General features: G+C 45.5%; 51 protein-coding genes (2 of these 51 cut by a window edge). 36 read left to right on the forward strand and 15 right to left on the reverse strand.

Annotation, left to right across the window (positions count from 1 at the left end):
* Positions 1 to 234: the final stretch of an ATP-binding cassette domain-containing protein gene (locus tag RJ41_RS13540; RefSeq protein WP_039221721.1), read on the forward strand. It extends 1356 nt beyond the left edge of the window; 234 of the gene's 1590 nt are visible here — the last part of the coding sequence; the start codon falls outside the window, past its left edge; its stop codon occupies positions 232 to 234.
* A gap of 19 nt (positions 235 to 253) precedes the next feature.
* Here RJ41_RS13540 and RJ41_RS13545 read toward each other — a convergent pair whose 3' ends face one another.
* The 3 genes from RJ41_RS13545 to RJ41_RS13555 are packed head-to-tail and all read right to left on the reverse strand — an operon-like array spanning position 254 to position 4202.
* The gene (locus tag RJ41_RS13545) at positions 254 to 1822 is read right to left on the reverse strand and encodes a sugar porter family MFS transporter (protein ID WP_039221724.1); all 1569 of its coding nucleotides are present in this window, start codon (positions 1820 to 1822) and stop codon (positions 254 to 256) included.
* Between the two features lies 1 nt (position 1823).
* Positions 1824 to 2825 carry a LacI family DNA-binding transcriptional regulator gene (locus tag RJ41_RS13550; protein ID WP_039221726.1) on the reverse strand — a complete coding sequence of 334 codons (1002 nt, stop codon included), beginning with the start codon at positions 2823 to 2825 and terminating at the stop codon, positions 1824 to 1826.
* An 18-nt stretch (positions 2826 to 2843) separates the two neighbouring features.
* A complete protein-coding gene (locus tag RJ41_RS13555) occupies positions 2844 to 4202 on the reverse strand; it encodes a GH1 family beta-glucosidase (RefSeq protein ID WP_039221729.1) in 1359 nt (452 codons plus the stop codon).
* A gap of 205 nt (positions 4203 to 4407) precedes the next feature.
* Here RJ41_RS13555 and RJ41_RS13560 point away from each other — a divergent pair, with 205 nt between their 5' ends.
* From RJ41_RS13560 to nhaC, 3 genes are all read left to right on the forward strand, one after another.
* The gene (locus RJ41_RS13560; protein WP_039221730.1) at positions 4408 to 5670 is read left to right on the forward strand and encodes a sugar MFS transporter; all 1263 of its coding nucleotides are present in this window, start codon (positions 4408 to 4410) and stop codon (positions 5668 to 5670) included.
* Positions 5671 to 5682: 12 nt separating this feature from the next.
* Positions 5683 to 8235 carry a glycoside hydrolase family 3 protein gene (locus RJ41_RS13565; RefSeq protein ID WP_039221732.1) on the forward strand — a complete coding sequence of 851 codons (2553 nt, stop codon included), beginning with the start codon at positions 5683 to 5685 and terminating at the stop codon, positions 8233 to 8235.
* Positions 8236 to 8468: 233 nt separating this feature from the next.
* On the forward strand, positions 8469 to 9956 hold the full coding sequence (gene nhaC / locus RJ41_RS13570; protein ID WP_039221734.1) for a Na+/H+ antiporter NhaC: 1488 nt from the start codon (positions 8469 to 8471) through the stop codon (positions 9954 to 9956).
* Between the two features lie 102 nt (positions 9957 to 10058).
* On the opposite strand, the gene RJ41_RS13575 is transcribed toward nhaC, so the two are convergent.
* Positions 10059 to 13010, reverse strand: a complete 2952-nt coding sequence (locus RJ41_RS13575) for a TonB-dependent receptor (RefSeq protein ID WP_039221737.1) — start codon at positions 13008 to 13010, stop codon at positions 10059 to 10061.
* A 67-nt stretch (positions 13011 to 13077) separates the two neighbouring features.
* Positions 13078 to 15762, reverse strand: a complete 2685-nt coding sequence (locus RJ41_RS13580; RefSeq protein WP_039221740.1) for a glycoside hydrolase family 16 protein — start codon at positions 15760 to 15762, stop codon at positions 13078 to 13080.
* A 393-nt stretch (positions 15763 to 16155) separates the two neighbouring features.
* Here RJ41_RS13580 and RJ41_RS13585 point away from each other — a divergent pair, with 393 nt between their 5' ends.
* The 5 genes from RJ41_RS13585 (at position 16156) to RJ41_RS13605 (ending at position 22831) form a co-directional block, all read left to right on the forward strand.
* Entirely contained in the window at positions 16156 to 17148 is a 993-nt protein-coding gene (locus RJ41_RS13585; RefSeq protein WP_039221744.1) for a cation diffusion facilitator family transporter, read from the forward strand.
* A gap of 111 nt (positions 17149 to 17259) precedes the next feature.
* Positions 17260 to 18255 carry a YeiH family protein gene (locus RJ41_RS13590; protein WP_039221746.1) on the forward strand — a complete coding sequence of 332 codons (996 nt, stop codon included), beginning with the start codon at positions 17260 to 17262 and terminating at the stop codon, positions 18253 to 18255.
* Between the two features lie 159 nt (positions 18256 to 18414).
* Positions 18415 to 19497: a methyl-accepting chemotaxis protein gene (locus RJ41_RS13595; RefSeq protein ID WP_039221749.1), complete on the forward strand. Its 1083-nt coding sequence runs from the start codon at positions 18415 to 18417 to the stop codon at positions 19495 to 19497.
* A gap of 88 nt (positions 19498 to 19585) precedes the next feature.
* Positions 19586 to 21091, forward strand: coding sequence for a sensor histidine kinase (locus RJ41_RS13600; protein WP_039221931.1), 1506 nt, complete (start codon positions 19586 to 19588; stop codon positions 21089 to 21091).
* Positions 21092 to 21247: 156 nt separating this feature from the next.
* Positions 21248 to 22831 (forward strand): methyl-accepting chemotaxis protein, encoded by a 1584-nt coding sequence (locus tag RJ41_RS13605; protein ID WP_039221752.1) that lies wholly within the window; start codon positions 21248 to 21250, stop codon positions 22829 to 22831.
* A 120-nt stretch (positions 22832 to 22951) separates the two neighbouring features.
* Here RJ41_RS13605 and RJ41_RS13610 read toward each other — a convergent pair whose 3' ends face one another.
* From RJ41_RS13610 to RJ41_RS13620, 3 genes are all read right to left on the reverse strand, one after another.
* Positions 22952 to 24268, reverse strand: coding sequence for an ABC transporter permease (locus RJ41_RS13610; RefSeq protein WP_039221755.1), 1317 nt, complete (start codon positions 24266 to 24268; stop codon positions 22952 to 22954).
* Positions 24268 to 25071, reverse strand: coding sequence for an ABC transporter ATP-binding protein (locus tag RJ41_RS13615; RefSeq protein ID WP_039221758.1), 804 nt, complete (start codon positions 25069 to 25071; stop codon positions 24268 to 24270). Before RJ41_RS13615 ends, RJ41_RS13610 begins: the two co-directional genes overlap by 1 nt.
* A 222-nt stretch (positions 25072 to 25293) precedes the next feature.
* Complete coding sequence (locus RJ41_RS13620) at positions 25294 to 25581, reverse strand: YebG family protein (protein ID WP_014951121.1); 288 nt, start codon at positions 25579 to 25581, stop codon at positions 25294 to 25296.
* A gap of 246 nt (positions 25582 to 25827) precedes the next feature.
* Here RJ41_RS13620 and rpsF point away from each other — a divergent pair, with 246 nt between their 5' ends.
* The 4 genes from rpsF (at position 25828) to RJ41_RS13640 (ending at position 28274) form a co-directional block, all read left to right on the forward strand.
* Positions 25828 to 26229: a 30S ribosomal protein S6 gene (rpsF, locus tag RJ41_RS13625; RefSeq protein ID WP_014951120.1), complete on the forward strand. Its 402-nt coding sequence runs from the start codon at positions 25828 to 25830 to the stop codon at positions 26227 to 26229.
* A gap of 11 nt (positions 26230 to 26240) precedes the next feature.
* A complete protein-coding gene (rpsR, locus tag RJ41_RS13630) occupies positions 26241 to 26468 on the forward strand; it encodes a 30S ribosomal protein S18 (protein WP_012519954.1) in 228 nt (75 codons plus the stop codon).
* A 26-nt stretch (positions 26469 to 26494) separates the two neighbouring features.
* Positions 26495 to 26947 (forward strand): 50S ribosomal protein L9, encoded by a 453-nt coding sequence (rplI, locus tag RJ41_RS13635; RefSeq protein WP_012519953.1) that lies wholly within the window; start codon positions 26495 to 26497, stop codon positions 26945 to 26947.
* A 214-nt stretch (positions 26948 to 27161) separates the two neighbouring features.
* Positions 27162 to 28274 (forward strand): MBL fold metallo-hydrolase, encoded by a 1113-nt coding sequence (locus RJ41_RS13640; RefSeq protein ID WP_039221934.1) that lies wholly within the window; start codon positions 27162 to 27164, stop codon positions 28272 to 28274.
* Positions 28275 to 28295: 21 nt separating this feature from the next.
* Here RJ41_RS13640 and RJ41_RS13645 read toward each other — a convergent pair whose 3' ends face one another.
* Positions 28296 to 28934: an MOSC domain-containing protein gene (locus RJ41_RS13645; protein WP_039221762.1), complete on the reverse strand. Its 639-nt coding sequence runs from the start codon at positions 28932 to 28934 to the stop codon at positions 28296 to 28298.
* Positions 28935 to 29044: 110 nt separating this feature from the next.
* Here RJ41_RS13645 and RJ41_RS13650 point away from each other — a divergent pair, with 110 nt between their 5' ends.
* The 5 genes from RJ41_RS13650 to dnaB all read left to right on the forward strand — a co-directional run bounded on the left by RJ41_RS13650 (position 29045) and on the right by dnaB (position 33366).
* Complete coding sequence (locus RJ41_RS13650; protein WP_039221764.1) at positions 29045 to 29620, forward strand: RNA polymerase sigma factor; 576 nt, start codon at positions 29045 to 29047, stop codon at positions 29618 to 29620.
* Positions 29613 to 30125, forward strand: coding sequence for a hypothetical protein (locus RJ41_RS13655; protein WP_039221767.1), 513 nt, complete (start codon positions 29613 to 29615; stop codon positions 30123 to 30125). Before RJ41_RS13650 ends, RJ41_RS13655 begins: the two co-directional genes overlap by 8 nt.
* Positions 30126 to 30138: 13 nt before the next feature.
* A complete protein-coding gene (locus tag RJ41_RS13660) occupies positions 30139 to 31140 on the forward strand; it encodes a DUF4097 family beta strand repeat-containing protein (RefSeq protein WP_052235471.1) in 1002 nt (333 codons plus the stop codon).
* Between the two features lie 254 nt (positions 31141 to 31394).
* Positions 31395 to 31865: a hypothetical protein gene (locus tag RJ41_RS13665; RefSeq protein WP_014951108.1), complete on the forward strand. Its 471-nt coding sequence runs from the start codon at positions 31395 to 31397 to the stop codon at positions 31863 to 31865.
* A 115-nt stretch (positions 31866 to 31980) separates the two neighbouring features.
* On the forward strand, positions 31981 to 33366 hold the full coding sequence (gene dnaB, locus RJ41_RS13670; protein WP_039221772.1) for a replicative DNA helicase: 1386 nt from the start codon (positions 31981 to 31983) through the stop codon (positions 33364 to 33366).
* Between the two features lie 125 nt (positions 33367 to 33491).
* Here dnaB and RJ41_RS13675 read toward each other — a convergent pair whose 3' ends face one another.
* The 5 genes from RJ41_RS13675 to RJ41_RS13695 all read right to left on the reverse strand — a co-directional run bounded on the left by RJ41_RS13675 (position 33492) and on the right by RJ41_RS13695 (position 36650).
* Positions 33492 to 34694: an OmpA family protein gene (locus RJ41_RS13675; protein WP_039221775.1), complete on the reverse strand. Its 1203-nt coding sequence runs from the start codon at positions 34692 to 34694 to the stop codon at positions 33492 to 33494.
* Positions 34695 to 34783: 89 nt separating this feature from the next.
* Positions 34784 to 35233, reverse strand: a complete 450-nt coding sequence (locus tag RJ41_RS13680; RefSeq protein WP_052235472.1) for a secondary thiamine-phosphate synthase enzyme YjbQ — start codon at positions 35231 to 35233, stop codon at positions 34784 to 34786.
* On the reverse strand, positions 35223 to 35687 hold the full coding sequence (locus RJ41_RS13685; protein ID WP_014951104.1) for a chemotaxis protein CheX: 465 nt from the start codon (positions 35685 to 35687) through the stop codon (positions 35223 to 35225). The genes RJ41_RS13680 and RJ41_RS13685 overlap by 11 nt, the downstream gene beginning before the upstream one ends.
* Positions 35677 to 36150: a transcriptional repressor gene (locus RJ41_RS13690; RefSeq protein WP_014951103.1), complete on the reverse strand. Its 474-nt coding sequence runs from the start codon at positions 36148 to 36150 to the stop codon at positions 35677 to 35679. Before RJ41_RS13690 ends, RJ41_RS13685 begins: the two co-directional genes overlap by 11 nt.
* A gap of 35 nt (positions 36151 to 36185) precedes the next feature.
* Positions 36186 to 36650 (reverse strand): Rsd/AlgQ family anti-sigma factor, encoded by a 465-nt coding sequence (locus tag RJ41_RS13695; protein WP_014977657.1) that lies wholly within the window; start codon positions 36648 to 36650, stop codon positions 36186 to 36188.
* Positions 36651 to 36811: 161 nt separating this feature from the next.
* Between RJ41_RS13695 and nudC the strand changes: the two genes are divergently transcribed.
* The 3 genes from nudC to RJ41_RS13710 all read left to right on the forward strand — a co-directional run bounded on the left by nudC (position 36812) and on the right by RJ41_RS13710 (position 39652).
* The gene (nudC, locus tag RJ41_RS13700) at positions 36812 to 37645 is read left to right on the forward strand and encodes an NAD(+) diphosphatase (protein ID WP_084081879.1); all 834 of its coding nucleotides are present in this window, start codon (positions 36812 to 36814) and stop codon (positions 37643 to 37645) included.
* 268 nt (positions 37646 to 37913) lie between these two features.
* Positions 37914 to 39005 carry a uroporphyrinogen decarboxylase gene (hemE, locus tag RJ41_RS13705; RefSeq protein WP_039221780.1) on the forward strand — a complete coding sequence of 364 codons (1092 nt, stop codon included), beginning with the start codon at positions 37914 to 37916 and terminating at the stop codon, positions 39003 to 39005.
* 23 nt (positions 39006 to 39028) lie between these two features.
* Entirely contained in the window at positions 39029 to 39652 is a 624-nt protein-coding gene (locus tag RJ41_RS13710; protein WP_039221782.1) for a hypothetical protein, read from the forward strand.
* A 65-nt stretch (positions 39653 to 39717) separates the two neighbouring features.
* On the opposite strand, the gene queG is transcribed toward RJ41_RS13710, so the two are convergent.
* Positions 39718 to 40860 (reverse strand): tRNA epoxyqueuosine(34) reductase QueG, encoded by a 1143-nt coding sequence (gene queG / locus RJ41_RS13715; protein WP_039221785.1) that lies wholly within the window; start codon positions 40858 to 40860, stop codon positions 39718 to 39720.
* Positions 40861 to 40866: 6 nt separating this feature from the next.
* Here queG and RJ41_RS13720 point away from each other — a divergent pair, with 6 nt between their 5' ends.
* The 15 genes from RJ41_RS13720 to RJ41_RS13790 all read left to right on the forward strand — a co-directional run.
* A complete protein-coding gene (locus RJ41_RS13720; RefSeq protein ID WP_039221788.1) occupies positions 40867 to 42366 on the forward strand; it encodes a bifunctional ADP-dependent NAD(P)H-hydrate dehydratase/NAD(P)H-hydrate epimerase in 1500 nt (499 codons plus the stop codon).
* 145 nt (positions 42367 to 42511) lie between these two features.
* A complete protein-coding gene (gene tsaE, locus RJ41_RS13725) occupies positions 42512 to 42994 on the forward strand; it encodes a tRNA (adenosine(37)-N6)-threonylcarbamoyltransferase complex ATPase subunit type 1 TsaE (protein WP_039221791.1) in 483 nt (160 codons plus the stop codon).
* An 85-nt stretch (positions 42995 to 43079) separates the two neighbouring features.
* On the forward strand, positions 43080 to 44429 hold the full coding sequence (locus RJ41_RS13730) for an N-acetylmuramoyl-L-alanine amidase (RefSeq protein ID WP_039221795.1): 1350 nt from the start codon (positions 43080 to 43082) through the stop codon (positions 44427 to 44429).
* A gap of 94 nt (positions 44430 to 44523) precedes the next feature.
* On the forward strand, positions 44524 to 46389 hold the full coding sequence (gene mutL / locus RJ41_RS13735) for a DNA mismatch repair endonuclease MutL (protein WP_039221798.1): 1866 nt from the start codon (positions 44524 to 44526) through the stop codon (positions 46387 to 46389).
* Positions 46373 to 47326 carry a tRNA (adenosine(37)-N6)-dimethylallyltransferase MiaA gene (miaA, locus tag RJ41_RS13740; RefSeq protein WP_167334071.1) on the forward strand — a complete coding sequence of 318 codons (954 nt, stop codon included), beginning with the start codon at positions 46373 to 46375 and terminating at the stop codon, positions 47324 to 47326. The genes mutL and miaA overlap by 17 nt, the downstream gene beginning before the upstream one ends.
* A 78-nt stretch (positions 47327 to 47404) precedes the next feature.
* Positions 47405 to 47653 carry an RNA chaperone Hfq gene (gene hfq / locus RJ41_RS13745; RefSeq protein WP_014951092.1) on the forward strand — a complete coding sequence of 83 codons (249 nt, stop codon included), beginning with the start codon at positions 47405 to 47407 and terminating at the stop codon, positions 47651 to 47653.
* A 17-nt stretch (positions 47654 to 47670) separates the two neighbouring features.
* Positions 47671 to 48960: a ribosome rescue GTPase HflX gene (gene hflX, locus RJ41_RS13750; RefSeq protein WP_039221803.1), complete on the forward strand. Its 1290-nt coding sequence runs from the start codon at positions 47671 to 47673 to the stop codon at positions 48958 to 48960.
* Positions 48961 to 49027: 67 nt separating this feature from the next.
* The gene (hflK, locus tag RJ41_RS13755; protein WP_039221806.1) at positions 49028 to 50179 is read left to right on the forward strand and encodes an FtsH protease activity modulator HflK; all 1152 of its coding nucleotides are present in this window, start codon (positions 49028 to 49030) and stop codon (positions 50177 to 50179) included.
* A 5-nt stretch (positions 50180 to 50184) separates the two neighbouring features.
* On the forward strand, positions 50185 to 51066 hold the full coding sequence (hflC, locus tag RJ41_RS13760) for a protease modulator HflC (RefSeq protein ID WP_039221808.1): 882 nt from the start codon (positions 50185 to 50187) through the stop codon (positions 51064 to 51066).
* Between the two features lie 296 nt (positions 51067 to 51362).
* Positions 51363 to 52964 carry an AbgT family transporter gene (locus RJ41_RS13765; protein WP_420805511.1) on the forward strand — a complete coding sequence of 534 codons (1602 nt, stop codon included), beginning with the start codon at positions 51363 to 51365 and terminating at the stop codon, positions 52962 to 52964.
* Between the two features lie 212 nt (positions 52965 to 53176).
* Positions 53177 to 54256, forward strand: coding sequence for a ferrochelatase (hemH, locus tag RJ41_RS13770; RefSeq protein ID WP_039221813.1), 1080 nt, complete (start codon positions 53177 to 53179; stop codon positions 54254 to 54256).
* A gap of 93 nt (positions 54257 to 54349) precedes the next feature.
* Positions 54350 to 54751: a DUF4112 domain-containing protein gene (locus RJ41_RS13775; protein ID WP_039221816.1), complete on the forward strand. Its 402-nt coding sequence runs from the start codon at positions 54350 to 54352 to the stop codon at positions 54749 to 54751.
* A gap of 143 nt (positions 54752 to 54894) precedes the next feature.
* On the forward strand, positions 54895 to 55779 hold the full coding sequence (locus RJ41_RS13780; RefSeq protein WP_039221819.1) for a dioxygenase family protein: 885 nt from the start codon (positions 54895 to 54897) through the stop codon (positions 55777 to 55779).
* A 151-nt stretch (positions 55780 to 55930) separates the two neighbouring features.
* Entirely contained in the window at positions 55931 to 57571 is a 1641-nt protein-coding gene (locus RJ41_RS13785) for an acetolactate synthase large subunit (protein WP_039221823.1), read from the forward strand.
* Positions 57572 to 57603: 32 nt separating this feature from the next.
* On the forward strand, positions 57604 to 57671 hold the 5' portion of the coding sequence (locus tag RJ41_RS13790; RefSeq protein WP_039221826.1) for an aldehyde dehydrogenase family protein. The gene runs 1363 nt beyond the window's last position; the window shows 68 of its 1431 coding nt (coding positions 1-68); the start codon lies at positions 57604 to 57606; the stop codon falls past the right edge of the window.

Here is a 57671-nt window from a genome sequence, read left to right on the forward strand (position 1 = left end):
CGCGCTATTTTATCTCACGCAAAAGTGTTGCTTGTTGATGAACCCTTCGAGGGCTTGGATGTGACTACTCAGCATAAAGTGTGTGAGGTATTAAATCGCTACGCTGCCAACCATCTCATCCTAGTTGCTTCTCACGTTACGCCAAGCGCGTTAAATGTATCATCAACACTACTATTAGAAGAGGCGAGAATGGATAACCTTTGTGCAGGTCAGCATGCTATCAGGTTGCCTTAATATACAGGATTGACCTCAGCTAAGCGGATCGCTCAAATTCTTCCGTGATTTCTTCCAACGTTCTTCCTTTTGTTTCTGGGAAGAACTTAGCAACTAATATCAGGCTGACTAAGGCAAACACGCCGTAAATTGCAAACGTGGCCGCGGCTCCCAAGTTGGCCAACTCCCAAGGGAAAACAACTTGAACTAGAAAACTGGTGAGTGAATTCACCATGCCCACTAATGAAATAGCCAAAGCGCGGGTTTGATTCGGAAAAATTTCAGCAAGCATTGCCCACATCACAGGGCCAAGGGACATCGCGAACGAAGCAACAAACGCAATGATGCCAAACAACACTAAAGGTGCATTCATATTAATACTGCTAGTTAGCAATGGTTGCTGATATGCATCGTATTCGTCGCTGGTAAGTGTGGTCTTTAGCGTGCGCTTAAACTCGACGTCTGAATAATAAGTATCGTTGGTTAATGATGTTAGCTTTATTGCCACACTCGGCGCGTCTAGCTGTATTTCGCTTATGGCCGTTTGCTGTACTTGATATGTCGCCTGTTTAAAGCCATAGGTACAAATAGACATGCTGATCACTACGCCAGTTAAGCCAATCAGCAGCAGCGGTTTTCTTCCCCATCTATCAATGGTCAGCATAGCGACTACGGTAAATGCTACGTTAACCAAGCCAATCCATACAGCCTGCATAAATGCCGCATTGGTACCTACACCGCTTTGTTCAAAAATCGTGGGCGCGTAAAAAAAGATAACGTTAATGCCGGTAATTTGCTGAGCAATGGCAATAATAATGCCGACCATTAACGGAAATCGCATGGCCTTTGCTTTTAGAAAGCCCAGGCGTTCACGAAAAGGCCACGACTTTTCTTTAAGTGAAGACGCTATATCTTCAACAAGAGCGCTGGCTTGGGCTTTGTCAAATAAGCGGTTTATAACCTGTTCGGCTTCCTCGTGTTGGCATTTTAGTACCAGCCACCTGGGGCTACGCGGAATAGTAAACAGTAAACCAAACCATAGTGCAGCGGGAATAACCTCCAAGCCCAGCATGTAGCGCCACAAATGCGTATCTATACCCCATTCAGTAACCCAACCTGCACCGCTATTGCTGAGCTGCAACAGGTAATAGTTGGTGAAATAGGATAGGGCGAAGCCAAATACAATATTTAGCTGGTTCACCGACACCATTTTGCCTCGGTTTTCTGGAGCGCTTATTTCCGAAATATACAGTGGGGCAATGATCAGCGAACAAAACGCAATGCCGCCGATAAAGCGAGAAAGCACTAATAGTTCGAAATTAGGGGCTAAGGCTGAGCCGACAGAAGAAAGCAGGTAAAGGAAAGCGACAAGAATGAGGGCTTTGCGCCTGCCAATAGCGTCGCTAACGCCGCCGGCAAATAGCATGGCTATTAGCGCGCCTAGTGTCGGTGAGCTTACGACGAAGCCTTGCTGCCAATCGCTTAGGTTAAATTCGGCATCGATAAAGCCATTGGCTCCTGCTATTACACTGGCATCGAAGCCAAAAATAAACCCTCCAAGAGAGACAATGAGTGTGTAATACAGCGACGGAGACAGGGCTTTATTCATTTTATAATTTGCCTAATGTGTCCCTATTTACTACTTCGGGTTCAAATAAGTGCTCAATAGGAATAGGGCTTTTTATGTCATAAACATGTTGTAGCACCCAATAAGCAGCCATTTCTCCCATAGCGTGAATAGGGTTATTAATGGTAGTGAGTTTTGGATAAAGGTAGCGCGAAAACAGTACGTTATCGAAGCCAATGATAGAAAGCTGTGACGGTATATCAAAACCCGCTTCTCTTGCGGCGGTCATTGCGCCAGAGGCCATTTCGTCGTTAGCACATACCAATGCGGTAAAGTCAGAGAATGTTTTCTGAAGATGCTGCATACCTTCTTGGCCTGATGACTCGTGGAAATCGCCTTCAAAGACGCTCGTTTCATCAAAAGTTAGCCCTGCTTCTTGTAGCGCTCTTTTGTGACCTGCCAGACGATCGCTCGCATCCTTTTTAAATAGCGGGCCGCTAATGTACGCAATCTTTTTATGGCCAGCATCAATAGCGGCTTTCGTTGCCATGTAACCGCCTCTTTCGTTGTCCACAACAAAGCAGTTCTCGTCGAGAGCGTCCACTTTTCGGTTTATCACAACAACGGGGATCTTACTGTCTACTAGTGTTTTTAAGTAGTCATCGGAGACGGCTTCAGCGTGAAGAATCAAGGCATCGCAACGGCGGCTTTTTAAAAACTCAATAGCTTCGTGCTCGCGCTTTTCATCCACATGACCGGCGGTAATAATAACGTGCTTACCATTTTGTTTTAGCACATGTTCTACCGTACTCATCAGGTCGCCAAAGTAAGAGCCGTGCAGTTCTGATACGAGCAAACCGACGCTGTTAGTGCGGTTTGATGCAAGAGATTGCGCAATAGCATTGGGCTGGTATCCCAACGATGCCATAGCATCCTCTACTTTTTTGCGGGTGCGCTCGCTTACCTTCGCGTTGCCATTCATAACGCGAGAAACGGTAGCTAACGAAACACCTGCGGCCTCTGATACTTGGTAAATTGTTGCCATACGGTTTGGTACTTGTCCTTATTTGATACCGCTAATGTACCCATTTATCCGGCTCTTAACCAGTTTTGAATAAGCCAAAGCGCTTTGTTTTGGCGTACGTTTTTGGGTTGCGTAGTCGACATAAACTATGCCGAAACGCTTTGAATAGCCCAGTGCCCACTCAAAGTTGTCCATTAGGCTCCATGCAAAATATCCGCGTATGTCTACGCCTTTTTCTATTGCTTCATTTACCGCATTTAAATGGGTGTGGAAGTAGGCGGTACGCCCATTGTCCAACACTTCCCCATCTATGAGCTCATCATCCATTGCTGCTCCGTTTTCAGTGATATAGATAGGCGGTAAATCGTAGCGTTGGTGCAAATCAACAAGCAGCTCGGTAAAGGCATCAGGAGTGATTTCCCAGCCCATTGCGGTTAATTCGGTTGTGGCTGGAGGCACAATTTCAAACCAACCATTGCCATCACTTTGATACACAGTGCGGGTGTAATAATTAATGCCTAAGTAATCGATTGGTTGGCAAATTATAGCCATATCACCTTCCGCAATGTCGGGCCTAACGTCGGGAGCGAGCTTATCGATAATGTCTGGATATTTGCCTTCAATAATAGGTTTTAAATACCATTGGTTTTGGTAATCATCGGCGAGTTTGGCGGCGTGTATGTCTTCCGGTGAATCACTTTTTGTATGGCAATTGCTAAAGTTAAGTACGATACCGTTTTGGCTTTTTGGGCAAACTCGGTTAAGCACTTTCAACGCTAAACCGTGAGCAAGCAATAAGTGATGCGCGGCCTTTCGGCCATTTGCCATGCCTGTCTTTCCAGGTGCATGAATGCCTGTCTCATAACCCAAATAGGCTGAACAAAATGGCTCGTTTAATGTCGCGTAGGAGTGGACTTTTTCGCCCAACGCGTTTGCTACGGCTTCAGCATATTTTTCGAATGCATAGGCTGTATTGCGATTAAGCCAGCCACCGTTGTCTTCAAGGTGTTGCGGTAAATCCCAGTGATAAAGCGTCACGAACACTTTCATGCCGCGCTTGATAACTTCATTGACTAAGTTTATGTAAAAGCGCATGCCCACTTCGTTTACGCTACCGTCCTGTTTCATCACTCGCGGCCACGAGATAGACAGTCTATAAGCATCAACACCGAGAGAATCAATTAGCTCTACATCTTGTTTCCACAAATCTACGTGGTTACAGGCAATGTCACCATTAGTGGCATCAGTAATGGCATTTTTCTTTTCGCAGAACGTGTCCCAAATACAATCTAATCTTCCTTTTCTGTCTCCCTCTATTTGGAAGCTTGATGTAGCCACACCAAACAAAAAGTCTTTCGACAACATCATTGAGTTGGATGGAAGGTTAATTTCTTGCATCGTGGAAATGTCCTGACTATAACAATTTCTTCATATTAACCCTGCGTTAGACAGAGCAAATAACATCATATTTACATTGAATTCGATTACGCTTCGTGTAATTATCTCTCAAATGTAAGCGCTTACAAAATTATTTGCAGTTATATGTAAGCGCTTTCAAATGTAAATTTATCATTAAATAGAAAAATAGCAACAGAGGTTATTCGTGGACACACCAGTGCAGCCTAATATTTCAAGCGCCCAAGAGGCAGAGGCAAACGGTGGATACCGTTTTGCGCTTATCTCACTCACTACGCTGTTCTTCATGTGGGGGTTTATTACCTGTTTGAATGACATCCTTATTCCTTACTTAAAAGGTGCATTCAACCTTAGCTTCACACAAGCAATGCTGATTCAGTTTTGCTTTTTTAGTGCCTATTTCATTGTGTCACTGCCTGCAGGCATGGTGGTGTCGCGCATTGGTTACCAGAAAGGTATTGTACTTGGGCTCGCTATAGCCTGCGTGGGGTGCTTGCTTTTCTTCCCCGCTGCATCAAGTCAAATATACGGTATTTTTCTGTTAGCTCTTTTTGTATTAGCGTCTGGTATAACCGTACTTCAGGTGTCTGCCAACCCTTATGTAACGGCACTCGGCGACCCTAAAACTGCCTCGTCACGACTCACCATGACCCAAGCATTTAACGCTTTTGGTACAACCGTGGCTCCCTTCTTCGGTTCTTATCTTATATATGGCGCTACAGGAGAGCACGGAGGCGGTACGCCAAGCGCTTCAGACGTGCAAGTGCCTTACCTAATTCTTGCTGCATCACTGCTTCTTCTGGCTCTTATTTTCATGTACTTAAAGCTGCCGAAGCTAAATCACACCAGCGCAAGCACTGGAGTATTTAAAGGAGGTGCATGGCATCACAAGCACCTTGTTTTAGGCGCTGTCGGCATTTTTATGTATGTCGGCGCGGAAGTGGCTATTGGCAGCATGCTGGTGAATTATCTAGCGAGTCCGGCGGTTGGCGGATTAAGCGAGGCAGGGGCTGCCAAGCTACTTGCTTACTACTGGGGAGGCGCGATGGTAGGGCGCTTTATCGGTGCTGTGGTCATGCAAAAAATCTCGGGTGGCTACGTGCTGGCGTTTAACGCTTGTATGGCTATTGCGCTTATTTTGCTATCACTTTCAAGCACAGGAGACATAGCGCTATGGAGCATTTTGGGAGTAGGTTTGTTTAACTCAATCATGTTCCCTACCATTTTTAGTCTTGCACTTCACCAGCTAGGAAAAGACACCCCACAAGGTTCAGGCATCCTTTGTTTAGCCATAGTTGGCGGTGCCATTATTCCACTGCTTCAAGGCATGCTTGCAGACACCGTCGGCGTTACGCTGTCATTTTTACTACCCGCTTCTTGCTACCTTTACATTGCCTACTATGGCCTTGTAGGAAGTCGCGTATCTCACATTAATACCACTGAAAAGTAACGAGGATAAATAATGCGAAAAAGTATAATCGCGAAAGTTGTTACCGGTGCATTGGTTGGCGTTATAGTTAGTGCATGTTCAGCTGAAAAAAACACGTCTTCAGTCGATGACGTTGAGCCACAGCCAAACAAAGCGGGCGAGGTATGGCCTAAACTAGATATTGAAGTTAAAACAAACGCTACTGTCGAAACCAAGGTTGAAGAAATTCTGTCTACCATGACTATCGAGCAAAAAATTGCGCAGATGATCCAGCCTGAAATTCGCAATATCACGGTAGAAGATATGCGCAAATATGGATTTGGTTCTTATCTTAACGGCGGTGGTGCATTCCCTAATAACGACAAACACGCCACACCAGAAGACTGGGTAGCACTTGCAGAAAAGCTTTATCAGGCTTCCATCGATGACAGTTTGGACGGCTCGACAATTCCTACAATGTGGGGGACAGACGCTGTTCACGGTCATAACAATGTTATAGGCGCAACCTTGTTTCCTCACAACATTGGATTAGGCGCTGCAAATAACCCTGAACTGGTAGAGAAGATTGCGCACATTACAGCTAAAGAGGTCATGGCGACAGGTATCGATTGGGTATTTGCGCCTACCGTTGCTGTGGTACGTGACGATCGCTGGGGCAGAACCTACGAGAGCTATTCTGAAGACCCAGCCATTGTTAGAGAGTATGCTGCTTCAGTGGTTAAAGGTCTTCAAGGGGCAGCTGACAAAGATTTCTTAAGCGACCAGCGTGTAATTAGTACGGTAAAGCACTTTGTAGGTGACGGCGGTACGGTTGGCGGTGATGACCAAGGTGACAATGTTGCCAGCGAACAAGAGTTATTTGATATTCACGCCCAAGGCTATGTGGGCGGATTAACGGCGGGCGCGCAGTCTGTTATGGCGTCGTTCAATAGCTGGAATGGCGAGAAGCTTCACGGTCATAAATACTTGCTAACCGACGTACTTAAAGAGCAAATGGGCTTTGACGGGTTTGTTGTCGGTGATTGGAACGGTCATGGGCAAGTTAAAGGTTGCAACAACGAAGATTGTGCGCAGGCCATTAACGCAGGCTTAGATATCTTCATGGTGCCAAACGATTGGAAGGTGCTGTATGACAATACCCTAGCTCAAGTAAACGACGGCATCATCCCTATGTCGCGTATTGATGATGCGGTACGCCGAATTCTTCGTGTGAAAGTACGCGCTGGACTTTTCGAAAAGCCAAGCCCGGCAAACCGCCCGTTATCTGGCGACCGTTCGCTTATTGGTAAGGCAGAGCATAGAGAAGTGGCGGCGCAAGCGGTGCGCGAGTCTCTGGTACTGCTGAAAAATAAAAATAAAACCCTCCCGATTTCTGCAAGCAAACGCATATTGGTAGCGGGCGATGGTGCGGATAACATCGGCAAGCAATCAGGTGGTTGGAGTATTACGTGGCAAGGCACAAATAATACCAACGATGACTTCCCTGGCGGCAGCTCTATTTATGACGGTATTAAAGCACATGTAGAAAATGCAGGTGGTAACGTACAGCTATCGGTTGACGGTAGCTTTGAAACTAAACCTGATGTCGCCATAGTGGTGTTCGGTGAAGAGCCTTATGCAGAAGGTCATGGCGATAGAGAAACCTTAATTTATCAACACGGTAGCAAGACGGATCTAGCATTGCTCGAAAACTTGAAATCTCAGGGAATTCCCGTGGTGTCGGTGTTTATCAGCGGCCGTCCGATGTGGGTTAACGCAGAGCTAAATGCATCTGATGCATTTGTTGCAGCTTGGCTTCCTGGCTCTGAAGGTGCAGCGGTGGCAGACGTTTTGTTTGGTGAGCAGGACTTTAAAGGCAAGCTGTCTTTCTCTTGGCCGTCAGAACCTCAGCAGATCGTTAACAAAGGGGATGAAACCTATGAACCTTTGCTGCCTTATGGCTTCGGCTTAACGTACAGCGATGACAACGTTCTAAGCGATACGCTAAACACTGAAATTAGAGTCAGTACTGACAGCAACAAGCCGATGGAAATTCTAAAGGGCTCGGTTGAGGCACCTTGGGTATTATGGCTTTACTCTGGTGATGTTTCTCTGGCAGTGAACGCTAGCACGCATACTGTTGGAGCAATTACTTATCGTACGGTTGATAAGGAAGTGCAGGAAGATGCGCGTAAAATCACTTTCGATGGCACTGAGTTCGCCGCTATGCGTTTTGCAAGCAAGAGCTTTTTCCGTGAAGATTTAAGTGCGCAACTACTTACGCATGGTGCCTTAAGCTTTAACGTTAGTCGTCACTCAGACATAAATGCACCTGTAACGGTAGGCATGAACTGTGAAGGCGAGGGAGACGCAGCAGGCAGTTGCTCAACTCAAATTGATATTAGCGAGCAGCTAAAGGCGATGCCAGCTGACACATGGACAAACATAAGTATTGACCTACAGTGCTTTGTTGATGAAGGTATCGATTTTACCGGCCTTGTTGTGCCGTTTGAGCTAGGCAGTTCAGGTAAGGCAAGTTTGAGCGTAGCGGATATTCAGTTTACGCCAAATGCAGCAGAATCAGCGAGTATAAGCTGCCAAGAGTAAGTTAAAGCTCTATCGCTAGACCTTAAACAACGTCGCTGGGGCAAAAGCCTTGGCGACGTTTTTGTTTGTAAAAAGCTCAACCCCCACTCATCTGCTTCACCGATCTTTTCCCCATGTTACCTCGTAGCAATGTTCATTAAACCTTCAAATCAGTAGCTGGTTTAAAACTGATTCAAGCAAGGTATTTTGCTAAGTCCTCGTTCACTTCACATGTTTATTTACAGGGTAGTAATATGACAAATGAAAAAACGCCAACACCTCATCTTTATCTTGCTTTGACGCCAGTTATCTTAACCCTCTTAATATTGGGTATGCAGATCTTCTACTTCGGCGTGTTTGAACCTCATATACCGCTTGCTATTGGCATAGCATTGACCGGCTTCGTGGGGACTTATCTCGGTCTTACATGGGAAGAAGTACGGGCAGGTATTTTTAAAGTCATCCATGTGGCCTTACCTTCGGTAAGTGTTCTTATTGTTGTTGGAATGATAATAGGTATTTGGATAGCAAGCGGTACTGTACCTACCATTATTTACTTTGGGCTGAAGACCCTTTCTCCTCAAATCTTTCTGGCTGCCGGTATGGTTATCTGTGCAGTCGTTTCCGTTTCGTTAGGTACAAGTTGGGGGAGCGTAGGCACCGTTGGTTTAGCATTAATGGGCATTGGCGAGGGCTTCGATATACCCATGTACTGGACAGCGGGAGCTGTGGTTTCTGGTGCTTTCTTTGGTGATAAAGTTTCACCACTGTCAGATACCACAAACCTTGCTCCAGCCGTTACGGGTACGGATGTGTTTTCACATATAAAGAATATGATGGCAACAACAATCCCCGCCATGGTAATAGCATTTCTAATCTATCTAGGTATAGGCTTCCTTGTAATCGATGCTCAAAGCGTTTCATTCGCAAAGATTGCGGGTATCACCACAGCGCTAGAAGATAATTTCACCATATCTGGCTGGGCACTATTGCCTGCGCTGATTGTTATGGGGTTGGCGCTTAAGAAAATTCCGCCACTTCCTGCATTATTTGCTGGTGCCGTAGTAGGAGGTGTATTTGCCATGTTTATGCAGGGGCAAAGCCTGCAGGCCATATTCGACTATGCAAATAACGGCTATTCAATTAATACCAATATCATTGAAATAGATAGTCTGCTCAATCGTGGTGGTGTTCAGTCTATGATGTGGACCATCTCCTTGGTGCTTATTGCCCTCGGTTTCGGTGGCGCGTTAGAAACTACAGGCTGCTTACGAAGCATCATTAACGCAATTAAAAGCAAAGCGAAGACCTTTGCCGGTACACAGGTTGCGGCAGTTGGCACTGCCTTTTCTACTAACTTAGTGGCAGGCGACCCATATCTATCGGTTGCTTTACCTGGCAGGATGTATTCTCCTGTTTATCGTGGCATGGGCTACTCCACCCTTAATCTGTCACGCGGTATCGAAGAGGGAGGAACGCTAATGTCTCCGCTTATACCTTGGAATGCCGGAGGCGCGTTTGTGATATCTGCTCTTGGTCTTGGTATTTCTGGCGCTAACTTGCAAAACTTGCTGTATATCCCTCTTGCATTTGCCTGCTGGACGGCTCCTCTAATAGGGATTTTGTACGCCTATGTTGGCTGGTTCTCGCCAAAAGCCACAGACGCCGAACGTGAACAATGGAAGGCGTCCGGCGCGGCAATTGCGAAGTTTAACAAAGATGGCACACCCATGACTGATTAATCGAAGCTTTGTCGTTGTTTCGTGAGCTACTTGGATCGATGACAGCAATGATGATCAAAAAAAGGGCCTTAAAAAGGCCCTTGTCTTTAGTGCTTATAAAACTTAGAAGCTGTATCTAGCACCTAGTGTATAGCGAGGTCCGTATTGACGAGCAAATAAGAATTGCTCTTCAAATCGACCGTAACCACGCTCGGTTTCGTCGTTGATGTTTACACCTTCTAGGAAGACTGTTAGATGTTCATTTACATCGTAGTTGATGCTGGCATCAACCTGCCCAAACGTGTCGAACTGAGTTGCTGGGTTATCTGATGACCCTTGCGCTTGGCCAATACCAACAACATAGTCAGAACGCCATGCATAGGTCACTTTTACCGACAAACCTTCTTTTTCGTAAAACACTTGGAAGTTAGCTGAGTCACTGATACCAACCAGTGGATCAACCTCTTCATCACCGAAATAATAAGGGTCGTAGGTTACATCGCCGTCTACTAACGTTGCGTTTGCACCAAAGCCGAAGCCTGAATCACCAAACGTATGTTGAATTGCAATTTCTACACCTTCTACGGTTCTTGGCGTACTTGAATTGTCAGGTTGTCTTGTGCGCCACGTGATTAAAGGGTCGTCTGCGTTAGGTTCAACCACGCCATTCTCGTCAGCATAGCCATTTTCAACGAAATAGTCATAAATTGCGCTATCTGTTGCTTGAACACCGTCACTTTCTAAAGCCGCTACAGCTTCATTCCAACGGGGGCCCTGGTAAATATCACGAAGACCTTCAAACTGTCTGTCGCGCGCAGAAGTTATAATGTAGTTTTCAACTGATTTCCTGAACAAACCAATAGAAGCATAACTTGCCTCATCGTAATACCACTCAAAAGACAGGTCTAAGTTAGATGACTCAAAAGGTAGTAGGCTTGTATTACCCGCTGTTGCTGTACGTGCGCCAATTTTAGGGCTGCCAGTAAAAGAAAGCCCTCCTTGGAGCAAACCGATAGGGGCACGAGTAATAGACTTACCCCACGAGAACCGAGCTACAATGTCATCAGTCACATCAACTTTGATATCGAGCATGGGAAGTAAGACATCGTATTCGCCAGTAAAGTCTTGTAGCTGAGGGTCGGCTTCGAAGTCAGTGATCCACTCTGAAGCTGCTACCCAGTTGACTTGAACAGGGACGAGAACTTCTGCAGAGCTAGGCACTTCCGTTTCTTCATAGCGCAGGCCTGCGTTGACTTGTACAAAATAGTCACCAAGCTCAAAATCCCATTCAGACTGGATATAAATTGAATCGGTAACCTCTTCTACGTTACTTACCGATGGCGCGCCCATAAAGTACGGATCGATAGAGTAAGCATTAGCTTCACCGACCACGTCGGCAGTAATAAACTGTAACTGCCTCGCAAGAGCTTCGTCAAAGTCAAAGGTGTAGTAATAGCCAGGGTTCATGTTTGCACCGCCGCCACTAAATGCATTAAGGAATCCTGATGTGTCGTTGCGAACAAACATGCTGTCTGGGAATATTTGGGTAAACGATGGGCTAAAGCCTGGGCCGCCTCGTAGTCCGCTCCATGCAGTAAAGCCCGAAAGCGACTGCTCTGTACGCGCGTAGCCAAAGTCTATTTTAGCCAAGGGGATGTCAAATGCAGAGTTATACCAAGTACCGTCTAACTGCAGCTGTTCAATGTCAGAGCGTCCTGGGGAGTAGATGAACTGACTGAAGTTAGAGTCAATTTCACCCGGCAAAATTTCATTACTGCCGTTATTCCAATTAACGAAAACCTGAGGGATTTCTCCTTCACGGTAGTCATAAACTTTAGATTCTAACTGGTTTGAGCCAAGAATGATCTGTCCGGCGCTTCCTAACCCTTCGTCATAACCATTGTCGGTTTTGTTGTAAGAATCATGATAATCCAAACGTAAATGCCAATCGTCATTCACCATCCAGTCTAAGTTTACACCAAGTGAGCGTGCGTCAACGCGTGTAGTATTGCGGCTTGCGGTAAACGAGCCGTCATCGCCACTGATATCTGCGTAAACAGCTGTGCCGTTCGCATCAAGTTCATAGGCATTAATATTGGCGCCAAAGTTGTTCCAAATTCCCCAGCCAACTGAATTGGTGCCCGTGGTTGCTCTACTTGCTGTATAGTCGATAGTTGCTGTGAAAGCGTCGATAGGGCGGAATTGAAAAGTGACTTGACCATTCTGACGCTCCCGTTGAACATCGCTAATGCCGTAGTTCATGTCTTTGGGAAAGAATGCGGCATCTGTAATATTGGTACGATTATCAACTACTTGCGACGGATCAAGATCGGGAAGTGCATCGTTCAGCTGTCGCTGCCACCCTTGAATGTTTGCGGATTGTTGCTGAAAATCACGCTCTTGGTGCGAGAATGAAACACCGAATCCAAACATGTCGTCAGCGAAGGTATTGGTGTAAACCCCTGCAATTTCTGGCGTTACATCGTCACCTGCTTCATTAGACGTATCGTAAATACCTTTTACTGAAATAGTGGCGTTTTGCCCTGACTGGGCCAGCGGCTTCATGGTAATAATATTTACCGTAGCACCTAAGCCACCACTAGGGTTTTCAGCGCGAGCGGTTTTTTGAAGCTCTAAAGTGCTTACGCCTTCAGATGAAAGGTTGGCAAGATCAAACGAACGGGTAAAACCGGTCCCCGGCATCTGGCGACCGTTTAGGGTTATCAGGTTGAATTCTGGACCGAAGCCACGAACGGTAATTTGGCTACCCTCGCCGTTATTACGGCTAATGGTTACACCCGTAATACGCTGGAGTGCTTCAGCCAAGTTGGTATCAGGAAATTTACCTAGTTCTTCAGCTGATATGGCGTCTACCACGCCGCTTGAGCTGCGCTTTAAGTCCATAGAGCGGATCATACTGCCGCGAATACCGCTAACTTGAATAACTTCTACTTCGCCTTCTGCGGGCGTTGCCGTATCTGCTTCTTGAGCGTATGCGGGTAGCACAAAAGAAGAGCCCATCAACAAAGCCATTGATGTGGCAAGCTGGGTCTTTTTAAAAGGTGTGTTTTTCATAATTGCCCTACTAATTCTTATCAATTTTGTATGCCCCCTAAGCACAGCCTAGGCGGCACATGCTTTGCTATTGAGCTGCAATTTCAACATTATCAATGCGGTATACTGCGCCCTCACCAGAGCCCCATGCAGGGAACATCATGATGACGTTGATTGCACTGATATCCAGACCTAAGTCATAAAGCGTTTGAAGAGGGAATGTATAGGTTTGCCATTCGCCTTCAACAGGGTCTACACCTTCAAGGCTAGCTGAAATAGGAAGTTCTACGGCTGATGACACGTTGATTGATTCAATTTTGAACAACCAAGGCGCTGATGTATCGTTAGGCATAGAGCTTACTTTCATTTCAAATCGCACAGCACCATCAGTTAGTAGTGCTGACGCGTCATAAGAGTGGCCGTCATCAGCAATGATGCCCATAACCGTTGGCGTCGCGCCAATTCGGAACTCGGCTACAGTGCCGTGGTCCGCATCATCTACTTCTTCTGTTGGGGTTGAGCCACCGCAGCAGTCCCAGATACGCCACTGGTCTGCCGCAGTGTCTGCGAACAAGGTAATCCCAGACGCTGAAGGCGCGTCTTGACCACTGTCCGGGTGATATATTTTCACGTTGTCTAGGCGATACACGGCGCCTTCACCAGTACTCCAAGCAGGGAACACCATGATGACGTCTATTGCGCTAACGTCTAAGCCGCGAGCTTGTAGGTCAGAAATAGGGAAAGTGTAGGTTTGCCACTCACCTTCAACAGGCGCTTGGCCTTCAACGCTATCCGCTAAAGGAAGCTCGACTGCGGTTGATGCACCGTTTGACTCAACTTTAAATAGCCATGTTGAATCTGGGTTGTTTGGAGTGCTTAACACACGCATTTCAAACTGTAGTAAACCACCGTCAGTTAGGGCTGTGGCATCAAATGGAGTATCACCACCACCGGCAGCAGAGCGAGTAATAAAGCCCATTACGGTAGGTTCTGCGCCAATGCGGAATTCTGCCGTTAAGCCGTGCTCTTCGTCATCCATTTCTTCAGTTGGGGTAGAGCCACCACAGCAATCCCACATGGGCCAATCAGGGTTTTGGCCATCTTCGAAGATAGTTAGTTCAGGATAAGAAACACCGCCTTCTTGTGAAATTTCAACGTTTGTCATGCGATAAACTGCGCCATTTCCAGTATCCCAGGCAGGAAACACCATAATGACATCAATAGCGCTGGTATCTAAGCCTGCTTCAGCAAGCGCACTTAGTGGAAATTCATAAGACTCCCATACACCTTGCTCTGGCGTGTCACCTGCAGTATCTGCTGGACCCACGTAACCACTCATTAAGGGCAGTTCTACCGCAGTGGAGCCTTCAGAACTTTCAATTTTAAATAGCCAGTTTGTGGTAGCGTTGTTGGGTAGAGAAGTTACTTTTAGATCAAACTTAACACTGCCTGTTTCTTCTATTGGCGAGGCATCAAAAGGAGAAGCCTCACCTTCTGGGTCTGTTATAAATTGTCCTCGACTAATAAAGCCCATTACGGTAGGTGCTTCGTTGATCGTAAATTCGTAAACTTGACCTTGCTCAGTGTCCTCAACTAAAGCTGGGGTAGTGCCGCCACAGCAATCCCATGCTGGCCAGTTCGGGTTAGGCGCACCATCAAAAATCGTTAAGTTTTGAGGAATGCCAGTAGAAGGCGGAGAAGGGATAGGGGCTGCACCTTCAACCAGTGCGTCCTCAAACGAGTCGTAGCCAGGGCGCACAGTTTCACAGCCTTTACCAGTGTCTGGATCAGAGGCACATTCATAAACGCGAACGTAATCGATTTCAAAAGTTTGGCCGTTTGCAAATGCTTCGGCATCAATACCCGTTTCATTAACTGCTTCGGGCCAATTTCCGCCCACCGCAAAATTAAGGATCATGTAAAACTCTTGGTCGTAAGGCGCATTATTCCATTGGGTTTCAAGTTCCCCGGTGACTTGGTCGAAGTACTCGGTATACCATCCGCGATGAGAAAGCCCCGTTGCATCACCATTTGCGTTATAGCGAACTTCAGAACGACGCTGAGTTGCGTACAAATAGCCGTCCATATACCAGCGAATTTCACCTTCTTGCCATTCTATAGCGTAGGTATGGAAGTCATCAGCTGGGTTCGCGCCATCAGGAAGAGAATAAGCTTGACCAGAGCTGTCATTGTTTGGCCATTCTTGACCATAGTGAAGGGTGCCGTAGATGTGGTTTTCAGGGGTACCTTCTGCGTCTGCTGCTTTCAGGTTTACCGCTTCCATAATGTCGATTTCACCAGAGCGAGGCCAGCCGCCATATACAGAATCAGTAGGCATCATCCAAAACGCTGGCCAACTACCTTGCCCTTCCGGAAGTTTCGCGCGCATTTCAAAACGGCCATATTTAAAATCGGCTTTGTATTGAGTAATTAATCGGGCTGACGTGTAGGGCTTTGGTGCACCTTCTTCGGCAGGAAGCGCAACAATTTTTAGACTACCATCAGACACAAATGAATTGTCTTCACTGTCTGTGTAGCACTGGGCTTCATTGTTACCGCCACCGTCGCAGTTTACTTCATGGGTCCAGTTATCATCGTTAATACTGGTTCCATCGAACTCGTCGCTCCAAACAAGCTCCCAGTCAGTAACGGGAACCGTTGCGTCAACAACGTCGATATCCGTAGAGGTTGTTGCTCCACCTCCACAGCCAAATAGGGTTGTGACTGAGATCGCGGCTGCTATCCGCGAGAGTTGAGATGCTTTTTTCGTCATTGTTTTCAGCCCTGATCAAAAGAAATTGGGTTTTTATGTTGTGGCAAATGCCACGTAAAAAGCTTGTGTAAGCGCTTACAAAATGAGTTAAATAAAAATGGCTGTTTGAAAGCGCTTACATTACATTAAGCCACTGACACGTAAAGATCAATACTGTTCTCAAAAATTTAACATTTGGCTGTCGGTCTTATTTTTGTTGTTTTTGGTTTATTTTCAAATAAAACAATAATATAAGGTTGTATTAGGAGGTTGGTTAAAATTTAAAGGTGCTTGTTTCACTCACTATTTACAAATTATCTCAGGGACTTGTTAATGATCTGTGCTCGATATTTTGTTCGCACCTGTGCACACATCACGTTAAGCTCAACGTACGATCTCATGTGAGTTGTTATTATGCATCACCACAATCACAGCACTACCGCCTCTAATCATCATAAAGGTCAGCATCACGGCCATCACCACGGTGCGCATGCTGAAGGGCTAGGCACAGATTCCACACGCATTGGATGGGCGTTCTGGCTAAATTTCATCTTTACTATTATTGAATTCATCGGTGGTTGGCTTACTAACAGTGTCGCCATAATGGCAGATGCTGTTCACGATTTAGGAGACTCTCTATCCATAGGTCTGGCGTGGTATTTAAGTAAGCTCGGGAATAAAGCATCTACCGAAAAGTATACGTATGGCTTCAAACGGCTAAGCCTGATGGGCGCCATGATCAATGGCGTTATATTGGTCATTGGCTCAATTTGGGTGTTGTCTGAGGCCATCCCTCGTTTATCTAACCCCGAAATGCCCGTTACAGAGGGTATGATTGGATTAGCGATCCTCGGTATTGTCGTGAATGGATTTGCAGCTTATAAACTCCACGGCGGTCATTCGATGAATGAAAAGGTGCTTAACTGGCACTTAATTGAAGACACGATGGGGTGGGTAGCGGTACTGGTAGTAGCCATTGTGCTCCATTTTGTTGAATGGCCTATACTTGACCCAATTTTATCTATTGGTTTTACGCTATTTATTTTGGTCAATGTTGTTCGGTATGTTGTGCAGACCATGTCTTTGTTTCTACAGGGCGTACCTGACTTGGCTACAAGGAATGCTATTAGCAACGCGCTTTTGAAAATCGAGCACGTTGAAGAAATTCACCATGTACATTTTTGGTCGCTTGACGGAGAACAGCACGTGCTTACTGCACACGTGGTAATAAACTGTGCAATAGAGAATGACAAACTGAGAGCACTCAAAAGGGAAGTTCACGAGCGTTTAGCCCCCTTTGAACTTGCTCATACCACGATAGAGTTCGAGTTGCCGGGTGAGCCATGTCGTGACGATAATGATCATTTACACGCTCACTCTCACGAACATCAGCATGAAGAACTATAAGTTGCGTTAAACTCTGGCGAGAGTAGGGATTCGTTGTCTAAAGGCCAACGAAAATCAAGCTTTTGTAGTGATAGGCCTTTTTAGCAATAACTATAATTAATAAATAAAAGTATGAATATCAGATATCAAGCGATTCTCCCGGGAGTAAGCGTTTCGGTCATAACCGGCTTGGCGGCTCTTTTTCTCAGTGATCACTACGGTTCCCCTGCCATGCTGTTTGCTCTTCTGATAGGAATGGCTGTTTCTTTCCTCTATCGAGCCGATTCACCAAGTACCGAAGGTATTGATTTCTGTGCCAGTACTCTATTACGTACAGGTGTTGTACTCCTTGGTTTAAGGCTCGCACTTGAAGATTTAACGGCACTGGGTTGGGATACGCTGGGCTTATTGTGCTTTGCCGTTTTAACGACTATTTTGCTTGGTATTGGCCTCGCTAAAATTTTGGGGTTGAAAGGGCAGCTAGGTGCCTTAACAGGAGGCGCAGTTGCCATCTGTGGCGCATCCGCTGCATTAGCTATATCTACCATTCTACCCAAAGACCAGCACCATGAGCGAGATACACTAGTTACCGTTATTGGCGTTACCGCTATGTCTACAATCGCAATGGTACTTTATCCTATTATCGCTGTTCAGCTAAACCTGTCAGACAGTGAAGCTGGCATATTTCTAGGTGGCACTATTCATGATGTTGCGCAAGTTGTAGGGGCAGGCTACTCGATTTCTCAGGAAGTAGGCGACATGGCAACGCTAACGAAACTTGTTAGGGTAGCCATGCTAGTTCCAGTAGTTATGATTATGGTGTTAGTCGTAGCAAAAACCTTATCTGTTGGTATCAAAAGCCGTCGAACAAACAGTCCTAAGATACCACTCTTCTTAGTCGGCTTCGTGATGATGATGCTACTGAACAGTTTCTTTGTTTTACCTGAAAGCGTTGTAGAGATGGGGAGTCAAATCTCACGCTTTTTCCTCATCGTCTCCATAGCCGCGATTGGAATGAAATCAAACTTGGGTCAACTCATCAATGTTGGTGTGCGACCAATAATTATGATTTTCGCAGAAACCCTATGGTTAGCACTCATCATTTTAGGATACTTACATTTTTCGTAACGTTAGATAAGAAACTGGACGCGGCGTTTTAAATGTATCGAATTTAGAAAATCTGCCGATACTCATAGCATAACGCTACTTCAGACTAATAGTTAATGAGTCTAAATATCTGTTAATCTGAACAAAATAAATCTATAAAAAATAAATCGGTAACCACAAATGTTTGTATCTCGCAGTAAATACGAAGAAAAAGAAGCGCTAGTACGTAAACTCGAAGCAAGAGTGCGAGAAGCCTTAGACAAAATTGATGTTTTAGAGGCAGAAAATACGGAACTCGTTAACGCCATCGAGGCAGCAAAAGGCCAGCACGCATCGTCAAACAACTCCGTCGTTATGAAATGTATTGTGGACGCTATGCGCCAGTTAGAAGGTATACGCGAAACAGTATTAGCTACTTATCAGCGCATTGATGCAGAGAATCAGTCGCTGGCGAATATTAATGAGTTGTTTAGTGACTCAGCCACAACGTTACGCAAAATTGTTACCGACATGAGTGGGCTCAACCTTCAAATGGGCAGTATGAGCGAACGTATTTCGGGACTATCGACAACAGCAGATAACATTAATAAATTTGTTACCACTATTACGAGTATTTCCGACCAGACCAACTTGCTCGCGCTAAACGCCGCGATTGAAGCGGCTCGAGCGGGCGATGCAGGACGAGGGTTTAGTGTTGTTGCTGATGAAGTACGTGCACTGGCAACAGAAACCAATAAATCTGCAACAGAAGTTTCAGAGTTGGTTAATGGCATTATTCAATCAACATCCAAAGCGGTGTCGGGAGTGAATGAGCTGCGTGGAAATAACGAACAGCTTGAGACAGGCATTAATCAACTTAATGATAGCTATGAAGTCATGGTGAAGCACTGTGACAGCATGAAATCCACTATTAGTGAAGGCGCCATTGCTACATTTATCCAAACAGTAAAGCTGGATCATGTAGTGTGGAAAGCAGAGGTTTATGCGGTGCTATGTGGTTATAGTAACAAATCGGTGACAGACTTTGGCGATCATAAAAACTGTCGCCTAGGGCAATGGTATAGTGATAATGCTAATAAAGCGATAGGCCAAACTACGGCATTCAGAGAGATTGAAGCGCCGCATGCAAGAGTACATAGCAGCGGAATAGCCGCAGTGCTAGCTAAACAAAATGGCGACAACGCTGAAGCTGATGCTAAGCTTATAGAAATGGAACAAGCCAGTGAGAGAGTAACAACACTCCTTGATAGGCTAGTTAGCTAGCGGCCGCAGAACTCTATGGTTCGATAGGCCCTATTGAGACGCATGGCGCTCTGAGATTTTATCGGCGATTTAAATGGAGGGCTTCTTGGTGAGTGAAACATCGTATTCCACCGAACACGAGCGTATTCTTGCGCTGGAAGCCCGCGTTAACTCGTTAGAGCGACAACTTAAGCGTCAAAAAATTGCGCGTAAAAACGCAGAATCTTTCTTAGAAACCTATTCTCAAGATGCTTATCTAGCAAACCAAGCACTTAGAAAAGCACTAAATGATTCGAAGCAGCGAGAGCGAGAGCTGCTCTACCTCAACAGAGCTGCATCACAGCTTTCCAATGCCCAGCCAGGTAAAAGTTTTATATTCTCTGCCTTAGAATCGGCGGTGGAATTTAGTAACGCCCATTGTGGAAAAGCATTCATTGTGAAAAATGATGAACTAGTAGTGGGTGAAGATAACCAAGTACTTACTTATGAAGAGGGTTGGCGTAGCTCCCCAGAGCTTGCCGAATTGATTAAGTTTGAAACACCACTTTCCTTAAGGGACAGTTACTCCCATTGGTGTGTTACTGCAGTTCAGCGACCCGACACTCAAAAAGAAGCGCGCTTACTTCACTTCATGCATGAGATGGCAGACGGCGAATTCGCTTGGCTCGTGTTACTTACCAAAGACGATCACTTAGAAGAAGAAACGCTTCACGTTCTTGATACCTCCAAACATTATCTAAACATTACGTCTCGTTACCAGAACAAAAAAACTGAGCTCACCAGTCGGCAAATAGAATTGAGTTCGGTTAAAAAAGACAGAGACTTTCTAGAAGAAAGGCTGGTTAGTGCAGACAAGATGGCGATGTTGGGGCAACTTGCGGCGGGCATAGCCCATGAAATTAATAACCCAATCGGTTATGTTCGAAGTAATACTGTTGTCGCCAAAGAAATCTTTAATGACTATCAACACGCGTTAGATGAAATAGGGCTACTGTGTCGTACTGCTGGTGGAAAGATTGAAGCGCAATTCGAAGCGCTGGAGAAGCGTTTTTCTCTGCGAGAAAGTGCAAGCGAGATTTTAGAAATGTTCAACGAATCTCATGAGGGCATTGAACGCATTATTGAGATAGTAAAAGCGTTGCGAAGTTTTTCGTATCCAAGCTCAGGAAAGCACACGCAAATAAGCGCTGTAGAAGCTATGAATACGGTAATCAAGCTAACGAACAACCTGCACAGGTACAAAAACAAAGTTAATTTAGAAGTACCGGATAAAGACGTTTATTTCCTTGGTAACGCAGGGCAAATTCAGCAGGTATTGGTTAATTTCGTAACCAACGCTATCTATGCTACCCCAGAAGGAAAGTCTATCACCCTAAAAGTACAAAAAGATGAAAAGAACGCCATGCTTATCGTAGAAGACGAAGGTATCGGTATGTCGAAAGAAACACTGGATAGAATATTCACGCCCTTCTTTACCACTAAACCACCCGGTGAAGGAACAGGGTTAGGCATGTCTATTTCCATGACTATTGTTGAAGAGCACAACGGAACGATAAATATCACTAGCGAAGAAGGAAAGGGTACGCGCGTTACCGTTTTGCTACCTCTAGCCTAAAGTATAAAGTGCTTCCCTAAATAGCTGATAGATTATAGAGTTTCGTTAATCTTTGCTTCCTGCTAGACAGAATTATTTTATGTTCTAGTCTTAGGAGATAAGCAACATCTTATACGATTATCGGATGGTTGCTTTGCTACATGGAGAAAGCACCGGATGAGAAACAATCAGCCAGTTACCCAAAAAGAATATAAGTTTCCAGCACATCATCGCCTTATCTCATCAACTGATAAGCGTGGCGTTATACAGCACTGTAACAATGAATTCGTGGAAGCAAGTGGTTTTACGCGGGACGAGTTAATAGGAAAGAACCACAACCTGATTCGTCACCCTGATATGCCTGCGCCTGTATTTAAAGAAATGTGGCGTACCTTGGAATCTGGTCAAAGTTGGCTAGGATTGGTGAAAAATAGAAGGAAAAATGGTGACCACTATTGGGTGTCGGCATTCGTAACGCCTGTGTACGAGGGGAAAACCGTTGTCGGCTATGAGTCCGTTCGAGTTCCAGCGTTGAATGATGAAATAACGCGTGCTTCCGGTGTTTATGCAAGAATGCAGCAAGGAAAGTCAGCGGTATCACCGATGTCGCGCTTAGCTCAAAACCTAATGCATCTGGCGCCTACGTTGCTGATAAGTGCTGTCTTAGTAATAGCTCTTGCATTTACCCACGGCGCCGCTGCGGCTGGTATTGCGCTAGCAGGGGCAATTATTTTAATGATTGCTCAAGAAGCCAAGACAAGAAAAGACTGGGGCGCGCTGCTCTCTCTCAGCCCAGAAAGCTACGCTAATGAAACGGTGGCACAAACCTACTTCCCAGACCCGTCCCATATCAGCCAAGCCAAGCTTGTCCTAGGGTGTGAGCTTGCCAGAAACCGTACGGCGTTAACTCGAATTAAAGATGCATCAGCGGGGCTCGAATCAATAGCTAACACCACGCATCAACAAGCGGAAAGCACCAGTTCGGCGGTTGTACAGCAAAATCAAGCTACACAGCAAATCGCGTCTGCGGTCACGCAAATGAGTCAGGCTATTCAAGAAGTCGCTGAGCGGGTTGAGGGTAATGCCAAAAGCGCAAAAACTGCAGCAGCTAACGTAGAAACAGGAAACCGTAAAGCTGAAGAAGCCATGCAGGCGATTGTTGCGTTGCGCGAGGCGGTAGAGTCTATATCTACCACAGTGACAGAGTTGGCTCAGTCAACCAGCGATATTGGCGAAGCGGCCAATATCATCTCGACCATTGCTGAGCAAACTAACCTGTTAGCGCTTAACGCCGCGATCGAGGCAGCAAGAGCAGGTGAACAAGGAAGAGGTTTTGCGGTTGTAGCTGATGAGGTGCGTACGTTAGCTTCGAAAACTCGCGAATCGACCGATAAAATTCACAACATCATTAATGAATTGGCTGAGCGTTCTGACCGCGCTGTAAGGGTATCGACGGAAGGGCTAGCTTCAGCAGAGCACGGCAGCGCTATAGTAGAAGAAACCCGAGGTGCATTGTTTGAAATAAACAATGCAGTGAAAGGTATCGCTGATGCCACAGTAGAGATGTCTTCAGCGGTAGAAGAACAAAGCACAGTGGCTGAGCATATTAACCAGCAGTTAGTAGAGGTTGCTGACGGCGCGTCTGAAACCCAGCGTTCATCTGAAGCATCGCTTGCAGCAAGTCACGATTTGCGCGCAACGGTTAATCAGGTCCACGAACTAATATTGCGTTTCAGTACAGATAAGCGAGTGGGAGAGTAATACTCTCTCCAGCTCTCTTAAGCTTACTCCACTAAAAGGCCTATTGCCTATTGGCGTAAAGATGTGGCGCTAAGTAAAAGCCTACAAAACTCGAAACAACGTTGTAGGCATAGGTATTTATTAATTCGCATTAAGCCCTGCATGTAGACAGCGTCTGTAGGCCGCCACAGCGGGGAACAGCGATACCAAATATGTGCACCCCAGTATCAGTAAAATGATAATAATACTGCTTTGACCAAACAGCGGGCTGCTTAAAAACAACCCATAGGTACTGCTTAACCAAGGCTTTAGTGCGCTCATAAGCCCAGCAACCAAGCCTAAACTCAGTGCGGCACTTACAATCGTAAGCAGCATCGCTTCAATCTGTATGAGTAGCAGTAAGGTAAACGGTCCTGCGCCTATAGTTCGTAAAACCGCGATTTCTTGATAACGTTCTCGCATCGTGGCCAGTAGCATAGTCGCAAGCCCAATTAGCGCGCAGATGACGATAAGACCGGAAAGGCCAAGCAAAAGCGATTCTACATTTCCCATAATTTGCCAAAGTTCTGCGAGTGCCATCCCGGGTAGAATTGCCATTAGCGGCTCTTTTTTACTTTGATTAATTTGATACTGAAGCTGCAGTGCCGTTACCCGATGTTTTAGCCCCAGCATCACCACGGATACTGACTCAGGCGTAAACGCTTCGCTATTGTAAGCTGCACGTTCTTTTGTATGCTCGTCATGCTCATGCTCATGCTCATGCTCATGCTCTTTCGCCTTGTCAGCAGGTTTACGGCCTAAAATTGAGGTGGGCGAATGTTTAGACCCTGTGTGGGCTTCTTCAAGTCCCTGTAGGGTAACGTATACGGCTTTATCTACGGGCGTACCGGTTTTCTTAACTATGCCTGAGATAGTGAAAGGGTGATCGTCATGGTTGTTGAACGATACGCTACCCAGACCATGGGAAATAATAATCTTATCCCCTACCTTGTACCCCAATGATTTGGCGATGTCTGCGCCAACAACGGTAGACAGTGGCTGCGTAAATGCCGAGCCTGCTGCCATTTCAAGTGACTGCATATCACCATATTTAAAGTGGTCGAAAAAGCTGTTGGTCGTACCTACTACTCTAAAACCTCTGTGTGTATCACCCAAAGATAGTGGGATAAGCCACGATACCTGCTTGTTAGATTGAAGCGCAGCAATACTTTTAAATTCAATACCTTTGGTGGGCGTGCCTATATTAAATACTGACGACAGGAGTAAATTAAGCTGCCCACTTGGTGCGCCAACAATAAGATCAACACCAGAAACGGTGCGTGTAAAACTGGTTTTAACTTGGGTGCGAATAATGTCCACGCACAAAAGTAAACTAATGCTGATGGTAATGCTTAACAGTGTGAGGATTGCCGTTGTTTTCCTGCGCTTTAAGCTTTCAATAGCAATGGTACTTAGCATTACGCACGCTCCTGTGCTTTTGGGGCCTCATCGCCTCGCGTTTTTATGTGATTTTTACTTGGGCTTAATTCACTCATGCTGCAGTGGCGGTCAAAATAACTCTCCATGGCTTTATCGTGACTAACAAAAATCATGGTGCTTTCACCTGCCACATCTTTTAGCAGCGACATAAAACTATCTCTGGCATCGGTATCTAGGGCAGAGGTAGGTTCATCGACAATTAATAATTGTGGGTCGTTAATCAGTGCTCTGGCAATGGCAACGCGCTGCTGCTGACCAATACTCAATGCGTCAGCTTTCGCATGTAGCACGTGCGAAGACAGTTGTAGCTTGTCCAGTAAATGACGAAGCTTTGCGTCTGAAGCTGTTTTGCTAACGTTTGTACTTGCAAAATACACCGCCGCATTAATGTTCTGTGCCACAGAAAGGTAGGGAATAAGATTAAATTGTTGAAAAACAACGCCGATATTGCGTGCTCTAAACTTGTCCCGCTGTCGGTTCGACAATGCGGAGAAAGGCTGCGCTAATAAGGCGATGTCGCCCTGAGTTGGAGTTAATGTTCCGCACAGCAAATTGAGCAATGTGCTCTTTCCGCTACCCGAAGGCCCTGAGAGAAAAACGTGCTCACCTTGCGAAACTTGCCACGCTTTAATGTCAATGATGGGGGGACTTTCTTTGGTGTACCAAAACTGTAAATTGCTAACTTCAATCGCTGTGTTGCGCTCTTTTATCGCTGCGCTGTGATCTCCAGACACTGCGTTGTGTTGGGAGTGAGTGCTATTGTTTTTATTGATGGTATTCACGCTAAGCCCGACCTGTATTTACGTCTTATGTTCACATTAGCAAAAGCGACACGTCTGTTCACCCAGTTGAAAACCAGAGAAAACACATTGCCGCATTGAGGTAATGTTATCAAATAACATTTTTGCGTATAGCTATGCTATCAGATCTCATCAGCCTAAAGCGGCAATTGCTCTTATTAATTGTTCATCATAACGACGCAAAAGAGAGGCGCGCCTAAATTATCAACCATTAGCTTGTAGCTTTACCACTTCTGCGCTTTCGTCTTCTAATACGCTTTCTGCGGTAGCGCCTTTGAAAATCTTACTGATTTTATCTTTGTTTTTAGACAGCATAATGGTGAGTTCTTCCACTACGCTATCGTCTAGCTTGATGCCCTTCGCATGAATGTAGTCAGCAAGGTTATCTGCTGCATCGAGCATTTTGTCATACTGATCGGCTTCTTTTTTGTCGGTAGTTACCAATTTTTCTACCCCTTTGTGCGTAACAACATACTGTGTGGTAATGGCCATGGTAGGTCCCCTGTTTATTAAAGACACAAAAACTGTACAGTATTTTACTGTATAAATAAACAGTATTTTAGTTAAATGTCTGAGCGTAGTGTTTGGGGAAAGGACAAATGGTTGTTCTTAAGGTGATTAATGCTTGTGCAATTAGTAACTGCTGCGTATAATGCGCGCCCTTACAGCCATCCCAATTCGTTCCTTGTCTCCATACAGTCGGCTGTACTGTCGAGGCTACAACCGTAAGGAGCTATAATGCGTCATTACGAAATCGTATTTATGGTTCACCCTGATCAGAGTGAACAAGTACCTGGTATGATCGAGCGTTATACCACAATCCTAAAGCAAGACGGTGGTCAGATTCATCGTTTAGAAGATTGGGGTCGTCGTCAACTGGCTTACCCAATTGAAAAGCTGCACAAAGCCCACTACGTACTAATCAATGCTGAAGCGTCTGCAGAAGCTGTTGATGAATTGGAAAATGCTTTCCGTTTCAACGACGTGATCCTACGTAACATGGTTATGCGCACTAAGACTGCTGTGACTGAGCCTTCTCCAATGATGAAAGAAGAGCCTCGTCGTGAGCGTCGTGACGATTCTGCTCCTCGCCAAGATCGCGCGGAAAAGAAAACTGAAACCACTGAAGACAACGCTTAAGGAGATCACCCATGGCTCGTTTTTTCAGACGTCGTAAGTTCTGCCGTTTCACTGCAGAAGGTGTGACTGAGATTGATTACAAAGATATCGCTACTCTTAAGAACTACATCACTGAGAGCGGTAAAATTGTCCCTAGCCGTATTACTGGTACAAGCGCAAAATATCAGCGTCAGCTGTCTTCTGCGATCAAGCGCGCACGTTTCCTTGCGTTGCTTCCGTACACTGATTCACACAAGTAATTTGGCGAATATAAGGGTTAGCTAAGATGAATATCATCCTACTAGATAAAATCGCCAACCTTGGCGGCCTGGGCGACCAAGTGACTGTTAAGTCTGGTTACGCTCGTAACTTCCTTTTCCCACAGGGTAAAGCGGTTCCTGCAACTAAAGACAACGTTGAAAAGTTCGAAGCACGCCGTGCTGAACTTGAAGCGAAAATTGCTGAGCAACTAGCTGCTGCTAACGCACGCGCTGAAAAAGTTGCTGAGCTTGCTGAAGTTACAATCGCAGCTCCTGCTGGTGACGAAGGTAAACTATTTGGCTCTGTTGGTACTCGTGACATCGCTGATGCAATCACTGCAGCTGGCGTTGAAGTACAAAAAGCAGAAGTTAAACTACCTACTGGTACTCTTCGTGAGACTGGTGAGTATGACATCGACTTACAACTTCACTCTGACGTTATCACTTCAATCAAAGTGATCATCATTGCTGAAGCGTAATCGCTGACGTATTTGAAAAAAGCCGCTCTTAGAGCGGCTTTTTTTTTGCGTATTTACTGTGGTGCTGATGGTTTCTCGCTTTACAATAACGGTTAACCGCTATCTTAGTACTTGCGCTAAACTGCGGTTCTCTTGATATCTGCACAATTGAGTAAATAAAACATAGACGCGGCAGTCAACTAAGCGCTTTGCCTACAAGGATGCAATGTTAAAAATGGTAATGAGTTTAAAGAAGTTAACGATGTTGTCGGCGTCGCTAGTAGTAGCAGGAAGTGTCGTGACTGGTTGCGCCAGCTCTAATCATGTTACTCAGATAGAAGGTGAAAATGCTGTAATCAAGCACACCAATGAGCCTGGGTATGAGGACAGATTCAGCAATATTTACGACGGTTTTAAAGCATACCCTGTCACGTGCACTAATGATTGCTACCCGGCGTCTGCCGATATTGAATGTGAAAGTGACATGCAAAATTGTCAGTTCGTTGGCAACAACCCGACAGTGAACTTAAACACCCCCTTTACCGTTACCTGGTTAGGGCACGCAAGTTTTATACTTAACACCGCAAGTGGTGAACAAATACTTATCGATCCTGTGTTTGGTCAGTTTGATTGGCCTGTTAACTGGGCTTTTCGATTGGCGGAAGGATTCAGCCGCAACGAACCCGCTGAGGTAGGTGAAGACAAACTCGCACAAACCGATGCTGTAGTTTATTCCCATATTCATTATGACCATTTTAATAAGGCCGATATTGCCGAATTAGGCACGAAGCCCGAATATCTTGTTCCGTTAGGTTTCGCAGAGCACTTCCCTAATAGAGGCTACACCATTAAAGAGATGGCGTGGTACACCAGCAAAAACGTAGGCAAAACCTCTATCCACTTCGTGCCTGCCCATCATTTCAGTAACCGAATTTGGGTGCCGTATTTGTACGAGGACGACAATGCGACACTGTGGGGTGGTTGGGTATTTGAGAGTGAAGGTAATACTTTGTTCTTTGCGGGGGATACGGGATATTCACCGCACTTCAAGGATATTAAAGCCCGCTTTGGCGAAATAGATGTTTGCCTGATACCTATAGCCTCTTATTTCAGCGAAACCTCACCTAAATGGTATCGCAAAGTACATACTACGCCAGAAGATGCCATTGTTGCGGCCCAAGACCTAGGCTGTAAAGCCGTGGTGCCTTGGGGCTATGGAAATGCCAGCTGGATGATGGGTGACAAAACGTCACATTCTGCGCTATTTCGTCTTATGAAAATGAAGAAGCAGCTAAACCCTGCAATGCCTTGGATTATTTTGAATGAAGGTGAGCAGGCGTCTTTTTAATTTAAGCTAGGGATAAATGGCCTATTTATCCGCAATTTTTTGGCATTTTCCGCGCCATTCGTCATCAAGCGCCTCAAGTTTCGCTAGCTTTTGTGCCAGGGCTTTGTCTGCTTTGGTATGGGCGCATTGCATTAGGGTGTGAACATTAACGGTATCGTCCTCACGGTGCAGTAGTGTTACTTCGTTGCCTACGTAAATAGTACCGGTTTTAACAACCCGGTAGTACCAGCCAGTAATGCCTCGCTCTCCAACAAATCTATCTAGGTTAGGGATGCCAAAACGTTGAGAGATTTTATTGCAAGGGGCACGGGGTGCACTTACTTGCAGTTCTACCTCGCCGAACTTCCATATATCGCCGATATAAACGGTAGCATCGTCCATGCCCTCTACACTGATGTTTTCGCCAATACTGCCCAGCGAAAATTCGCCTTCAGGAAAATGCTTTCTTAATGTCAGATAGTTGGTCGGGTTGAACTGATGCAGCACTTTCTCCGGTCCACCGTGAAGACGTTTGTTGGCCTGTTCATCTTCATCGGTTCTGTCCATATGTACCGTTAACGCGTCGACTGGGGCTTTAACAATACTGCTTGGTGCCCCACGAGGGCCTAACGGCTGAGGTTTTCCAGCAAACAGAGCGTTAACAGAAAATGAGGTAGACATGGCATCTCCAAAAAATATTTTTGTGCATTTAAACCTTTCTACTATAGGGTACGACTAACCTTATAACACTAATAATGCTAATCAGCACCACAAATAACAAAGAGAAAAGAATGGAACACACACAACAACGTGTTGTACACGCCAATGTGGTGTTTGGTAATAAAAGCGAAAATGAGCTGATATCTAAAGCGAAAAAGGGCGATAAGCAGGCATTTCGTTCCCTTTACGATGAACATATTGGGCGAGTCTACGCGCTTTGTTACCGGCTTACAGGTGAAAAGGGAATGGCAGAAGATGCTTCGCAAGAAGTCTTTATTCAGCTATGGAAAAAATTGGGTAATTTTGACGGTCAAAGCCAATTTTCCACGTGGTTACACAGCGTAACGGCAAACATTACCATCTCTTATATGCGTAAGCAGAAAGGGTGGGTACAGCGGATGTTTAACTTGGAAAATAGCGGTATTAACGAGATGCCGGCTGAAGAAAACAGCACCGATGTGGATTTAGAGGCATTAGTTATTCGCTTACCCGAGCGAGCCAGAATGGTTTTCGTGCTCCATGCGTTAGAGGGTTACCGACACGAAGACATTGCCAGCATGTTGAACATGGCAGTGGGCTCAAGCAAAGCACAATTTTTCCGTGCTAAGCAATTATTGAAAGATTTTATGGGAGTCGATGATGAGTAATTTTGACGACAAGCTTGCTCAGCATATTTCTGGGATATCAAAAGAGAAGCAACCAGAACGAGATTTGTGGCGAGGTATTGAACTCGGTATAACATCGCAGCAAGGCGACGCTTCACAAGACGACGCTTCATCATCTACGGTTACATCAAAACAGTGGATGGCGATAGCCGCAAGTGTTTGTTTAGTTATTGTATTGTGGTTCGCTGCTCCTTTTGCGTTTAAAGCTGAAGAAAGCCGAAGTGATGGCTATGCCCTGATTGACGCAATGAGTATGCAGCAGCAACAACAAGTAAATAGTCTTCTTGCTAGTTATGAAAGTACAACAGCGCTAACTGAAGATTGGCAAGAACAATTAAAAGAATTAGACGATGCTGCTGATGTTATCAAAGCAGCGTTAAAGGACGATCCTGACAACTCAGCATTAATCAAAATGCTGCATCACGTATATCAACAGCAAATTGCCTTAATTGAGCGAGTGCACGCGCCAAAGTGGCAGCAAATTTAATAAGGGTTTAAAGATGAATATGAATACGAAAAGCACATTTTTGCACACGTTCATGGCACCTTTGGGGGCCAAGGTATTACTTACTACTGCGCTGCTAAGTATCGCTACTACAGCGTTTGCAGGAGAAAAAGTAGATAAGACCATCGACACATCTTCTTCGCCGAAAGTGGACATTGAACACATCAACGGAAAAGCAGATATTCGAGTTTGGGATAAGTCTCAGGTTCGTGTCACCGGTGAACTGGGCGATCAAACTGAAGAGTTCATCTTTGAAAGACGCGGAGATGTTGTGGTTATACACGTTGAAGTCGAGCGCCACTCAAAGAGCTGGTTTAATAAAGGGAAAGATGGCGACGACCTTGTTATCTATATACCTTCAGCAAGCGACCTTCACTACACCGCTGTCAATGCTGATCTTATTGCAGAAGGTATAACAAAAGCAGTAGATGTTGAGGTGGTAAACGGCGACGTAACCCTTAAAAACATAGGTGAGCGGGTTGAAGTTGAGTCGGTTAATGGCGATATCGTGCTTGAGAATGTGAGAGGCCGTTTAGAGGCGGAAACAGTGAATGGTGAAATTGAAGCGTCACACTCAGGAAACACCCCAATAGGCTTTGCGTCAGTTAATGGCAAGCTCGACATCACTTCCGATAGCCCAGACGTATCAGTAGAAACCGTCAACGGTCGAATCGATGTGTCACTTCAAGCGGTGGACGTACTGCAAATCAATACGGTTAATGGAAGGACTTACGCAAGTTTAGGTCTTAATAAGAACGGTAGCGTAAAAGCGAATTCTGTAGGCGGTGCGATGGAATTTGTCTTTCAAGATGGCGTATCGGCACAGTTTGATATTGAGACGCACGCTGGCGGCAACATTGTAAACAATATCAGTGATGAAAAGTCGCAAAAGCCTAAGTATGGCCCAGGTAGCTGGCTACGCTTTATCCACAACGGTGGGGCTGCAAATGTAGACATCTCTACGGTTCATGGGCGAATTGAAATAGACCAAAAGTGAATAAGCTATAGACAACACAATTGAAACTTTAGGTTGAAAAAATGAATTTAGTCCACATTTATTAATCAGACATGTGGTGATTAATGAAAAGCTGCGAGTGATCGCAGCTTTTTTTGTTTGGTCGCTAAAAATGTGTAGCTGAGCGTTTGTAAGTAACAAAAGTGCGTTTTAATGGCTCTTAGTTACAAGTTAGCCGACCTGCATGCATCACCCACATCATCACATGGTTTGTTATTTTTTGATTGGAGGTTAAATTGAGTATTGTTGGACACGTCAAAAGGTTTTGGCGATTTCATAGTCTAATTATTGGTGCGTTTGGAATATGCGCATTTACGCTAGGCTGTGCTGTTCAGGAACCCGCTTATTACGAAGGTACTTGGGTTGTGACTAAGGCCTATAATGTAGGTGTTTCAGCTCACTCATCAATAGAGTCAGAAAAGTTTTTGGGTCGCTCGGTAACCTATGCTTCAGACTCGGCTAAACTCGATCAGGCATTTTGTGAGTCACCGGTGTATTCAACGAAAAATATCAGTAATCAAGATTTTTATGCTGCTTTTAAAGCCTCTCCATCATCGCTTGGCTTTAGCGACGACAAGATTACTGAAGTAAGTTTGTCGTGCCTTGATAATTCAGCAATCATGGGTTCTACACTCATTTTTCAGGAAGGTGGCAGCGCCTACACCTTGGTTGATGGTACGTTTTTAAAGCTGGAGAAAACGCTTTAAACGATGTTGTCTTTTTGCGCTTTCGCAACAAAATGACGACTTCCTTTGTTGAGTGATGGACGTTAAAAGCGCATAATATCCAACTGACTTTTGTGCATTGGAATAGGTTTCACTCGTGGCGTCTGCGTCTAAAAACGATAAGAATGTTGAAAAATTGAAGGTTCCACCTCATAGCATTGAGGCTGAGCAATCTGTTTTGGGCAGCATGCTTATTGACCCTGAAAGCTGGGACAAAGTCGCGGAGCTTGTTACCGATAACGATTTCTACAATCGTTCACATCAAATTATCTTTCGTGCTATCACTCGATTACTAAACAGTAGTCAGCCAATAGATCTTATAACAGTATCAGAAGAGCTGGAAAAGCACGATGAACTGGAAGACGCCGGTGGTTTTGCCTACTTAGGTGAACTTGCCAAAAACACGCCAAGTTCTGCGAACGTTGTGTCTTACGCGCAGATTATCAGTGAGCGCGCTATAACGCGGGAACTTATCGGCGTTGCACACGAAATCGCTGAAGTAGGGTACAACCCTGAAGGCCGCGACAGCGCAGACATTCTTGATCTTGCGGAAAGTAAAGTATTCGAAATCGCCGAGCGAAGAACCGGTGAAAACGAAGGGCCTCGCGATGTCGAATCTATTCTAGGCAAGACCATCGACCGTTTAGAAGAGTTGGTAAAAACCAATAAAGAGGTGACCGGTGTTACAACGGGCTTCACCGATTTAGACAAAATGACCAGCGGTATGCAGCCCTCGGACCTTATCATTGTGGCGGCCCGTCCTTCGATGGGTAAAACGACCTTTGCCATGAACTTGATTGAAAATGCTATGATGGCAGAGGAAAAGCCTGTATTGGTTTTCAGTCTTGAGATGCCTTCAGAACAAATCATGATGCGTATGTTGGCGTCATTAAGCCGTGTTGATCAAACGAAAATTCGTACCGCGCAGCTAGACGATGAAGACTGGGCCCGTATATCTAACACTATGGCTATGCTTAAAGACAAAGACAGCTTGTTTGTTGATGACTCTTCAGGCTTAACACCCATGGACGTGCGTAGCCGTGCCCGAAAGCTAGCGCGAGAGCGCGGCGGGATTAGCCTTATCATGGTGGATTATCTTCAGTTGATGCGCGTACCTTCTCTTAGCGATAACCGAACATTGGAAATTGCAGAGATCTCTCGCTCACTGAAAGCATTGGCTAAAGAGCTTGAAGTGCCGGTAGTTGCCCTTTCACAGCTTAACCGTACGCTAGAACAACGCGCCGATAAACGTCCTGTAAACTCTGACCTTCGTGAGTCTGGCTCAATCGAGCAGGATGCCGACCTTATTATGTTTATTTATCGTGATGAGGTTTATCACGAAAACAGTGAGTATAAGGGAATTGCAGAGATTATCATTGGTAAACAGCGTAACGGCCCAATTGGTACCTGCCGACTTACGTTCCAAGGTCAGTTCTCACGATTTGACAACTATGCAGGCCCTGCCATAGCCGACGAATATTAGCCCTCTTTTAGCGACTAAAGGCTTCGACCACGGCCACGGTCTACATATTAAGGGTTAACAAGTCAAAGTATTCCAGACACAAAAAAGGCGCAGTAGGGCGCCTTTTTCAATTCATATACAATGAATTACTTTTCTTCAGCTACTTTCACTGTGTCTTTAACTGTCACTGAAATGCGACGGTTAACACGGTGTGCTTCGGCATTCTTACCGTTGTCTAGAAGCTGAGTTTCGCCGTAACCGATAGTCTCTAGACGAGAGCCTTCGATACCGTACATGTCTACCATTACTTCTTTGAAGTTAGCAGCACGACGCTTCGAAAGGTCCATGTTGTATGCTTCAGAACCTGGTGCAGAAGTGTGACCTTCGATTACCGCAGTTGTTGAAGGATACTGCTTCATGAACTCAGCGAATTCAGAGATCTCTGGATCTTTTGGCATTTTAACAACAGCACTTTCGTTGTCGAATAGAACGCGTAGTGTGATTTCTACTGTCTCTTCATCAAATACTGTACAGCCTTTCGCATCAACTTTAACGCCTGCTGGTGTATCAGGGCACATGTCTTTGCTGTCTACAACACCATCGTTATCAGCGTCTTTAAGTGCACAGCCAGTTGCATCTACTTTAGTGCCAGCTGGCGTGTTAGGACACTGGTCAACACTGTTTAGAACGCCATCGTTGTCGTTATCAACGCTACAGCCAGTCGCATCAACGCGAACGCCAGCTGGAGTCATTGGGCACTGATCTTTGCCATCTACAACGCCGTCGTTGTCGCTGTCTTTAGGTGCTGAAGGAGTCGCTTTACCAAATGGCACGGCTAAGCCTAGCTTAACACTATAATCGTTGTAATCTTCGCCGAAATCATGGTAAGCGGCAATTTCAGTAATTATCTTAACATTCTCATGAACATCCCAGTGCTTACCAATACCGATGTTACCAAGAGTTGTAGATTCAAGAACAGCTTGGCGCTTTACACCGCCGAATAGGAACCACTGGTCATTAGGCATAAAGTACATTACGTCAACGCCAGTCATTTCACCGTCGTCTTCAGCTGAATTTCCTGCATTATCAGTATACTCTAACTCCAATGCAGTAAATTCAACTCTTGCAGCCCAACTTTGAGTGAAACGGAAACCGTATTCAACTGTTAGGCCTAGGCCGTTGTCGTCTGCAACGCCGTCACTGAAAGGTCTAGACTCGTCAGTGTTGTAATACATCGCTGAGCCACCAAACCAACTTTTATACGCTGGCTCAGAAGAGTCTTGTGCAAATGCATTAGTCGAAGAAATTACAGCAAGAGATAGCGCTGCCATTTTAAAGTGTTGTTTCATAGTCACATCCTGTTTAACGTTGAGTGATTATCAATTTTTGATAATTTTGTGTTGTGCTTAGCAAACAATGCAAGCACAAATTGTGCCATTTATAATGTGGGTTGTTCTGCTATCCCTTGTAATGTGGCAATAATTGTTCGTCTTCCACCATGATCTCGATGTTCACCGAGCATGATACCCTGCCATGTGCCAAGTGCAAGTTTGCCTTGTTGGACAGGAATTGTAAGTTGACAGCCTAGTATACTCGATTTTAAGTGAGCAGGCATATCATCTTTACCTTCATAAGTATGCCTGAAAAAAGAAAGCTCTTCTTTTACACTATGGTTGAAGAAAGCCTCCATATCGTGCCTCACCGTCGGGTCAGCATTTTCGTTTATTGTCAAACTTGCACTAGTATGCTGAAGCCATAAATGTAGAAGGCCAACTTCAACATGACGAATACTGGGGAGGGCAGATTCCACCTGTTGTGTTATCAGGTGAAATCCTCTCGGGTAGCTGTCTAGTGTAATTTTTTCAGAGTGCCAGAAATTATTTGTCAAAGCAGATTTCCAAATGCGCTAATCCTTCGTCGCACATGAAAGGAAGAATAATTTTAGCGCCATCCACCTGATGGCTGATTGTGTGTTGCTTTCCTGATACAACGATTGGCGTTGCCATGCCAAACTCATATCCACGTTCTGCAAGGTCTCGTTTAGCATTGCCGCAAATCATATTGGTAACCTCGCCAACCATGTCACCCACTTCAGCGTCGAGTTTCTCCGGACGCTCCCCTACCATTCTTTCCATGATAGTAAGCGCAAGCGACTCATCGAACGTGATAGACATAGAGCCTCGAACATCAGGACCAACCATACCTATCAAACCAGACACGTCACCTTTTGCGATATCGCTTTGTTTGCGCTTGGGCTTGCCCGGGGTCAATTTAGTTTGAGCCATGGTTTCAAGCACGTTCAAAAGACCAGCAATAAACGGGTTCACAAAATCAGCATTCATGTACACTCTCCTGGGCAGCGTGATCTTCCGTTTGTTGACAATCGGCACATAATCCATGGGCCTCTATAGTTTGTTTCGATACTTTAAATCCGTGTTGCTTTGCTTGGCTATCAAGGGTTTCTTGAAGACCTTCAGATTGAATTTCAGCAACATCACCACAGCTGTCACAAATTAGAAACTGAACAGGGTGGTTACAGCCAAAATGATAGCAGGCTACAAACGCATTGGTAGACTCTAAACGGTGAATGAACCCAAAATCGAGAAGAAAATCAAGGGCGCGATAGACTGTCGCTGGTTTGGCACTAGACTCTGTTTCTTTCAGTGAGTCGAGTAGTTCATAAGCACCCATAGGGCCGTGCTTTGAAACAAGAATTTCGTACACCTTTTCTCTAAGCGGTGTGAATCTGGCGCCGCGTTGCTCGCAATAAGCCCGTGCCTTATGAATAAGTGTGGTTTTGTTCATTGATGATAACCGTAAACTCGACTTTCATTGTTATATTAAAGCGTCACTTCTGGATCACGTTTTTTAGTGTGTACATGAGCTATTAACTCATCTTCCAAGGCAAAACGCTCTTCTAATGTCTCACCAAGCTTGGCTAGCGCTGAGTCAAATTCAGCTGCCTGCTCGGGCGTTACTGCTTGTGCAAACGTATCATTAAATGCGAGTGCTGCGTCAGTGGTTTTTGTCAATCTGGGGTAAAGTTTATCTCGTAGTGCAAGGCCTTCATTGTCGTTTTCAACCAACATATCGAAAACCTCAAAGTGTCCTACCGACAAATAATCGAGTAATGCGCTGCAAAAGTTGTCTATTTCATCTGGGTCAGGTAAACACTCGCTTCGCTTGTTAATACCTGCTAGTTCACAGAAAGAAACTAACAGTGCCTGTCTGTCCATTAACCAGCGGTCAATAACCTGGCTTTTCCCGCCCCATTTTGATTTAACGCTTTCTAACTGTTGCAACATTTTGATGTGTTACCCGTTTAGCGACAATAAGTTTCAGTATAACACTGTGCACTAGCGACACAAATTTTGCGCGAAAAAGTTCGTTTCAAAATGTATGGTGGCGATCTATACGCTCAGTATTTAGTGTAGTATGAAGCATTAAAGAACAGGAGTGATGTGCAATGATGATAAAGTTGGATGAGGCGAAACTAGCTGCTCAGCAAGCCCTGTGGGTAGTTTTTAGTCGCGGCAAAATTGTAGTACAAGAATCGTCTGAGTCTATCCCCGTTGCTTACCTGAGTGATATTCCATTTTTAGCATCTTATGTCGATGAAATTCATCAACTTCCGCCGCTCAATGAGACGGCGCATAGAGATCTGCCCGTATATGTTGTTGATTTGGGCGCTGAGCATGTTGACGAACCCGGTTGGGAACGGGTATCGCTTAGACAGCTTCTTTTTGCCGAATACGATATTGCCTTTTCCGTTATTGGGCGAGCCTGGCAATACATCCATTTCTTGCGTACTCATCAATTTTGCGGGCAATGCGGCGCGAAAACCGAACGTGTTGATTGGGAAATGGCAATGCATTGTCACCGCTGCAATCATCGCACCTACCCAAGAGTTTCGCCTTGTATCATTGTCTCTATTCATAACACCGAGAAAATTCTTCTTGCGAAAGGCGTTCGCCACCGAGAATCCAATATGTATTCAACCCTTGCAGGCTTTGTAGAAAGTGGTGAAAGTCTGGAGCAAGCGGTACACAGAGAAGTTTTCGAAGAAGTTGGCGTTAAGGTTAAAAACTTGCGCTATTACAATAGTCAGCCATGGCCATTTCCACATTCCTTAATGGTCGGGTTTATTGCCGAGTATGACGAAGGGGAAATTCGTTGTCAGGAAAACGAGATAGATGATGCGCAATGGTTTGATATAGATGCGCTGCCGACTATTCCACCGAAAGTGTCTATTGCGGGACAATTAATTGCTGAAACGGTGTCTCTAATTGGCGACAAATAAAAAACCCTGCCGAAGCAGGGTTTCAATAAGTTTAGCACGGTCCCATGTAGGGCTTCTTTTCTTTAACGATTATAGTATTAGCAAACACTCACTTTAAGTGCAAGCGTCTTTTTGACCTAATGTTCAAGTATTGTTTGTCTTCAATAATCGACACTGCACCGATTTGTCGTTAAAACGTTGATTTTTTAATACAGGTTTTAGCACACCTTGGGTAAGAATGCTGGTATACTTTCGCGCTCAAATATCTTCAGTTATTTAGGTGAGTTATATGTCGCAAAATTTCCCCAGTGTTGATAAGCCCGCGTTAAAGAACGATCGTTACTTACGTGCGTTACTTAAGCAGCCGGTTGATGTCACACCTGTATGGATGATGCGACAAGCCGGGCGCTACCTCCCAGAGTACAAAGCGACGCGTGCAGTAGCAGGCGATTTTATGTCGTTGTGCAAGAATGCAGAACTTGCATGTGAGGTGACGCTACAACCTTTACGTCGTTTTCCTCTCGACGCTGCAATTCTCTTTTCGGATATTTTAACCATTCCAGATGCGATGGGCCTCGGTCTTTACTTTGAAACAGGTGAAGGCCCTCGCTTTAAAAATCCAATCACGTGTAAAGCGGATGTGGATAAAATCGGCCTTCCTGATCCAGAAGGTGAATTACAGTACGTAATGAATGCCGTTCGCACCATTCGGCGCGAGCTTAAAGGTGAAGTACCGCTCATTGGTTTTTCTGGAAGCCCTTGGACTCTCGCGACTTACATGGTTGAAGGTGGTTCAAGTAAAGCCTTTACCAAAATCAAAAAAATGGCATTTGCTGAGCCAGCAACGCTTCATGCGTTACTAGCAAAACTGGCTGATTCTGTTACTGAGTATTTAAATGCTCAAATCGCTGCGGGCGCGCAGTCAGTCATGGTATTTGATACTTGGGGTGGCGTGTTATCTCCTCGTGACTACAAAGAATTCTCGCTTCAGTACATGGAGCGCATTGTAAGTGGGCTGACCCGTGAAAATGAAGGTCGTAAAGTACCTGTTACCTTGTTCACCAAAAACGGTGGCATGTGGCTAGAATCGATTGCGGCGACAGGCTGCGACGCAGTAGGTTTAGACTGGACTATCGACATTAAAGAAGCGCGTGCGCGCATTGGCGATAAAGTTGCACTTCAAGGTAATATGGATCCATCAATGCTGTATGCTCAACCGAAAAGAATTGAGCAAGAAGTGGCGTCCATTCTAGAAGGTTACGGTGAAGGTAGCGGTCACGTATTTAATTTAGGTCACGGTATCCATCTAGACGTACCACCTGAGAATGCAGGTGTGTTCGTTAATGCGGTACATGAACTTAGTAAGCAATATCACAAGTAAGCGACTTCGATAAAGGAAGTAAAATGAAAACGTGGCTTGTGTTGTTGCTGATAGCGTTTGCATTGATAGCAGGGTATAAATTTTCTGGCTATCAACACCAACTCAGTGAATCAAATGCAGAAAAAGAGCGACTAACCAATGTGTTAGCGCGCTCTCGTGCCACGGAAACGAGTGAGCTGAAAGTTATTAAGCCCGCTGCCAAGTTGGTATCAAATGACGCAGGTGCGGTGCTCTTGGATACAAGCGTTACGAAAAACGGCGTGATGAATGCTGCCCCCGTTACTGAGAATGCCCAAATCATGGCGCCAGAGGTTTTCTACACGAAAACCGAAGGCTCACTCAATACGTTTTTTGCGCTGCCGCCTAACAACGAGCGCTTTGTTTTAGACTCGGTAAAATGTGAGAACGGACATTGTGAAATAACGGGTGAGTATGACGGTTCTGAAACTGAGCTGTCGCGAGTTATTGAAGCATTGGAACAGGAGCCGTGGTGGGAATTCGGCTCGCCCATCATAACCACGCAAGTGGCACAACGAGGCCTGAAACTTAACGTTTCTTTCGCCGCATCCCATTCGCCAAATGCTCGTATGCGTTATCGGAATAGCACTCAGGCCGATTTAAACAGTCAGTTTGCTTCGGCGGGTTAACCCTAAAAACCTATATAGCTAAACTAAATGAATTCTCGGTATGCCTTATTCAAGCGTGTACTGCGTTAAGCGTCTCTTGGTAAGCCTTTCTCAATTACGCGAATGAGCCGCGCTTGCTGCCTGTTTTTTGCATCAGACGCTTGTTGCTTCTCTTGCTGCCGCTTAAGGGCCCAATCAATATGTCTGTCCACCAAGTCACTCACGCTCCCTCGTCTTTCTTTCAAAAGCAGAATGCTTTGTTCATCATACGGAGCGTTTCCTAACGCAACGGCAATATTACGCTGCCACTTCTCAAAGCCAATCCGCCTGATGGGAGAGCCTTCCGTATTGCGTAAAAAGGTTTCTTCAGACCAGCCGAAAAGCGCATTGAGACTTTGGCCGTGAAGCACTTGTCGTGGGTGGAAATCTTCTTCACTGGTGACATCGGCAAAGCGATTCCAAGGGCAAACAAGTTGGCAATCGTCACAGCCATAAATGCGATTGCCCATCATGGGGCGTAAACCCTCGGGAATATCTTTGTCTGATTCAATGGTGAGATAGGAAATACAGCGACGGGCATCTACTTTATAAGGCGCAACAATTGCATTGGTCGGGCAGATGGTTAGACACGCCGTGCAGGTGCCGCAACCCTCTTCAATTGGTGAGTCAGTGGGTAATGGCAAATTGATGAACAGCTCACCTAAGAAGAACCAAGAGCCGGCTTCTTTGTTGAGTGTCAGGCTGTGTTTCCCCGTCCAGCCAATACCCGCTTTTTCAGCAATAGCGTGTTCCAATACGGGGGCTGAGTCTACAAACGGGCGATATTGGGTATGTGCCAGGGATGCGGTGATTTTCTCACCTAATTGCTTCAGACGTTTGCGCAGCACTTTGTGGTAGTCACGGCCCAATGCATAGCGGCTGATGTATCCTATTTCTGGCTTTTTTAAATGCTTAGCAAACGAGGCGTCAGGAGGTAAGTAGTTCATGCGAACGCTGATAACCCGTAATGTCCCTGGGACCAACTCATCAGGCCGGGCACGCTTCATCCCATGACTTTCCATAAAGGCCATGTCACCGTGATACCCATTGTCTAACCATTCCTGAAGGTGTGCCTCGTGCTGATGTAGATCAATATCGCTGATGCCAACCTGCTGAAAGCCTAGCGCTGTACCCCAAGCCTTGATATTGTTGGTTAATTCAACAAGGTCGATAGAACTAAATTCGGACATGTGCTCATGCTAGATACTCAATTAACGTCAAGTTTATCATACAAATTATTTCGGGCCGATCAGGTTAGGGAAAATGAGGGACAAGCCGCCGCGGACTCGGGCTGCGATATGTTCACCTTGATGCAACGAGCCGGCGACGTGGTATTTAAGCAGTGTCTTGAGCTTATGCCAAACTCTGACGTTTACTTAGTGCTGGTGGGGCAAGGTAACAACGCGGGTGACGGCTACATTGCAGCAATAAACGCAAAACTTGCGGGTAAACAAGTGCATTTATGTGCGGTTGAGCCTGAACGTACGCTGGAAGGTGATGCTGGCAAAGCACAGCAGCGCTGGCTCGATTCAGGTGGCAGTATCAATGGGTTTGACGCTGCGCTCCTCGAGAAGTCTGATGTAGTGATTGATGCGCTTCTTGGTACAGGTATTAATAGCTATATTCGCAATGAGTTTGCAGACATCATTGATGCGGTGAATACGTCATCAACACCGGTGGTAAGCGTTGATGTGCCGTCAGGGCTTGATGCAAATACAGGACAGAGCCTGGGGCGATGTGTTCAGGCTGATATCACCGTTACTTTTGTGGGCATTAAGCCGGGGCTTGTTACTGGTGCGGGTAAACAATCTTGCGGTAAGTTAGTGTATGCGGACTTGGGTATCGGCAAAGCGTTCCAAGCATTAGCTAAAGCGAGCGCGACCATGCTAAATATCGACCACTTTAAAGGTATGGGGCCACGGGAGATTAACAGTCATAAAGGGACTTACGGTCGACTGTTGTGCATTGGTGGTAACCGCGGAACCGCAGGTGCCATTCGACTCGCCAGTGAAGCCGCACTGAGAAGTGGTGCGGGCATGGTACGCGTGTATACTCATGAGTCGTCGGTCGTTCAGGTCAGTGCAGGCAGACCTGAACTCATGGTTACCGACTTTAATTTGGAAGATGCATTAGCTTGGGCAACCTGTGTAGTTATTGGACCGGGTCTAGGGCAAGATGAATGGGCAGAAAGCGCATTTGAAACCACCATGAAGCACTGTCAAAGCCAAAATAAGCCTGTGGTCATTGATGCTGACGCGCTAAATCTGTTGTGTCAGCAGTCAACCGCGTACACCTTGTCTGACAGTATTTTAACCCCTCACGCTGGCGAAGCTGCCCGTTTACTCGGTGTTTCTATTGATGATGTAGAAAGCGACCGTTTTAACTACGCAAGGCAGTGCTCACAGCGATACCATGCGGTCTGTGTGTTAAAAGGGGCGGGCACGCTTATCGACAATGAAAAGAAAACCTGGGTTTGCCGTCACGGTAATCCCGGTATGGCTACAGCAGGAAGTGGTGATGTATTAAGCGGAATATTGGGTGCGTTGCTCGCGCAAGGTGTAGAAACAGATATTGCAGCGAAATATGGTGTAGTGCTTCATGCTAAGGCTGGCGATGATATTGCCCAACTGTATGGTCAACGTGGTATGATAGCGAGCGATTTGTTTGACGCAGTACGTGCGCTTATAAACCACTAGTTAGCGTGGTTTTGTCTTGAACGGGCAGGCATCTACTGTGTTACACCAGTCCGCATAGAACCTAACTCACCCAGCGCCTTCTGAGTGGGCCATTATCTATGTGGATTGGTATTATTCGGCTTTCTATTACTGTGGAATATTGTTGATGTCTTACCCGCATACCTCTTTTTTTGCTAATGAAGTAGATGATACAGCGCAGCTTGCCAGAGATTTAGCGCAGGCCGTTTCGAGTCAACTCCCTACCGATGCTGTTATTTATTTAAACGGTGACTTAGGTGCAGGGAAAACGACATTTAGCCGATATTTCATTCAATCTTTAGGTCATTCAGGTAGCGTTAAAAGTCCAACCTATACATTGGTTGAACCTTATGAGTTGGACGGCGTCAATATCTATCACTTCGACCTGTATCGCTTAGCCGACCCAGAAGAGTTAGAGTTCATGGGAATTCGCGACTATTTTGGTTCGGGGGCTGTTGCGCTTATTGAATGGTCGGAAAAAGGGGGCGAATACTTGGCATCCCCAGACTTAGTGATTAGTATAAATATTACGCCATCAGGTAGGCAGTTTAATTTGGAAGCAAAAAGTGCCCACGGTGCTAAGCTGCTTCAGCAATGCAAGCGCGTTTAGCGCAAATGCGAAATGAAAGAAAAACTGAATAAATAGCCGCTCCGGAGTTGACGAGAGCAGCATAACAATAACAGAAAGGCTAATTATGGTGCGCAGTATAGTTTCGGTATTATTATTGTGTTTCGTCGTGCATTTCGCACACGGTGCGCAAAATAACATCGACGGGGTTAGGATATGGCCGTCGCCGGACAATACGCGCGTTGTTTTCGATATGAAATCAGCGCCAGAGTTCACCTATTTTACGCTCAAAAATCCGCTTCGGCTTGTCATCGATCTTAATAACACCAGCGACACCGCTAAGCTTTCTGGCATTGAAGACAGCGGTGATTTGATTAAAAAGCTGCGCTACTCCACACCGAAAAACAAATCATCTGCCAGAGTGGTTGTTGAGCTCAATAGAAATACAAAGCCTTCGTTATTTGCAGTAACCCCCGATGGTGCTTACGGACACAGGCTGGTTGTCGATTTACCAGATAGCGCGCCGAAGCCGTCGCCAACGTTATCAGCGTCAGCATTAACTGGCTCTGTCGTTATTGATGATTCTACCAGCGCCCGAGACCGAGACATTATCGTCGCCATCGACGCCGGGCATGGTGGACATGACCCAGGTTCAATCGGTCCGGCTGGTACCTATGAAAAGCACATCACCCTGAGTATCGCCAAAAAGTTGGAAGACATGATAAACCGGGAGCGAGGTATGCGCGCCATCATGACTCGTGGCGATGATTATTATGTCTCTCCGAATCGACGTCCTGAAATTGCGCGCGAGAAAAAAGCCGATTTGCTTATATCCATCCACGCCGATGCGTTTAGCCAGCCTCAACCGCGAGGTGGTTCGGTGTGGGTACTATCAATGCGAAGAGCAGACACTGAATTAGGCCGCTGGCTAGAGAAATCTGAACGTCACTCTGAATTACTCGGTGGGGCAGCTGAAGTGATCAATGATAAATCAAGCGAGCGATATCTTACTGAAACCATACTGGGTTTATCGATGGATCACAGCATGGCGACCAGCCACGATTTAGGTAATAAGGTGGTTGAAGAGCTAAAGCAGGTGACCAGTCTGCATAAAAGAAAACCACAAGCCGCCAGTTTTGCAGTTTTGACCGCGCCTGACATCCCCTCTATTTTGGTCGAAGTTGGTTTCATTTCTAATCCGCAAGAAGAGAAGAATCTGAACTGGTCTAAACATCGCGAACGCTTAGCGAATGCCATGTTTAATGCGACTAAGCGTTACTTCAAGCAAGTTCCGCCTGATGGTACACTGTGGGCACAAGAAAGGGCGAACAACCGAACGCACAAAGTAAGAAGCGGCGAGTCGCTCTCGTTATTAGCACAGCGTTACAATGTAAAAGTAAGCAGCATCAAAGCAGCGAATGATCTTTCAAGTGATGTTGTACGCGTAGGGCAGGTACTAAATATTCCGAGAACCTAAACCTAGGTTTTGTTTCATCGGCTTTTTCAGCACTCATTGCACTTACATGTCGTATCGCCACGAATCCATATAGTTAATATCATAGGGTAGTCCTTTGCCTATACAGCTTTTATCTCCCCAACTTGCAAACCAGATTGCCGCTGGTGAAGTGGTTGAGCGCCCCGCGTCTGTGGTTAAAGAATTACTAGAAAACAGCCTTGATGCTGGTGCCACCAAAATAGAAGTCGATATTGAAAAAGGTGGCCACAAACGCATTCGAATAAAAGACAATGGGTCAGGCATTGTCAAAAGTGAACTGCAGCTGGCATTAAGTCGCCATGCAACCAGCAAAATCACCACCCTTGATGACCTAGAACATATTTTATCCCTTGGCTTTCGTGGAGAAGCGCTGGCCAGTATTAGCTCGGTAAGTCGATTAACATTGACCTCGCGCACTCAGTCTCAAGGTGAGGCGTGGCAGGCCTATTGTGAGGGCAGGGAGATGGCGGTAAATATCCAGCCAGCGGCCCACCCTGTTGGCACCACAATTGACGTGGCAGATCTGTTTTACAACACGCCAGCAAGACGTAAGTTTTTACGCACCGAAAAAACCGAATTTCAGCATATTGAAGAAGTCATAAAACGCATAGCACTGAGCTATCCCAAGGTTTCATTTGTTTTAAAACACAACGATAAAGTAGTAAAGCGCTTTATCGCCGACAAAGCAGGCAGTTTAGCCACCCGAATTGGTGCTGTGGTTGGACAAAAGTTTGTTCAAAACGCCGTACATATTAGTACTGAGTATGAAGGTCTTCACATTGATGCTTGGCTAGGTAATGAGGCCATGCTTCGCAGCAGTAATGATTGCCAGTTCAGTTTTGTTAACGGCAGAGGCATGCGAGATAAGCTTATTATGCACGCTATTCGCCAAGCGTACGAAAGCGTTTGGGGTGTGGTGGAGCAACCAAGCTTTGTGGTGTACTTAACGGTTAACCCTAAAGATGTGGATGTAAATGTTCATCCCGCCAAGCATGAGGTGAGGTTTCAACAAGGCAGATTGGTACACGACTTTATCTGTAAAACCGTGAGTGATGCGCTGCACGCCATGACCGATGAACAGCCGTTATCAGGAATGGACGCAAACCACCCTTCTGGCTCAGGCTTTATGTCATCTCAGGTAGAACACGACTATATCAGGCCCTTGCAAGAGCAAACGCCTGATAACGATCGCACATTTAATGAAAACTCTCATTATCCATCGGGGGCATATTCGCAAAATTCGATGCAAAGTCGTGGTCAATACCTTGGTAACGCGAAATCGCCATCAGCGGGAAGTTTTAGTGGTAGCGGTGGCGCGACGTCGTTGCAAGGAAGAGGACAAAGCCGAGGACCAAGCGCTGCATATCAATCTAGCTATAACGCTTTGATGACGCCAAATAGTGCCATTGTTGATAGTGGTAGCGGTGAACAGCGGGTGAATGGTCACGTTAATCTCTCTCCCTCGTGCCGAATTTACCCAAAGTCAGAAAAAATCTACCTTCTTTTTGCAACTAAAGTTGCAAGTATCTGGTTAAGCGAACTATTTTTAAAAGCAGAGCATGGTCAACCGCTTTTGATGCCTGTGGCAGTCTCACTAGAAAACGTCGATGAAAACCTTGTTGAGTTACTAAACGCATCGCATTTTGAGGTGAACAAAGTAGCGGGTAAATACCGCTTGCAGCAAGTGCCAGCGGGAACACGGCATTTACCTTGGTTAAAATGGTTTGAATTCTTTTTATCCATTGAAGGTGCAGGTGAAGTAAATTCGCTTGAAGCAGCGATGAAATCACTGACTTTAAATGAACTCGTGCTAGACGACGAGGTATTGAATACGCTCTGGTACTGGTTGGATCAGCAAAGCGAAGCGAAACAATGGGAAATTATTGAGCAATTTGGTAAAGTGCGCCCCTTAAATTTAGTGCTAGATGTATGGGGAGAATAAAGTGTCCAATGGCATAAATTCTGCATTGCCTGTAATTGCAATTATGGGACCCACAGCATCGGGTAAAACCGGTCTGGCGCTAGATATAGCGGCTAAGGTTGACAGTGAAGTAATTAGTGTTGATTCGGCCCTTGTATATAAAGGCATGGATATTGGCACAGCAAAACCTTCGCAGGACGAGCAAGCAGGTGTAGTGCATCACCTAATTGATATTATCGACCCTGCTGAAAGTTATTCGGTGTCGCAATTTGTAAACGATACCAATGCGCTGATTGGCGATATTTTATCTCGCGGCAAAGTGCCAATTTTGGCTGGCGGTACAATGATGTACTTTAATGCCTTGATAAATGGAATTTCGCCACTACCTAAGTCAGATGAAAAGGTACGGGATGAAATAACACAGCAGGCACAACGCTTGGGTTGGTCTAAATTACACGATGAATTACGTGGTGTAGACCCAATTAGTGGTGAGAGAATTCACCCTAATGATCCTCAGCGAATAACCCGTGCACTAGAGGTGTATAGAAGTACTGGCAAGACGTTGACACATTGGCAACAGCAAGAGGGGGAAAGGTGCCCTTATAATATTGCACAATTTGCCATAGCGCCCGCTGACAGGGCAGTGTTGCACGAACGTATCGCGACTCGCTTCGACATGATGTTGGAAGCAGGTTTCGAGCAAGAAGTATTAAAACTCTATGAGCGCAGTGATCTTCATGAAGATTTACCTTCTATACGTTCAGTAGGGTATAGACAAATGTGGCAGTATCTAGACGGCCAACTGAGTTATGCAGAAATGCGTGAGAGAGGCATTATCGCTACAAGGCAGCTTGCCAAGCGTCAGCTTACGTGGTTACGGGGCTGGGAGCAGGTTACATGGCTAGACACATTTGCTAACGATAATTTGACTAAAATTACAGCGAAAGTCACACTTTAAATGTTTGAGTGTGGTATACATTAGACGTGCGGTGATAGTGAAATTTCTATCACGAATAATAAAAACTAAGGATATCAAATGGCTAAAGGGCAATCATTACAAGACCCATTCTTGAACGCTTTGCGTAAGGAACGTATTCCAGTATCAATTTATCTGGTAAATGGTATTAAACTTCAGGGACAGGTTGAGTCATTCGACCAGTTCGTTATTTTACTGAAGAACACAGTAAGCCAAATGGTGTATAAGCACGCAATTTCTACTGTTGTTCCAGCACGCGCTATCACTATGCCTAGCGCAGGAGATTCTGAAAATACTAAAGGTGAATAAATTAAAAGGTAACGCGCTTGTTTGACCGTTATGAAGCCGGTGAACAGGCTGTACTTGTTCATGTTAATTTTTCCGACGAGAACAGTAAAGAAGACTTAGGTGAGCTTGAATTGCTTGTGTCTTCAGCAGGGGTGAATGCGGTAGAGGTTATTACGACGTCACGCAGTGCGCCTCATGCTAAGTTTTTTGTCGGATCAGGTAAGGCAGAGGAAATAGCAGCAGCGGTTAAAGCACATGATGCTAACGTTGTTATTTTCAACCACGCGCTTTCTCCTTCTCAGGAGCGAAATTTAGAAGCGGTGTGTAAATGCCGGGTGTTAGATAGAACCGGGCTAATTCTCGACATTTTTGCGCAGCGCGCAAGAACACATGAGGGTAAGCTCCAGGTCGAACTAGCCCAGTTGAGGCATATCTCAACCCGTCTTATCAGAGGATGGACCCACCTCGAGCGTCAAAAAGGTGGTATTGGTCTTCGCGGTCCAGGTGAGACACAGCTAGAAACTGACCGTCGATTGCTTCGTGGACGTATTAAAGCCATTCTTCGTCGATTGGAGAAAGTGCAAAAGCAACGCGAGCAGGGTCGTCGCTCGCGCAAACGCGCTGAAATTCCAACGGTATCCTTAGTTGGCTATACGAATGCGGGAAAATCGACGCTGTTTAACACCATTACCGACTCACACGTTTACGCTGCCGATCAGCTGTTTGCAACGCTGGACCCAACGTTACGTAAAATCGAGTTAAAAGATGTTGGTCCCGCTATTTTGGCCGACACGGTTGGTTTTATTCGTCATCTTCCCCACGACTTAGTTGCTGCGTTCAAAGCGACTCTTCAAGAGACTCAAGAAGCAGATTTACTGCTCCATGTGGTTGATATTGCTGATGCAAAATATCGCGAAACCATGGATGAAGTTAATGATGTACTTGAAGAAATTGAAGCTGGAGAGATTCAACAATTACTAATCTGTAATAAGATTGATAAACTAGACGACGTTCAACCGCGTATAGAAAGAAACGACGAAGGCGTGCCTGTTAGAGTGTGGCTATCTGCACAAACAGGCGAAGGAACGGAATTATTGAGCCAAGCTTTAACCGAATGTTTAGGTAAAAGCATGGTGAATTACACGTTGAAGATTCCGCCTGCACAAAGTCGATTGCGCGGCGTGTTGTTCGAACTAAACTGTATTGCTAGTGAAGAATACGACAGTCAGGGAGACTGGGTAGTTGATGTAAGAATGCCCGCCGCTGACTGGAACAGGCTTGAAAAGCGTCTGGAAAACGGAATATCAGAGTATGTTGTGCGACATTAGTCAGTGCTAGTCACTGCATTGAGCATGCGAAATTCAAAAATATAACAGTAATCTATGGAGTATCAGCATGGCTTGGAATGAGCCGGGTGGCAATAATAACGACCCGTGGAAGAATCGCGGTGGGAAAGAGCAAGGTCCCCCAGATTTGGACGATGTGTTTAAAAACTTATTTGGTAAGTTTGGAAAGTCAGGTGGCAACGGTGGCGGCTCAGGCAAAAGCCTAGGCGGTATTGGTGCTGGTATTCTTGTAGGTTTACTTGTCGTAATTTGGTTCATTAGTGGCTTTTACACCATTCGTGAAGCAGAGCGCGGCGTAGTCCTTCGTTTTGGTGAGTATCACGAGCAGGTTGAACCAGGTCTTCGTTGGGCACCAACGTTTATTGATTCAGTTATTCCTGTAGATGTTCAGTCAATTCGCGACCAGTCATCTTCAGGTTCTATGCTTACAGAAGACGAAAACGTGGTAAGCGTTCAAATGGAAATGCAATTTCGCGTTGTAGATCCGTATCGTTGGACGTTTGCCGTTGAAAGCCCTGAGCAGAGCTTAAGCCAGTCGCTTGATAGTGCTATTCGCTACGTTGTTGGTCACTCTAAGATGGATGATGTTTTGACTGACGGTCGTGAGGTAACGCGTCAGCGCGTTTGGGAAGAGCTACAAGCTATCATTGAACCCTACAACATGGGTGTTTCCATTATCGATATGAACTTCCGTGATGCTCGTCCACCTGAGCAAGTTAAAGATGCATTCGATGATGCCATTGCTGCACAGGAAGATGAACAGCGCTTCATTCGTGAAGCTGAAGCTTATGCGAGAGAAATTGAGCCACGTGCGCGTGGTCAAGTAAATCGTATGAATGAAGAAGCGCAAGCCTACAAAGAGCGTGTAACGTTAGAAGCGCAGGGTGAAGTGGCACGTTTTGAAGAGTTGCTTCCTCAGTACGAGCGTGCTCCTCAAGTTACTCGCGAGCGTATTTATCTAGAGACCATGGAAGAAGTGTTGGGTAATACCAGCAAGATCATGGTTGATAGTAAAGGCGGCAATAACATGATGTATTTGCCTTTAGATAAGATTATGGAACGCCAGCAATCTACTAATAACAAGAAAACTCGCAATACACTGGAAGGCTTACAAGCACCAGTAACTGATGCTAACGGCCGCAGCCGCAACAGCTCTCCAAGTATGGGCTTGCGTGGCGATAGCTACAGAGAGGGGAGATAAGCACAATGAAGAATTTGTTAATTGCAGTATTTGTTCTTCTTGTAATGCTTGCATCAGGCTCACTGTTTGCAGTTAAAGAAGGCGAGCGCGCCATTGTTATTCAGTTTGGTAAAGTGCAAAGAGACGATGCGACCGGCGATACAAAAGTATTTGAACCAGGCCTTCACTTTAAACTTCCATTTATCGATTCAGTCCGTGTTCTTGATGCGCGAATTCAAACGTTAGATGGATCACCAGACCGCTTTGTAACAAGCGAGAAGAAAGACCTGATTGTTGACTCTTATGTTAAGTGGCGCATAGAAGACTTTGCACGTTACTATCTATCAACGGGTGGCAACAAGCTGCAAGCAGAAGCGCTACTGAAGCAAAAAGTAAACAACGGCCTACGTTCTGAGTTTGGTACTCGTACTATTGCACAAATCGTTTCTGGTGAGCGTTCAGCGCTTATGAACCAAGCAATGGAACAAGCTTCTACATCGTCTGACGAGCTTGGTATTGAAATTGTAGACGTACGCGTTAAGCAGATTAACTTACCTACTGAGGTGAGCAACTCGATCTTCCAGCGTATGCGCGCAGAGCGTGCCGCCGTAGCTCGTGAGCACCGTTCAGAAGGTCAAGAGCAAGCCGAAGTCATTAAGGCGAACATCGATGCTAAGGTAACGGTAATGCTTGCTGATGCTGAGCGTAATGCTCGACAACTTCGCGGTGAAGGTGATGCGATTGCGGCACAAATTTACGCTGACGCTTACTCAAAGAACGCTGATTTTTACAGCTTCCTGCGCAGTATGGATGCGTATAAGCAAAGCTTTAACAGCAAACAAGATGTCATGGTTATTGCACCAGATAGCGACTTCTTCAAGTATATGAACAAGTCAAACGGTAACTAAATAGCCGTAATTTGAAGCTTTAAAAACCAGTCTTTTTAGACTGGTTTTTTTACGCCTTTCAAAAGGCTAAAGGTATGATATAGCGAGTTATATTTCATCTGTGTAGCCGGGCAATTTTAGGAAAATATACACTGACTTAACCCTTCATTTACCCTACCTACTGCCAAATTTTCACAGAATCGGGTAAAATACCACCTGAATATTATTAAAACACGTCACTATTTATGTACAAGGTTGATGCCTTCCCAGCATTAACCTTGGTGTGGTAGACGTCAATAAACGACAGAGGGAAGATTTTGACAACGGAAAATACAAATACAGTGTCTGCCGATGATAGGGGCGGACAAGGTGGGTTATTCTCGCGATTTCTCACCACGGTGGAATGGTTAGGAAACCTGCTCCCACATCCAGTAACGCTGTTCGCTCTGCTTTCACTTTTTATAGTGTTACTTAGTGGGATACTTGGTTACTTTGACATTGCTGTAGCTGACCCTCGCCCAATAGGTGCAAAGGGGCGCGAAGAAGACGGTATGATTGAAGTCATATCGCTGATGAGCGCAGAAGGTTTGCAGCGAATAGTGACAGGCTTGGTTACCAATTTCACAGGCTTTGCGCCGCTGGGTACCGTACTTGTTGCGCTTCTTGGTGTATCGGTAGCAGAACATTCTGGCCTTTTGTCGGCAGCTATGCGCGCATTGGTGATGAATGCCTCTAAACGTGCCGTGACCTTTGCTATCGTCTTCGCAGGTATCATTTCAAACACAGCATCAGAGCTTGGCTACGTGGTACTTATTCCACTGGCAGCGATGATTTTCCACTCGTTAGGTCGTCACCCGTTAGCGGGTCTGGCCGCCGCGTTTGCAGGTGTATCGGCTGGCTATAGCGCCAACCTACTGCTTGGAACTGTTGACCCACTGTTGTCGGGTATCACGGAAGCCGCTGCTCACATGATTGACCCCGACTATATGGTAGGCCCAGAAGTAAACTGGTACTTCATGTTCATCAGTACCTTCGTTGTAGCCACAATGGGAGCGTTGGTCACCGAAAAGGTTGTTGAGCCGAGACTCGGTAAATTTGACCCTGCTGATGCTTCCATAGATTTAGGCAAGCAATCAATGGACGCGCCTACGGATTTAGAAAAGAAAGGCCTGCGTTGGGCAGGTATATCGTTTGTTATTGTTTGCGCGATACTAGCGCTAACGGTAGTGCCAGAAAACGGTATATTGCGTCATCCAGAAACAGGTGAAGTAGCGGGCTCTCCGTTCCTTAAAGGCATTGTTGCATTCATATTTATCACCTTTGCTATTCCTGGCTTTGTTTACGGTAAAGTTACCAAGTCGATGAAGAACGACAAAGATGTTATTGATGCCATGTCTAAAAGCATGGGGGCAATGGGTCTTTACATTACGCTAGTGTTCTTTGCTGCGCAGTTTGTTGCGTTTTTCAAATGGACAAACCTAGGCACAGTATTAGCCGTTAAAGGTGCTGCGTTGTTACAAGCGGCAGGGTTAGATGGCCCAGCGGTGTTTGTTCTGTTCATATTGATGTGTGGTGTAGTGAACCTGTCGCTAGGGAGTGCATCAGCGCAATGGGCGGTAACAGCACCTATTTTTGTGCCAATGCTCATGCTCATAGGTTACGCGCCTGAAGTGATTCAAGCTGCATACCGTATTGGTGATTCAGTCACAAACGTTATCGCACCTATGATGAGCTATTTCGGACTCATCTTGGCCATGGCTGCAAGGTACAAGAAAGACTTGGGAATGGGCACGCTCATTGCCATGATGCTGCCTTACTCAATGGTGTTTATCGTAGGTTGGACAATTTTGTTCTACATTTGGGTGTTCCTACTCGGTATGCCGGTAGGCCCGGGCGCAGCGACTTACTATCAGCCTTAAATAGATAGCTTTACGGGCTGCCACACGCATAATGCGGCAGCAAACTAAGAAAGCGGCATGTGTTTTTGAAAAGTATTTTCGAACACCTGTCGCTTTTTTAATGTCCAAAATCTATTAACGCAATCGCACTTTTTTGGCGTTATAGCAGATCATAATCTAAGGTAATTCAGTATAATACGGATATAGCGCAGTACTTCTCGGACTATGAATATATGAAATACAAATCGAACAAAGGTTTTACTCACGGGCAACCAGATAAAATTGGCGTACTGGTAACGAATTTGGGGACACCGGAAGCGCCAACTAAGCAGGCGTTACGCCCTTATTTGAAAGAGTTTCTTTCTGACCCGCGGGTTGTGGAAGTGCCTAAAGCGATTTGGTGGTTTGTATTAAATGGTATCATTTTAAACTTTCGCCCTAAGCGTTCTGCTGAGGCTTATTCCACCGTATGGACTGAAGAAGGCTCTCCACTTATGGCTATTACTAAAGCGCAAGCATCAGCTATTGCTGAACGCTGTAAAGCCCAATATGGCGATGACGTAATTGTTGATTTTGCCATGCGCTACGGCAAGCCCGCCATTGGTGATACCATCGAGTCCATGTTGGAAAAAGGCGTACGCAAACTCGTCGTTTTACCGCTTTACCCTCAATACAGCGCGTCGACAACTGGCTCCACATTTGATGCTATCGCTAAGGATTTCACCTCTCGCCGTTGGCTCCCAGAACTTCGCTTCGTGAATCACTATCACGACCGCGATAATTTCATTACCGCGCTGGCGAACAAAGTAAAAGCGCATTGGGAAACCCATGGAAAAGCGGACAAGCTTATTTTGTCTTACCACGGTATTCCTAAGCGCTATTTAATGAATGGTGACCCCTATCACTGCGAGTGCCACAAAACGTCGCGCTTGCTTGCCGAGAAACTTGGCCTTTCACACGACGAATATATGACAACCTTCCAATCTCGTTTTGGTCGAGAAGAGTGGTTGAAACCGTATACAGATGAAACGTTAAAGTCTTTACCTGAAAAAGGGGTGAAATCCATTCAGGTTATGTGCCCTGGCTTCTCAGCCGATTGCTTGGAAACTATTGAAGAAATTGGTGAAGAGAATCGCGAGTACTTTATGGAAGCTGGTGGTGAACGCTATGAATACATAGCGGCATTAAACAGTGATGAAGAACACATTGATGTGCTCTTTGACATAGTGCAAGAAAATTTACATGGTTGGACGGTAGAATCGGACAATGGTTTGCGTGCAGGCTTAGCAAGAGCGCTAGGCGCTGAAAAGTAGCGTTTGAAAAGCTGACAGTAAACGTTTCGAGAGAAACCAATAGGGAAGTCACCCTTGGTGGCGCATTTATTATATTAAAAGGGAGATAAGGTCGTGGAAGGAAAAGCACCAAAGGCACTACTTAAAGCGCAAAAACTGGCGAACTTGCTGGATACTGCTGTAAAGCTCCCTTTTATCCCAATAAGAATAGGCTTGGATTCAATCGTGGGCCTCATTCCAGGAGCCGGTGACGCGCTGATGCTCTTCGTTTCACTTCGAATAGTTTGGCTGGGAAAATCATTGGGTATGCCCAAAGCGTTAATAGCTCAAATGGTAAAAAACTCAGCCATCGATTTTGGCTTAGGTTTTATCCCATTTGTTGGCGACATCGCGGACATATTTTATAAAGCCAATCAGAAAAATGTCCGTATCATGGAACGCTGGTGGATAAGCGAAAACAAACATGAAGTAGATAAAGTCACACAGAGGGTGCTATCCGAATGGAGTGCTGAATAACCTAGGTTTAGTGACCCAAATGCCTGCGTTTTTTCCACTTTTGCTTATTTACTGTGTAAAGCTACGTAAATCTTGAGTAAATAAGAGAACCTTGTCCTTTAGCTAAATGTCTTTTTTGCAAAGACAACCAAGGGCAATATACGATGACATCAAACAAACTAACGGAAAAGCCGCTCAAGCGACGCCGCTTTATGAAAACTGCGGTAGGACTTACATTGGCTCCTATTGCTATCGGATTGTGGGGGTGTGGAGGTTCCAATTCCACCTCTGACAGTTCCACAACATCTAACTCCTCATCTTCCAATAACGACACCGACTCAAATGCAGGATCAGAAGAAGATTTTGACGGTTGGGCAAGCGGTGGCACGTCAGCTATGACATCAGATTTTCCAGACGATAGTTTATTTGACACTGCTTCTGTATGCAGTGTGGCTCTCACAGGTTCTCAAACGGAAGGCCCGTGCTATTTTCAAAGTGACTATATTGACGACATATCATATGAGCAAACAGGTTTGCCGATGATGTTGTGTCTGCAGTTAATTGATGAAGCCTGCAATCCCCTATCGGGTTATGAAATTGAAGTATGGCATTGCGATGTAGATGGCGTTTATTCAGGAGATACCAGTGATAGTGCCGATGCCAGAGGATTTAATTCGGCATTTTGCACGGGAAATGAAGCGGATGCATTACGTGCGAAGTGGTTCAGAGGTATTGCGGTGACAGATGCTAGCGGAAGAATAAACCTAAAAAGCTGTTTTCCCGGCTGGTACAGCAGCCGAGCTATCCACATCCATTTTCGTATACGTCGCAACAATACTGATCAATTGGTTTCTCAATTTGGCTTTTCCGATAGCTTTTGCCAAGACATTTGTACCAATCATCCCGACTACAGTCACCGGGGTGAGCCAGACACGTTGCTGGGGCAAGATACAGTGTTTGGCAGTGACTACAATGAATATACATTCAATGTGTCTCAAAACGAAGATGGTTCTTTGCTCGCATACAAGCGCATAATAATCAGTGATTAGACTTCCTTTTTCTCTCCTATACACTATTTTTTAACATGCCCGTTAGCTACGGGCATTTTATTACGCACAGTAAACCCATTCGCAGCATTGTTTCGTAGCACAACTAAGAATAACTTTATTTCCTGCTCAAATTACAAGGAGCGTGCAGCACATGAAAGCGTCCGACTTATTTGTGAAAGCGTTAGAAGCAGAAGGCGTGGAGTACGTCTTTGGTATCCCAGGCGAAGAAAACCTAGACTTACTTGAGTCGTTGCGCGAGTCCTCCATTAAGCTGGTGCTGACGCGTCACGAGCAAGGTGCTGGTTTTATGGCTGCTACTTACGGCAGGCTTACCGGAAAAGTGGGAGTGTGCCTTTCGACCTTAGGGCCTGGTGCCACTAATTTAGTTACGCCCGCAGCCTATGCTCAGTTAGGCGCGATGCCAATGTTGATGATAACGGGGCAAAAGCCAATCAAAACCAGCAAGCAAGGTCGCTTTCAAGTTATCGATATCGTGGACATGATGCGGCCCATTACCAAATTCACCAATCAAATAGTAAGTGGAGACCGAATACCTTCTACCGTTCGAGAGGCTTTCCGACTGGCGTCAGAAGAGCGCCCTGGCGCAGTGCACTTAGAATTGCCTGAAGATATTGCAGCGGAGCAAACGAATGCGCAGCTTTTAACACCCAGTAGAACGCGTAGACCCATCGCCGAATATAAAGCAATCGCTTCTGCCATCACAATGATAGAAGAGGCTCAATCTCCTTTGTTATTGATTGGCGCAGGCGCAAATAGAAAGCTTACTGCAAAAATGCTAAGGGAGTTTGTTGATAAAACCTGCATTCCGTTTGTTACAACTCAAATGGGTAAAGGGGTGCTGAACGAAAGCGATCCTCGTTTTGCAGGAAACACCGCATTGTCTGACGGCGATTTTGTGCATAGAGCTATTGAGCGTGCAGACCTTATTATCAACGTAGGCCACGATGTGGTAGAAAAGCCACCATTCTTCATGCATCACAACGATAAAAAAGTGATTCATGTTAACTTTGATTCGGCTGCAGTAGACCCTGTTTACTTCCCACAACTCGAAGTAGTTGGAGATATTGCTAATAGCATTTGGCAGATAAAAGAAGGCATTACTCCCCAAGACAGTTGGAAACTCGACTTCTACAAAGATGTGCATCAAGCCTATGTAGACCACCGTGCTGAAGCAGAAGATGACGACCGGTTCCCCATTTTACCCGAACGCTTAGTACGCGACATACGAAAGGTGATGCCAGACAATGGTATCGTCACTTTAGACAACGGGGTTTATAAAATTTGGTTTGCAAGAAACTACCCGGCTTATCACCCAAACACGCTGCTGCTGGATAACGCGCTTGCGTCGATGGGGGCTGGCTTGCCCTCAGCGATCGCTGCAAAACTCGTTAACCCAGATGCGCCCGTGTTAAGTGTATGTGGTGACGGTGGCTTTATGATGAATAGCCAAGAAATTGAGACCGCCGTCAGGCTTAAGCTAGACCTTGTGGTGATCATCTTGCGTGATGACGCGTACGGAATGATTAAGTGGAAACAAGCAAACATGCAGTTTGATGAGTTTGGCTTAGATTATGGTAATCCCAACTTTGTAAAATATGCGCAAAGTTATGGTGCGCAGGGCTGGAGAGTTGACGACGCGGATGTACTTATTCACTTAGTTGATAAGTGTTTGAACACAAAAGGCGTACATATTATCGATTGTCCAGTTGATTACAGTATGAATGACAAAACACTAAATCATACGATTAAAGAGCTTAGCGCCAAGCTTTAAGCCAAACGTAACAGAAAGGTAAGGAGTAAAAAATGTTGAAGGAAAGCTATCCCTATTATTTAGCGAGTGAGCCACATTATGCCAATACCGACTTGGACGT

The organism is Alteromonas marina (genome assembly GCF_000808575.1).
GTDB lineage: Bacteria > Pseudomonadota > Gammaproteobacteria > Enterobacterales > Alteromonadaceae > Alteromonas > Alteromonas marina_A.

What these genes read in the sequence shown, in the direction of transcription:
- RJ41_RS13780 (WP_039221819.1), top strand. Translation starts at nt 54,895, where the DNA reads ATGACATCAAACAAACTAACGGAAAAGCCGCTCAAGCGACGCCGCTTT.
- RJ41_RS13650 (WP_039221764.1), top strand. Translation starts at nt 29,045, where the DNA reads ATGGAACACACACAACAACGTGTTGTACACGCCAATGTGGTGTTTGGT.
- rpsR (WP_012519954.1), top strand. Translation starts at nt 26,241, where the DNA reads ATGGCTCGTTTTTTCAGACGTCGTAAGTTCTGCCGTTTCACTGCAGAA.
- RJ41_RS13685 (WP_014951104.1), bottom strand. Translation starts at nt 35,687, where the DNA reads ATGAATGCTGATTTTGTGAACCCGTTTATTGCTGGTCTTTTGAACGTG.
- RJ41_RS13640 (WP_039221934.1), top strand. Translation starts at nt 27,162, where the DNA reads ATGGTAATGAGTTTAAAGAAGTTAACGATGTTGTCGGCGTCGCTAGTA.
- nudC (WP_084081879.1), top strand. Translation starts at nt 36,812, where the DNA reads ATGATGATAAAGTTGGATGAGGCGAAACTAGCTGCTCAGCAAGCCCTG.
- RJ41_RS13595 (WP_039221749.1), top strand. Translation starts at nt 18,415, where the DNA reads ATGTTTGTATCTCGCAGTAAATACGAAGAAAAAGAAGCGCTAGTACGT.
- RJ41_RS13710 (WP_039221782.1), top strand. Translation starts at nt 39,029, where the DNA reads ATGAAAACGTGGCTTGTGTTGTTGCTGATAGCGTTTGCATTGATAGCA.
- hfq (WP_014951092.1), top strand. Translation starts at nt 47,405, where the DNA reads ATGGCTAAAGGGCAATCATTACAAGACCCATTCTTGAACGCTTTGCGT.
- rpsF (WP_014951120.1), top strand. Translation starts at nt 25,828, where the DNA reads ATGCGTCATTACGAAATCGTATTTATGGTTCACCCTGATCAGAGTGAA.
- RJ41_RS13550 (WP_039221726.1), bottom strand. Translation starts at nt 2,825, where the DNA reads ATGGCAACAATTTACCAAGTATCAGAGGCCGCAGGTGTTTCGTTAGCT.
- nhaC (WP_039221734.1), top strand. Translation starts at nt 8,469, where the DNA reads ATGACAAATGAAAAAACGCCAACACCTCATCTTTATCTTGCTTTGACG.
- queG (WP_039221785.1), bottom strand. Translation starts at nt 40,860, where the DNA reads ATGTCCGAATTTAGTTCTATCGACCTTGTTGAATTAACCAACAATATC.
- RJ41_RS13565 (WP_039221732.1), top strand. Translation starts at nt 5,683, where the DNA reads ATGCGAAAAAGTATAATCGCGAAAGTTGTTACCGGTGCATTGGTTGGC.
- RJ41_RS13610 (WP_039221755.1), bottom strand. Translation starts at nt 24,268, where the DNA reads ATGCTAAGTACCATTGCTATTGAAAGCTTAAAGCGCAGGAAAACAACG.
- RJ41_RS13585 (WP_039221744.1), top strand. Translation starts at nt 16,156, where the DNA reads ATGCATCACCACAATCACAGCACTACCGCCTCTAATCATCATAAAGGT.
- hemH (WP_039221813.1), top strand. Translation starts at nt 53,177, where the DNA reads ATGAAATACAAATCGAACAAAGGTTTTACTCACGGGCAACCAGATAAA.
- miaA (WP_167334071.1), top strand. Translation starts at nt 46,373, where the DNA reads ATGTATGGGGAGAATAAAGTGTCCAATGGCATAAATTCTGCATTGCCT.
- tsaE (WP_039221791.1), top strand. Translation starts at nt 42,512, where the DNA reads ATGTCTTACCCGCATACCTCTTTTTTTGCTAATGAAGTAGATGATACA.
- RJ41_RS13655 (WP_039221767.1), top strand. Translation starts at nt 29,613, where the DNA reads ATGAGTAATTTTGACGACAAGCTTGCTCAGCATATTTCTGGGATATCA.
- RJ41_RS13645 (WP_039221762.1), bottom strand. Translation starts at nt 28,934, where the DNA reads ATGTCTACCTCATTTTCTGTTAACGCTCTGTTTGCTGGAAAACCTCAG.
- RJ41_RS13620 (WP_014951121.1), bottom strand. Translation starts at nt 25,581, where the DNA reads ATGGCCATTACCACACAGTATGTTGTTACGCACAAAGGGGTAGAAAAA.
- hflK (WP_039221806.1), top strand. Translation starts at nt 49,028, where the DNA reads ATGGCTTGGAATGAGCCGGGTGGCAATAATAACGACCCGTGGAAGAAT.
- RJ41_RS13730 (WP_039221795.1), top strand. Translation starts at nt 43,080, where the DNA reads ATGGTGCGCAGTATAGTTTCGGTATTATTATTGTGTTTCGTCGTGCAT.
- rplI (WP_012519953.1), top strand. Translation starts at nt 26,495, where the DNA reads ATGAATATCATCCTACTAGATAAAATCGCCAACCTTGGCGGCCTGGGC.
- RJ41_RS13660 (WP_052235471.1), top strand. Translation starts at nt 30,139, where the DNA reads ATGAATATGAATACGAAAAGCACATTTTTGCACACGTTCATGGCACCT.
- RJ41_RS13675 (WP_039221775.1), bottom strand. Translation starts at nt 34,694, where the DNA reads ATGAAACAACACTTTAAAATGGCAGCGCTATCTCTTGCTGTAATTTCT.
- RJ41_RS13575 (WP_039221737.1), bottom strand. Translation starts at nt 13,010, where the DNA reads ATGAAAAACACACCTTTTAAAAAGACCCAGCTTGCCACATCAATGGCT.
- RJ41_RS13720 (WP_039221788.1), top strand. Translation starts at nt 40,867, where the DNA reads ATGCTAGATACTCAATTAACGTCAAGTTTATCATACAAATTATTTCGG.
- hemE (WP_039221780.1), top strand. Translation starts at nt 37,914, where the DNA reads ATGTCGCAAAATTTCCCCAGTGTTGATAAGCCCGCGTTAAAGAACGAT.
- RJ41_RS13580 (WP_039221740.1), bottom strand. Translation starts at nt 15,762, where the DNA reads ATGACGAAAAAAGCATCTCAACTCTCGCGGATAGCAGCCGCGATCTCA.
- RJ41_RS13785 (WP_039221823.1), top strand. Translation starts at nt 55,931, where the DNA reads ATGAAAGCGTCCGACTTATTTGTGAAAGCGTTAGAAGCAGAAGGCGTG.
- RJ41_RS13545 (WP_039221724.1), bottom strand. Translation starts at nt 1,822, where the DNA reads ATGAATAAAGCCCTGTCTCCGTCGCTGTATTACACACTCATTGTCTCT.
- RJ41_RS13590 (WP_039221746.1), top strand. Translation starts at nt 17,260, where the DNA reads ATGAATATCAGATATCAAGCGATTCTCCCGGGAGTAAGCGTTTCGGTC.
- RJ41_RS13690 (WP_014951103.1), bottom strand. Translation starts at nt 36,150, where the DNA reads ATGAACAAAACCACACTTATTCATAAGGCACGGGCTTATTGCGAGCAA.
- RJ41_RS13605 (WP_039221752.1), top strand. Translation starts at nt 21,248, where the DNA reads ATGAGAAACAATCAGCCAGTTACCCAAAAAGAATATAAGTTTCCAGCA.
- RJ41_RS13695 (WP_014977657.1), bottom strand. Translation starts at nt 36,650, where the DNA reads ATGTTGCAACAGTTAGAAAGCGTTAAATCAAAATGGGGCGGGAAAAGC.
- hflC (WP_039221808.1), top strand. Translation starts at nt 50,185, where the DNA reads ATGAAGAATTTGTTAATTGCAGTATTTGTTCTTCTTGTAATGCTTGCA.
- RJ41_RS13555 (WP_039221729.1), bottom strand. Translation starts at nt 4,202, where the DNA reads ATGCAAGAAATTAACCTTCCATCCAACTCAATGATGTTGTCGAAAGAC.